The organism is Rhodococcus sp. RS1C4, from assembly GCF_002258225.1.
GTDB lineage: Bacteria > Actinomycetota > Actinomycetes > Mycobacteriales > Mycobacteriaceae > Rhodococcoides > Rhodococcoides fascians_E.
Window position 1 is genome coordinate 55,885 of the sequence record NZ_NOXZ01000008.1, and the last position, 53,260, is coordinate 109,144.

The 53,260-nt window shown below is 64.9% G+C and carries 49 protein-coding genes (1 of these 49 cut by a window edge); 20 read left to right on the plus strand and 29 right to left on the minus strand.

Annotated elements, in window-relative coordinates; genetic code table 11:
* Positions 1-378, minus strand: partial view of a winged helix-turn-helix transcriptional regulator gene (locus tag CH289_RS02820; protein WP_033190675.1) — the 5' end (the start) only. The gene continues 396 nt to the left of window position 1, outside the view; 378 of the gene's 774 nt are visible here — the first part of the coding sequence; its start codon is at positions 376-378; its stop codon lies beyond the left edge, outside the window.
* Positions 379-524: 146 nt separating this feature from the next.
* On the opposite strand from CH289_RS02820, the gene CH289_RS02825 reads away from it, so the two are divergent.
* The 5 genes from CH289_RS02825 to CH289_RS02845 all read left to right on the plus strand — a co-directional run bounded on the left by CH289_RS02825 (position 525) and on the right by CH289_RS02845 (position 3,658).
* Positions 525-1,304, plus strand: coding sequence for an LmeA family phospholipid-binding protein (locus tag CH289_RS02825; RefSeq protein ID WP_026348174.1), 780 nt, complete (start codon positions 525-527; stop codon positions 1,302-1,304).
* Complete coding sequence (locus CH289_RS02830) at positions 1,301-1,735, plus strand: thioredoxin family protein (RefSeq protein WP_037184800.1); 435 nt, start codon at positions 1,301-1,303, stop codon at positions 1,733-1,735. Before CH289_RS02825 ends, CH289_RS02830 begins: the two co-directional genes overlap by 4 nt.
* A gap of 183 nt (positions 1,736-1,918) precedes the next feature.
* Entirely contained in the window at positions 1,919-2,461 is a 543-nt protein-coding gene (locus tag CH289_RS02835; RefSeq protein WP_020111546.1) for a DUF4395 domain-containing protein, read from the plus strand.
* Between the two features lie 52 nt (positions 2,462-2,513).
* On the plus strand, positions 2,514-3,350 hold the full coding sequence (locus tag CH289_RS02840; RefSeq protein ID WP_019667355.1) for a sulfurtransferase: 837 nt from the start codon (positions 2,514-2,516) through the stop codon (positions 3,348-3,350).
* Between the two features lie 2 nt (positions 3,351-3,352).
* Positions 3,353-3,658 (plus strand): DUF1416 domain-containing protein, encoded by a 306-nt coding sequence (locus tag CH289_RS02845; RefSeq protein WP_019667356.1) that lies wholly within the window; start codon positions 3,353-3,355, stop codon positions 3,656-3,658.
* A gap of 63 nt (positions 3,659-3,721) precedes the next feature.
* On the opposite strand, the gene CH289_RS02850 is transcribed toward CH289_RS02845, so the two are convergent.
* Positions 3,722-5,248 carry a cutinase family protein gene (locus CH289_RS02850; protein WP_094713083.1) on the minus strand — a complete coding sequence of 509 codons (1,527 nt, stop codon included), beginning with the start codon at positions 5,246-5,248 and terminating at the stop codon, positions 3,722-3,724.
* A 329-nt stretch (positions 5,249-5,577) separates the two neighbouring features.
* On the opposite strand from CH289_RS02850, the gene CH289_RS02855 reads away from it, so the two are divergent.
* Entirely contained in the window at positions 5,578-6,252 is a 675-nt protein-coding gene (locus CH289_RS02855) for a heme-binding beta-barrel domain-containing protein (RefSeq protein ID WP_019667359.1), read from the plus strand.
* 197 nt (positions 6,253-6,449) lie between these two features.
* Here CH289_RS02855 and CH289_RS02860 read toward each other — a convergent pair whose 3' ends face one another.
* From CH289_RS02860 to CH289_RS02880, 5 genes are all read right to left on the minus strand, one after another.
* Positions 6,450-8,102, minus strand: coding sequence for an amino acid ABC transporter ATP-binding/permease protein (locus CH289_RS02860; protein WP_094727195.1), 1,653 nt, complete (start codon positions 8,100-8,102; stop codon positions 6,450-6,452).
* Positions 8,103-9,791 carry a thiol reductant ABC exporter subunit CydD gene (gene cydD / locus CH289_RS02865; protein WP_020111549.1) on the minus strand — a complete coding sequence of 563 codons (1,689 nt, stop codon included), beginning with the start codon at positions 9,789-9,791 and terminating at the stop codon, positions 8,103-8,105.
* A complete protein-coding gene (cydB, locus tag CH289_RS02870) occupies positions 9,788-10,831 on the minus strand; it encodes a cytochrome d ubiquinol oxidase subunit II (protein ID WP_094727197.1) in 1,044 nt (347 codons plus the stop codon). The genes cydD and cydB overlap by 4 nt, the downstream gene beginning before the upstream one ends.
* Before the next feature lie 12 nt (positions 10,832-10,843).
* Complete coding sequence (locus CH289_RS02875; protein WP_020111551.1) at positions 10,844-12,298, minus strand: cytochrome ubiquinol oxidase subunit I; 1,455 nt, start codon at positions 12,296-12,298, stop codon at positions 10,844-10,846.
* 92 nt (positions 12,299-12,390) lie between these two features.
* Positions 12,391-13,269: an aminodeoxychorismate lyase gene (locus tag CH289_RS02880; RefSeq protein WP_094727199.1), complete on the minus strand. Its 879-nt coding sequence runs from the start codon at positions 13,267-13,269 to the stop codon at positions 12,391-12,393.
* A 74-nt stretch (positions 13,270-13,343) separates the two neighbouring features.
* Here CH289_RS02880 and ygfZ point away from each other — a divergent pair, with 74 nt between their 5' ends.
* The 3 genes from ygfZ (at position 13,344) to CH289_RS02895 (ending at position 15,529) form a co-directional block, all read left to right on the plus strand.
* Positions 13,344-14,474: a CAF17-like 4Fe-4S cluster assembly/insertion protein YgfZ gene (gene ygfZ, locus CH289_RS02885; RefSeq protein ID WP_094727201.1), complete on the plus strand. Its 1,131-nt coding sequence runs from the start codon at positions 13,344-13,346 to the stop codon at positions 14,472-14,474.
* On the plus strand, positions 14,471-15,112 hold the full coding sequence (locus CH289_RS02890; RefSeq protein ID WP_094727203.1) for an MOSC domain-containing protein: 642 nt from the start codon (positions 14,471-14,473) through the stop codon (positions 15,110-15,112). Before ygfZ ends, CH289_RS02890 begins: the two co-directional genes overlap by 4 nt.
* A gap of 201 nt (positions 15,113-15,313) precedes the next feature.
* Complete coding sequence (locus CH289_RS02895) at positions 15,314-15,529, plus strand: DUF3073 domain-containing protein (protein ID WP_080732843.1); 216 nt, start codon at positions 15,314-15,316, stop codon at positions 15,527-15,529.
* A 70-nt stretch (positions 15,530-15,599) separates the two neighbouring features.
* On the opposite strand, the gene purM is transcribed toward CH289_RS02895, so the two are convergent.
* Complete coding sequence (gene purM / locus CH289_RS02900; RefSeq protein ID WP_019667367.1) at positions 15,600-16,697, minus strand: phosphoribosylformylglycinamidine cyclo-ligase; 1,098 nt, start codon at positions 16,695-16,697, stop codon at positions 15,600-15,602.
* A gap of 181 nt (positions 16,698-16,878) precedes the next feature.
* Between purM and asnB the strand changes: the two genes are divergently transcribed.
* The gene (gene asnB, locus CH289_RS02905; protein ID WP_080748807.1) at positions 16,879-18,696 is read left to right on the plus strand and encodes an asparagine synthase (glutamine-hydrolyzing); all 1,818 of its coding nucleotides are present in this window, start codon (positions 16,879-16,881) and stop codon (positions 18,694-18,696) included.
* Between the two features lie 23 nt (positions 18,697-18,719).
* On the opposite strand, the gene purF is transcribed toward asnB, so the two are convergent.
* From purF to purL, 5 genes are all read right to left on the minus strand, one after another.
* On the minus strand, positions 18,720-20,285 hold the full coding sequence (purF, locus tag CH289_RS02910; RefSeq protein WP_026348179.1) for an amidophosphoribosyltransferase: 1,566 nt from the start codon (positions 20,283-20,285) through the stop codon (positions 18,720-18,722).
* 135 nt (positions 20,286-20,420) lie between these two features.
* Entirely contained in the window at positions 20,421-20,807 is a 387-nt protein-coding gene (locus tag CH289_RS02915; RefSeq protein WP_019667370.1) for a sterol carrier family protein, read from the minus strand.
* Between the two features lie 86 nt (positions 20,808-20,893).
* Positions 20,894-21,472, minus strand: a complete 579-nt coding sequence (locus CH289_RS02920) for a CPBP family intramembrane glutamic endopeptidase (RefSeq protein ID WP_094727205.1) — start codon at positions 21,470-21,472, stop codon at positions 20,894-20,896.
* Entirely contained in the window at positions 21,469-23,259 is a 1,791-nt protein-coding gene (locus tag CH289_RS02925; protein WP_020111555.1) for an alpha/beta hydrolase, read from the minus strand. Before CH289_RS02925 ends, CH289_RS02920 begins: the two co-directional genes overlap by 4 nt.
* Positions 23,260-23,263: 4 nt before the next feature.
* Positions 23,264-25,540 (minus strand): phosphoribosylformylglycinamidine synthase subunit PurL, encoded by a 2,277-nt coding sequence (gene purL, locus CH289_RS02930; protein WP_094727207.1) that lies wholly within the window; start codon positions 25,538-25,540, stop codon positions 23,264-23,266.
* Between the two features lie 107 nt (positions 25,541-25,647).
* On the opposite strand from purL, the gene CH289_RS02935 reads away from it, so the two are divergent.
* The gene (locus CH289_RS02935; RefSeq protein WP_230621130.1) at positions 25,648-26,439 is read left to right on the plus strand and encodes a nucleoside phosphorylase; all 792 of its coding nucleotides are present in this window, start codon (positions 25,648-25,650) and stop codon (positions 26,437-26,439) included.
* On the opposite strand, the gene CH289_RS02940 is transcribed toward CH289_RS02935, so the two are convergent.
* Entirely contained in the window at positions 26,440-27,720 is a 1,281-nt protein-coding gene (locus tag CH289_RS02940) for a M18 family aminopeptidase (RefSeq protein WP_019667375.1), read from the minus strand.
* A 55-nt stretch (positions 27,721-27,775) separates the two neighbouring features.
* Here CH289_RS02940 and CH289_RS02945 point away from each other — a divergent pair, with 55 nt between their 5' ends.
* Positions 27,776-28,645, plus strand: coding sequence for a hypothetical protein (locus tag CH289_RS02945; RefSeq protein ID WP_033190665.1), 870 nt, complete (start codon positions 27,776-27,778; stop codon positions 28,643-28,645).
* On the opposite strand, the gene CH289_RS02950 is transcribed toward CH289_RS02945, so the two are convergent.
* Genes CH289_RS02950 through purS form a run of 3 tightly spaced genes read right to left on the minus strand, consistent with a single transcriptional unit; the run spans position 28,642 to position 29,945 of the window.
* Entirely contained in the window at positions 28,642-28,992 is a 351-nt protein-coding gene (locus CH289_RS02950) for a VOC family protein (RefSeq protein ID WP_019667377.1), read from the minus strand. The two genes, CH289_RS02945 and CH289_RS02950, sit on opposite strands and share 4 nt — an antisense overlap.
* Before the next feature lie 27 nt (positions 28,993-29,019).
* A complete protein-coding gene (purQ, locus tag CH289_RS02955) occupies positions 29,020-29,712 on the minus strand; it encodes a phosphoribosylformylglycinamidine synthase subunit PurQ (RefSeq protein WP_019667378.1) in 693 nt (230 codons plus the stop codon).
* Entirely contained in the window at positions 29,709-29,945 is a 237-nt protein-coding gene (purS, locus tag CH289_RS02960; RefSeq protein WP_026348182.1) for a phosphoribosylformylglycinamidine synthase subunit PurS, read from the minus strand. Before purS ends, purQ begins: the two co-directional genes overlap by 4 nt.
* An 89-nt stretch (positions 29,946-30,034) precedes the next feature.
* Here purS and CH289_RS02965 point away from each other — a divergent pair, with 89 nt between their 5' ends.
* The gene (locus tag CH289_RS02965) at positions 30,035-30,679 is read left to right on the plus strand and encodes an MBL fold metallo-hydrolase (protein WP_094727209.1); all 645 of its coding nucleotides are present in this window, start codon (positions 30,035-30,037) and stop codon (positions 30,677-30,679) included.
* A 71-nt stretch (positions 30,680-30,750) separates the two neighbouring features.
* On the opposite strand, the gene CH289_RS02970 is transcribed toward CH289_RS02965, so the two are convergent.
* The 4 genes from CH289_RS02970 to CH289_RS02985 all read right to left on the minus strand — a co-directional run bounded on the left by CH289_RS02970 (position 30,751) and on the right by CH289_RS02985 (position 34,260).
* Positions 30,751-31,392, minus strand: coding sequence for an LppP/LprE family lipoprotein (locus tag CH289_RS02970; RefSeq protein WP_094727211.1), 642 nt, complete (start codon positions 31,390-31,392; stop codon positions 30,751-30,753).
* A 91-nt stretch (positions 31,393-31,483) separates the two neighbouring features.
* Complete coding sequence (locus tag CH289_RS02975) at positions 31,484-32,179, minus strand: DUF2334 domain-containing protein (protein WP_094727213.1); 696 nt, start codon at positions 32,177-32,179, stop codon at positions 31,484-31,486.
* Positions 32,180-32,234: 55 nt separating this feature from the next.
* The gene (locus CH289_RS02980) at positions 32,235-32,741 is read right to left on the minus strand and encodes a glutathione peroxidase (RefSeq protein WP_019667383.1); all 507 of its coding nucleotides are present in this window, start codon (positions 32,739-32,741) and stop codon (positions 32,235-32,237) included.
* 136 nt (positions 32,742-32,877) lie between these two features.
* Positions 32,878-34,260, minus strand: coding sequence for a C4-dicarboxylate transporter DctA (locus CH289_RS02985; protein ID WP_019667384.1), 1,383 nt, complete (start codon positions 34,258-34,260; stop codon positions 32,878-32,880).
* A 193-nt stretch (positions 34,261-34,453) separates the two neighbouring features.
* Between CH289_RS02985 and CH289_RS02990 the strand changes: the two genes are divergently transcribed.
* Both CH289_RS02990 and CH289_RS02995 read left to right on the plus strand, forming a co-directional pair.
* Positions 34,454-35,941, plus strand: a complete 1,488-nt coding sequence (locus CH289_RS02990) for a sensor histidine kinase (protein ID WP_256976961.1) — start codon at positions 34,454-34,456, stop codon at positions 35,939-35,941.
* The gene (locus CH289_RS02995; protein ID WP_019667386.1) at positions 35,938-36,618 is read left to right on the plus strand and encodes a response regulator; all 681 of its coding nucleotides are present in this window, start codon (positions 35,938-35,940) and stop codon (positions 36,616-36,618) included. Before CH289_RS02990 ends, CH289_RS02995 begins: the two co-directional genes overlap by 4 nt.
* 3 nt (positions 36,619-36,621) lie before the next feature.
* Here the strand turns inward: CH289_RS02995 and CH289_RS03000 are convergent, their stop codons facing one another.
* Positions 36,622-38,748, minus strand: a complete 2,127-nt coding sequence (locus tag CH289_RS03000; protein WP_094727215.1) for a S9 family peptidase — start codon at positions 38,746-38,748, stop codon at positions 36,622-36,624.
* Entirely contained in the window at positions 38,745-39,629 is an 885-nt protein-coding gene (locus tag CH289_RS03005) for a phosphoribosylaminoimidazolesuccinocarboxamide synthase (protein WP_037145136.1), read from the minus strand. Before CH289_RS03005 ends, CH289_RS03000 begins: the two co-directional genes overlap by 4 nt.
* A gap of 63 nt (positions 39,630-39,692) precedes the next feature.
* On the opposite strand from CH289_RS03005, the gene CH289_RS03010 reads away from it, so the two are divergent.
* Entirely contained in the window at positions 39,693-41,120 is a 1,428-nt protein-coding gene (locus tag CH289_RS03010; RefSeq protein WP_037184788.1) for an MDR family MFS transporter, read from the plus strand.
* Between the two features lie 4 nt (positions 41,121-41,124).
* On the opposite strand, the gene CH289_RS03015 is transcribed toward CH289_RS03010, so the two are convergent.
* The 4 genes from CH289_RS03015 to CH289_RS03030 all read right to left on the minus strand — a co-directional run bounded on the left by CH289_RS03015 (position 41,125) and on the right by CH289_RS03030 (position 44,698).
* The gene (locus CH289_RS03015; protein ID WP_033190661.1) at positions 41,125-42,135 is read right to left on the minus strand and encodes an ABC transporter substrate-binding protein; all 1,011 of its coding nucleotides are present in this window, start codon (positions 42,133-42,135) and stop codon (positions 41,125-41,127) included.
* A gap of 83 nt (positions 42,136-42,218) precedes the next feature.
* Positions 42,219-42,965, minus strand: a complete 747-nt coding sequence (locus CH289_RS03020; protein WP_033190660.1) for an ABC transporter permease — start codon at positions 42,963-42,965, stop codon at positions 42,219-42,221.
* 51 nt (positions 42,966-43,016) lie between these two features.
* On the minus strand, positions 43,017-43,901 hold the full coding sequence (locus CH289_RS03025; RefSeq protein WP_033190659.1) for a siderophore-interacting protein: 885 nt from the start codon (positions 43,899-43,901) through the stop codon (positions 43,017-43,019).
* On the minus strand, positions 43,898-44,698 hold the full coding sequence (locus CH289_RS03030) for a siderophore-interacting protein (protein WP_019667393.1): 801 nt from the start codon (positions 44,696-44,698) through the stop codon (positions 43,898-43,900). Before CH289_RS03030 ends, CH289_RS03025 begins: the two co-directional genes overlap by 4 nt.
* Positions 44,699-44,868: 170 nt before the next feature.
* Here CH289_RS03030 and CH289_RS03035 point away from each other — a divergent pair, with 170 nt between their 5' ends.
* Genes CH289_RS03035 through CH289_RS03050 form a run of 4 tightly spaced genes read left to right on the plus strand, consistent with a single transcriptional unit; the run spans position 44,869 to position 50,908 of the window.
* Complete coding sequence (locus CH289_RS03035) at positions 44,869-46,602, plus strand: ABC transporter transmembrane domain-containing protein (protein ID WP_019667394.1); 1,734 nt, start codon at positions 44,869-44,871, stop codon at positions 46,600-46,602.
* The gene (locus tag CH289_RS03040) at positions 46,599-48,368 is read left to right on the plus strand and encodes an ABC transporter ATP-binding protein (protein ID WP_230621129.1); all 1,770 of its coding nucleotides are present in this window, start codon (positions 46,599-46,601) and stop codon (positions 48,366-48,368) included. Before CH289_RS03035 ends, CH289_RS03040 begins: the two co-directional genes overlap by 4 nt.
* 58 nt (positions 48,369-48,426) lie before the next feature.
* On the plus strand, positions 48,427-49,248 hold the full coding sequence (locus CH289_RS03045; protein WP_094727217.1) for a sugar phosphate isomerase/epimerase family protein: 822 nt from the start codon (positions 48,427-48,429) through the stop codon (positions 49,246-49,248).
* Positions 49,249-49,297: 49 nt separating this feature from the next.
* Positions 49,298-50,908 carry a (2,3-dihydroxybenzoyl)adenylate synthase gene (locus CH289_RS03050; protein WP_094727219.1) on the plus strand — a complete coding sequence of 537 codons (1,611 nt, stop codon included), beginning with the start codon at positions 49,298-49,300 and terminating at the stop codon, positions 50,906-50,908.
* Positions 50,909-50,971: 63 nt separating this feature from the next.
* Here CH289_RS03050 and CH289_RS03055 read toward each other — a convergent pair whose 3' ends face one another.
* Together CH289_RS03055 and CH289_RS03060 are read right to left on the minus strand one after the other, a co-directional pair.
* Positions 50,972-51,220: a phosphopantetheine-binding protein gene (locus CH289_RS03055; protein WP_019667398.1), complete on the minus strand. Its 249-nt coding sequence runs from the start codon at positions 51,218-51,220 to the stop codon at positions 50,972-50,974.
* The coding region (locus CH289_RS03060) for an AMP-binding protein (RefSeq protein ID WP_143545029.1) at positions 51,217-53,260 on the minus strand (2,044 nt) is incomplete at its 5' end. The genes CH289_RS03055 and CH289_RS03060, both read right to left, overlap by 4 nt.

Here is a 53,260-nt window from a genome sequence, read left to right on the forward strand (position 1 = left end):
GATCTTGCCCGATGCCTCGGGACTCGCGATGCCGCCCGACCTGCCCACGAGGAGCCGCAACCGCGCGTCGATCTCGGCGGGGCCGGTCCCGGGGAGCAGGATGTCGTCGAGACCCCACTCGGAGTTGACCGCGACGAGGCCGCCTTCGGTGAGCACCGCGACCACCGGAATCGCGGAACCGGTGCTACCGAGCAGCCGGCACAGTCCGCGCGCTGCGGCGAGGTCGGTACGGGCGTCCACCAGCGCGATGTCCGCGGAACCTGCCTCGAGCAGCGAGGAGACCTCGGTCGGAGCGGGCCGCACGTGGTGAGCCAACAATGCCAAAGACGGCAGTACGGCCTCCGGGTTCGGATCGGAGGTCAGAAGCAAGAGCTCCATTCAGCCTCCATTCTTACCGCTGTCACTCAAAGACTCCTTCGCCGAGGTCGAGTCCTTGTTCAGGCAACAAGACTAACCCGTCCGACATACCTGTCGCGTGCCGCCGTGCCCGAAAGCCCCGGCGGGCATCGGTCACAATGGGCGTCATGCGCAAACTGATCATCGGACTCGTGAGCCTGCTGGCACTTGCCGTCGTCGTGGACTTCGGAGCGGCCGCGTACTCCGAGTACCGCGTCTCACGCGCAATCCGCGACGGCGGAGATCTGACCTCCGACCCACAGGTGATCGTCCACGGGTTCCCGTTCCTGACCCAGGCCGCCGACGGCAAGTATCAGAACGTGGAGATTCGAGCCCAGGACGTACCGACCGACTACGTGGAGTCGACGACCATCGAGGCCAACCTCCGCGGCGTCGCGGTACCCCTCTCCGACCTCGTCGACGGGTCGGTGGGAGCAGTGCCCGTCGACGAACTCGACGGCCGAGTGCGCATCGAGGCGACCGACCTCGGACGGTTCCTCGGTATCGTCGACCTGCAGGTTTCCGCTCCCCCCGCGGACAAGTCGGACGGCACGGGCGGGTCGGGCGGCTCCGGTATGACCACGAACGGCGGCGTCGTCCTGACCGGCACGGTGCCCGTGGGTCCGATCGAGACCAAGGTCGCCGTCCAAGCGGACCTCATCCTCGACGGTGACAGCGTCGACATCGTTGCGAGCGACTTCTACTTCGGCCCGGAGGGGAACGCCGATTTCAGCATTCCGGACTTCGCGAAGCCTGCGGTTCTCGGGCTCTTCACCAAGACCATCGACAGGCAGACGCTGCCGTTCGGGATTCTGCCAACCGATGTCTACGCCGAGGGTTCGCAGATCGTGATCGAGGGCAATGCAAAGGACGTGACCATCGATCTCGAGCAGATCGAGAAGCCATGACCGGAATCACAATTCTCGTGGTGACGCTCGTCGTCGCCACGGTTGTCGGGCTGGTCCTCCGGCATCGATCCGGCAGGGTGCAGGTCACCGAGTCGCACGGTTCGATCGATCGCCGCGCGCTGCTTCTCGACGCCGGGGCCGTGCCGGGCGCGGCAACGGTGCTGCACTTCTCGGCGGAGTGGTGCGGTCCGTGTGCTGCTGTCCGCCGGGTCGTCGACCAGGTGATCGGCGGCTCGACCGACGGAGGAACACCGCCGAGCGGGCCACGTGAACTCGAGGTCGACATCGACGCTCACCCGATGCTCGCGAAGGAAATGGGCGTCCTGTCGCTACCGACGACGTTCGTGCTCGACGCCGAGCTGGTGGAACGAGCCAGGATTTCCGGCGTTCCGAAGGCCGACGCCCTGCGTTCCGCCCTCGAGAACCTGTAGTTCTGCTGGTCCGCGACGTCCGGTAGGATGCACGGTGTGTTCACCGCCCACGAGCTGATGCTCACCAGTCGCCGCACGGTCGATCTGTGCCGACTGGGCGGTTGTTGCTGTCGCTGCCACTGATCTCACCGCCGGCCTCGTGGCCGCGCATCCATCCGGTTCGAGATCGTCGGCGAATCTTTCGTGTTCGCCGCGCCCATGCAGTTGTCTGTCATCAGCCCAGCACGCAGGAGCACGCCGTTGTCCCCAGAATCTCCATCGCCCACAGCTTCTTCCGCCGCAGTCGACCAGGTCGATGTTCGGGGGCCACGCTTCGCGGCGTGGATCACCACGGCTGTCCTGGTACTCGTTCTGGTTCTGTCCACCTTCCAGACCACCGCTGCTGCGGTGCTCCTGGCAGTACAGGCCGTCGTGTTCGCGATCGGCGCTGCGCGGGGGCCGAGGAAGAGCCCGTACGGGGCGTTCTTCGGACACCTCGTCGCGCCGCGACTCGGACCGACCACCGAACGTGAACCCGTCGCACCGCTGAAGTTCGCTCAGCTCGTCGGCTTCCTGTTCGCTGCAGTCGGCGTCCTCGGCTTCGCGCTCGGCGCTCCCCTCGTGGGAACGATCGCGACCGGCTTCGCGCTGTTCGCGGCGTTCCTCAACGCAGCCTTCGCGTTCTGCCTGGGCTGCCAGATCTATCCCCTCGTAGCGCGACTGCGGACACAATCCGCACGCGCTTGATCGCTCGACCCCTCCACCGACCGAAGTAACGCAAAAGATCGAAAGGAAACCCATGGCTCGCTCCGACGTCCTGGTCTCTGCCGACTGGGCCGAGCAGAACCTGAACGCCCCGAAGACCGTTTTCGTCGAGGTCGACGAAGACGCAAGCGCCTACGACGGCGGTCACATCGAAGGCGCAGTGAAGCTCGACTGGCGCAAGGACCTCCAGGATGCGGTTCGTCGCGACTTCCTGAACCAGGAGCAGTTCTCCGATCTGCTCTCGTCGAAGGGCATCTCCAACGACGACACGGTCGTCCTCTACGGCGGCAACAACAACTGGTTCGCTGCATACGCGTACTGGTACTTCAAGCTGTACGGCCACAAGGACGTCAAGCTCATCGACGGTGGACGCAAGAAGTGGGAACTCGACGGCCGCCCGCTGTCGAAGGACGTCGTCACCCGTGACGCCGCGCAGTACCGCGCCGAGGCTCCCGACCTGTCGATCCGCGCGTTCCGCGACGAGGTCATCGACGCGATCGGCAACAAGAACCTCGTCGACGTGCGGTCGCCCGACGAGTTCTCCGGCAAGATCCTCGCCCCCGCCCACCTCCCGCAGGAGCAGGCACAGCAGCGCGGCCACGTCCCCGGCGCCATCAACATCCCGTGGAGCACCACTGCCAACGAGGACGGCACCTTCAAGGACGACGACGCTCTCGAGGCGCTCTACAAGGAAAAGGGATACGACGACGGCAAGGCCACCATCGCCTACTGCCGCATCGGCGAGCGTTCGAGCCACACCTGGTTCGTGCTGAAGGAACTTCTCGGCAAGTCGGACGTCAAGAACTACGACGGCAGCTGGGTAGAGTACGGCTCCCTCGTCGGAGCACCCATCGAGTTGGAGGTTCACTGATCATGTGTGCTGCACCCGTTCAGGGCCAGGCCATTCCGGCAGGCGTCGACGTCGAGAAGGAAACCGTCATCACCGGTCGTGTCCTCGGAGGCGACGGGGAGCCTGTGGGCGGTGCGTTCGTGCGCCTGCTCGACGGCACCGGTGAGTTCACCGCCGAGGTCGTCGCGTCGGGCACCGGAGACTTCCGTTTCTTCGCAGCTCCCGGCAATTGGACGCTGCGTGCACTGTCGGCGTCGGGCAACGGCCAGGCCGACATCGCGCCGGAGGGCGCAGGCATCCACTCGGCGGACGTGACCGTCGGAGTCTGATCTCTCCCGTAGACCGAAAGAACCCCCGCACCGATCGGTGCGGGGGTTCTTTTCTGTGTGGTGTCAGCCGTGCGTCGTCTCGGGAACGATCTCGGTCTTCGGCTCGGTCGACGGATCCGGCACCACGCTGTACTGCGGCGGGAAGACTCCGGGGGGAACCAGATTCAGCGACTCCAGGAACGCACCCAGATCGCTGTCGCGCGTGACGGTGCCCGGGGTGGGCAATGTCTGCGGATTCGGCTCACGCGCAGCCTCGGGGAGGGACTCCGCATCCCGGGCCGGAGCCGGGTCCACCTCGGAAGGCGCCAGGGGTGCGTCGTTGGTGTTCTTGCGTTCGCGTTCGGTCTGCGCCAGATCGGTCACCCAGGCGACGATCTTCTCGCTCTCCCATTCGCGGCCGTCGCCCGGATTGTTGTTCCAGTACAGGAGGTGCTGGAGGAAGCCGATGAAGATGTACGGCCCGACGACGACGTCGACGATGCCCTTGTTGTTCTCGACGAGGCCCTCACCCTCCTGGCGGAGCTTCTCGCGCACCTTGTCCGCACCGGGGCCGAGGGCCCAGTTGAGATCGGCGAGGAGCTGGTCGGGAGTCAACTGCTCCCAGGCCTTCTGTTCGTCGACCTCGTAGAGCTGATCGGACACCTTGAGCAGAACTTCGAGCAGCGTCTCGTCGGATTCGAGCCAGTCCTTGTTGGTGGCGATGTCGACGATGGCGCGGGTGGCGATGGAGCTCACGGCCCGCGCGAAATCGGCGACGGTCTGCAGCGGGTTGAGAATCGTCAACCGCATCTGCCCGAGAATGCCGAGAGCCAACTGCAGCGCGACGATGTTGTCCGGCGCGTCGCAGGCCAGATCGTACGGTCGGCACGACCATGTCACCTTGTCGTTCAGCGTTCCGTAATCCTTGGCGGTCTGCGACTGGAAGCCACCGTCGGTCGGGCCGGGCTCGTCGAAGTTCGGCACACCCGCCGGCCGGTACGGCGCACCGATCATGACGACTCCTGCGATGTCGTCGCCGGTGACCAGTGCGTTCGGATCACGATGGCCGAGCTCCATGGAGACGCGTTCGATGACTTCACCGCCGACGCTGTAACCGAGCAGGACGAACTTGGTGTTGTCGCCGCACTTGGTCTTGTACTCGTCGAGCAGGCGGTTGGTGGAGGCGATGCCCTCTGCGACGGACTGTTGGTAGGTGTCGACGTCGGAGAGCACGCCGACGCCGTAGGTCGACGGGTACGGAACGTAGAGCCAGCCGACTGAGCCAGGGCTGTTCGCGTTCGTTTGCCCGACGGGCAGTGTGACATTTCCCACCCAGTTCGACGCCGGGGACCGCGGCTCCTCGTTCAGGGGGTCGCGGTCGGCGTCGGAGTCCGTCGCACCGGAGACTGCGAGCATCAGCACGTCCGGGCAATCCTGGGCGTAATTGTTGGGGTCGATGTTCGGTTCGTCCGAGGATCCGGAGGACGAACCACTGTCCGCAGAGCCGCTGTCCGGGGCAGCGGAGGCTGCGGCGGGAACCACCAACAGCAGGGCCGTTGCAATTGTCGCGGTAGTGAACAGCCAAGAGCCAGCACGTGATCGGCGCTGCATGTACGGGTCCTTCCCCAGAACTTCGAAACGTTTTCGACAGCCGTCAGCGCCGGATCTCGATACTCCCCCGACCCGACGCCAGAAGAAACGTACCGTGCAGAACGCGATCTGTAGAGACGGGACGTGAATCGGACCATTCCTGTGGGCGATCGTCAGTGAGAAGCCACTATTGCGGTCACGACAATGTCGGGGCGCGGTTCGATCCTGGACCTGGCTGGGGTTAAACTCGGCGACGTGGTCATCTTCTTCGAGGTACTGCTCGCCGTCGCTGCAGTCGCCATCATCGCGTTCTCGCTCTATGTCGTCTACCGCCTGGTCACCGACGAATCGTGAGTGATCGCGCCGCCGACGAATCGGACGAGACCCGGTCTGCCAACGAGGCCATCGCCGAGGCAGCCGAGAAGTTCGCGTCCTCGTCGACGCGCAACATCCCCACGCTGCCGGATCTGCCGCATCCCGAGGACACGGCGAATCTGCGGCTGGGGCCGGATCTCAATCCCGCGCTGCTCGCACTGCTGCCGCTCGTCGGCGTGTGGCGCGGCGAAGGCGAGGGCCGCGACCCGGAATCGGGCGAGGAGTACGCCTTCGGTCAGCAGATCGTCGTCTCCCACGACGGCGGCGCGTACCTGGGCTGGGAATCGCGGTCCTGGCGTCTGGACTCCGACGGCAACTACGCGCACCCCGATCTCCGCGAGACGGGCTTCTGGCGGGTCAGTGGCGGCGACGGAGAGAAGGGCACCGAGAACGAAGAGGTCATCGAACTGCTTCTAACTCACAGCACCGGCGTCGTCGAGCTGTACTACGGCCACGCACTCAACCAGTCGTCGTGGGAACTCGCTACCGATGTCGTCATCCGGTCGACGTCGGGTGCGCTCGTCGGCGGCGCGAAGCGCCTGTACGGCATCGTCGAAGGTGCGGATCTCGCCTACGTCGAGGAACGCATCGGAGCCGACGGCGAACTCGCACCGCGGCTCTCCGCTCGGCTCGCCCGGTACATCGGCTGATTCAGTACATCGGCTGATTTCAGCCCTACACACCATGAGCATGCGAACGGCCCCCGAGCCATACCTGCGCTGATGCAGGTCTCGGTCGGACGGACCGAGAGCTCGGGGGCCGGGTAGCTGCCGTGGATTCGCTCGCCGCTCGCGCGGTAAAAGAATCCGTCAGCGGTAGCGGCTAGCTGGCAGCCACCTCACGCGTCCTAGAGTTCTTCAACTTCAGACCACCTCCTCTCTCGTGTACTCGACAACGTACGCCCGGATTTCGAGGCTCGCAAAGGGTTTTTTCGAAGTTCGGCCGACAGCGAACGCCCGAGGTCCACGACCTGGTCCGCACGGGTGTCCGGCGGCAGCTGGTGAGTGACGAGAACAACCGTTCTGTCCTCGTCGACGAGGCCGCCGTCGCGATCGAGCAACCGCCGGATCAAGTCGGAACCGGACACGTCGTCGAGGTGTTCGGTCGGCTCGTCGAGCAGCAGTACCGGCGCGTCCGACAGCAGGGCGCGTGCCAGCAGTAGGCGTCGACGCTGACCGCCGGAAAGAGAGGCAGCACCGGCGACGAGAGTGGTGTCGACGCCGTCCGGGAGCTGGTCCAGCCAATCCCCCAAGCCGACCTTCGTCAGCGCCGCTCGTGCCTGGTCGGCGTCGACGTCGCCTCGGACGACCCGAAGATTCTCGAGTATCGACGTCTCGAACACGTGGGCGTCCTCGGCGAAGAACCGTGCGCCCGGCAGTTCTGCATCCCCCAGTCCACCGTCCGACGGCACGAGCCCTGCCAGTTCCATGAGCAGTGTCGTCTTGCCCACGCCGCTCGGCCCGACGACGGCGATTCTGGCGGCGTCGTGCGGTCCCTGAAGCGCCGCGCCTGTGCCCACCCGCCGAGGCTCGGGCGCGTCGGCGTCGTCCAACAGCGTCGTGATGCGCGACGCGGACAGACGCGCGCGCGTCAGAGTCACCGCTGCGGCGGGCAGGACCGATGTCGCTTCGAATGCCGCCAGTGGAACCAGCACGATGATGGCCAGGGCCATGGGCGACAGGGCGCTACCGGTGCTGCCGTACAGCGAGATTCCGACGAGCAACGATCCGAGCACGGATGCGCCGATGGACAGTGGGAGAGCCGCGTCGGCGAAGGCGGTGGGCATCGATGCGCGGTCGCGGGCGGTCACCGCGGCCCGGTTGGCGGCGGAGGCGTCGGCGAGGGTTCGTGTCAGCGTGCCCGCGACTCGCAGTTCCGGTGCGTGGTCGAGCGCGCGTACCGCGATGAGGGTGAATTCGGTTCGTGCGGCGACGCCTTCGGTTTCGGTGATCAGGGCTGCGCGTGCGGCCAGGATCGGTGCGACGACCCCGGCGAGCAGCAACGCGAGAAACAGGATCAGCGCCGCGCTCGGCGAGATCAGTGCAATCAGCACGGTTGCGCTGATCATCAGTATCGCGGACACGCAGATCGGAACGAGGGCGCGTACGACGACGTCGCCCATCGCGTCGATGTCGGCGCCTACCCGTGCCATCAGGTCGCCGCGGCGTAGGTCCAGAGTTGCGCGAGCATTGCCGTCGGCGAGTCGCTCGTACAGCCTGGTGCGTGCCGATGTCATTCCGCGGAGGGCGGTGTCGTGGGTGGCGAGGCGTTCGAGGTAGCGGAAGACGCCACGGGAGATGCCGAGGGCTCGCACGGCGACGACGGCGACGGTCAGGTCGAGCACCGGCGGCATCTGCCATGCTCGCGTGATCAGCCAGGCGGAGACGGCGGCGAGCGTCAGAGCGCTGCCCAGAGTCGCGACGCCGGCAGCCACGCTCGTCGCCACTCTCGCGGGCCGCAGTTCGAACAGCGCGAGTGCTCGTCGGAGATCGGTGTACATCTACGCGGCCCTCACGTTCACCACGACGTCGGCCCACGCCAGAACCGACGGCCGGTGCCCGACGACTATCACGGTCTTTCCCTGGTCGGCGATCTCGCGCAGGGCGGTGAGGACACGTGCCTCGGCTGCGTCGTCGAGATGCGCGGTCGGTTCGTCGAGCAGCAGGACGGGTTTGTCGGTGGACAGGACCCGGGTCAGGGCGAGCCTCTGCACTTGGCCGAGGGACAGGCCGACGCCGCCGGTGCCCACTCTCGTCTCCCATCCGTCGGGTAGTTCGGCGAGGACTCGGTCGAAACCGACTGCGGCAGCGGTGTCGCCGAGCAGATCGATGGTGCTGCCGGTGAATTCCAGGTTTTCCCGCAGGGTTCCCGGTACCAGTACGGGCCGTTGCGGCAGCCAGGCGATCTGATCCCACCACGATCGCAGGTCGAGGCTGCGGGCGTCCACGTCGCCGACGACCACTCGGCCCTCGCACGGCTCGGTGAGCCCGAGCAGGATGTTCAGCGCCGTCGATTTCCCTGCACCGTTGGGTCCGGCGAGCACGGTGACGGTCCCCGGCGCGATGTCGGCCGAAAGTTCGTACGGTGCAACGGTTCCCTCGGATTCCCGTTGCCGAGTCTGTCCGCGGGCTACGCTCCTCGCGGACACCGATTCGAATCGGATTCCGGTTCCTGCGGCGTCGACGACGGCCGTTCCGGATGCGGTCGGTGCCCGTCGGTCCAGGATCGCGAATGCTCTGTCGGCGGCGGCAACTCCGTCTTCCGCGGCATGGAACTGGGCTCCGACGCGACGCAACGGCACGTACACCTCCGGTGCGAGTACGAGTGCGATGATGCCTGCCTCCAACGCCATGTCGCCGAACACGAGTCGCAGTCCGATACTGACGGCGACGAGGGCAACGCACAGCGTCGCAAGCAATTCCAACACCATCGAGGACAGGAACGCGATCTTCAGTGCCCGCATCGTCGCTCGGCGGTGCGCGTCGCCGAGCGCCTGGACTCTCGCCGCCGGGCCACGCTCGCGGCCCAGTGCGCGCAGCGTCGGAAGGCCGGCGACGAGATCGAGCAGTTGCGCGGACAATCTCGTCATCGATTCGAGCGTCTTCTCCGCGCGCCCCTTGGTCAGCAATCCGATCAGGATCATGAAGATCGGGATCAGCGGGAGAGTGAAGAAGATGATCAGAGCCGACGTGAGATCCTCGGTGAGGATGACCACGAGCGTGATGGGGGTGAGTGTCGCGGCCAGCACGAGCGACGGCACGTATCCGGTCAGGTACGGCGCGAGGCCGCCGAGTGCGCGCGTCACCACGATCGCGATCGACTCGCGTTCGGAGTCCAGGTCCCGGGGATCCATGTGCGACGCCGCATCGAGGACTTCGTTCTCGATCTCCTCCACGACTCGTGACGCGGCACGGTGGCCGTACCGCGCTTGCAACCACGCCGCGAGGGTGCGAACGACGATGGCGCCCAGGAGAATCCACAGCTGCGCTGCCCAGTCGGACATCTCGCGGGCGTCGGAGGTGATGACGCCCGCCAGGACAGTGCCGAGCATCACCGCGGACACGACGACGGCCGCGGTGTCGATCAGGGCGAGTACGACGATGAGGACGAGGTACCGACGTGCGGATCGCGAGTAGCGCCACAGCCGTGGGTCCACCGGTCCGCGGCCGGCCGTGACAGTCGTACTCACTTGGAACGACCGAGCGACAATCCGATCGAATCAGGAATGTGAGCGGTGGAAATGCGCTTGCGGAACACCCAGTACGTCCAGGCCTGGTAGCCGATCACGACGGGCGCCATGAACGCTGCTGCCCAGGTCATCACCTTCAGCGTGTACGGACTCGACGACGCGTTCTCGACGGTGAGACTGAAGGCGGGATCCGTCGTCGACGGCATGACGTCGGGGAACAGTGACCCGAACAGCAGCACGACGACGGCGATGACGGCCACCGTGGTGAACACGAACGCCCACCCTTCGCGGACCTTGGCCGTCAGCGCGACCACCGCGATCAACGATGCCGCGGCGACGCCGACGAGAATCCACGTCCACGTCGTGCCGTGGGCAAGTTGGGTCCACAGGGCGAATCCGCCGCCGACGATCAGAGCTGGGATCGACAGCCGCACAGCCATTCTCACCGCATCCTCGTGGACGTCGCCGGAGGTCTTGAGCGCAATGAAGACCGCTCCGTGGAGCGCGAAGACCAGTGCCATCGTCGCGCCGCCGAGCAGCGCGTACGGACCGAGCAGGTCGAGAAGCCCGGCTGTGACCTTCTTGTTCTCGTCGATCGCCACCCCGCTGACGATATTGGCGAACGCCACTCCCCACAACACTGCTGGCACCCACGATCCGATACCGATACCCAGGTCGCACCGCCGACGCCACACCGGATCGTCGATCTTGCCGCGGTACTCGATGGCGCAGATCCGCAGGATCAACGCGACGAGAATCAGCAGCAACGGGAGGTAGAAGCCGGCGAAGAGCGTGGCGTACCACTCAGGGAAGGCCGCGAACAACGCCCCGCCCGCCGTGATGAGCCATACCTCGTTGCCGTCCCAGACCGGCCCGATCGTGTTGAGAACAGCCCTGCGCCTCTTCTCCCCCACCCCTGCATCGGCGTGACGGCCGAGGAAAGGCATGAGCATTCCGACGCCGAAGTCGAAGCCTTCGAGGACGAAGTATCCGATGAACAGGACCGCTATCGCGATGAACCAGAATTCTTGAAGTCCCATGGTCGTCTTCCTCTAGTACGCGAACGAGAGTTGTTCGGAATCGACGTCCTCGTGGGGGTGCTCGTCGTGTTCGAGCGGTCCTTCGATCACGTAGCGCCTGATCAGGAAGAACCAGACACATCCGAGGGCGGCGTAGAGCAGTGTGAAGGTCACGAGCGAGGCGACGACCAGACCCACCGGGTGGTCGGACACGCCTTGGTCCACGGTCAACCGAATCTGGTCGATTCCGTTCAAATTCGGTGCCACCACCCACGGTTGGCGCCCCATCTCGGTGAAGATCCAACCGGCACTGTTGGCGAGGAACGGCGTCGGAATCGCGGCGAGGCTGAGCCACGAGAACCATTTCTGGTCCGGCACCCTTCCGCCGCGAGTGACCCACAGGCCTGCGAGGGCAAGCAGTGCCGATCCGGCGGCGAGGCCGATCATCATTCGGAATGCCCAGTAGGTGACGAACAGGTTGGGCTTGTAGTTACCCGGTCCGAACTGCTGCTCGTACTGTTCCTGCAGTTGGTTGACCCCTTGGACCGTTGCGCCGAAGTCGTTCTCGGCGAGGAAGGACGTCAGTCCGGGGATGGAGATCAGGTGTTCCACCGACTCGCAGTTGTTGTGGGTTCCGACGGTGAGAAGCGAGAACGATGCACCGGTCTCCGTATCGCACAACGATTCTGCCGACGCCATCTTCATGGGCTGCTGCTCGAACATCAGCTTGCCCTGGATGTCTCCGGTGATCGCGAGTGCGCCGCCCGCGACGATCATGACGACGAAGGAAAGCCGAGCCGCAGGACGGAACATGCTGCGCGAGTTGTCGCTTCGCCCCTCGCCCGTCGATGTGCCGCGTGCCTCACGCACCATCCACCAGCCCGAGATGCCTGCCACGAAGGTCGCAGCCGTCAGGAACGCGCCTGCGACAGCGTGTGGGAATGCCGCGAGTGCGGTGCTGTTGGTCATCAACTCCCAGATGCTCGTCAGTTCGGCACGACCGGTCTCGGGGTTGAAGCGTGCGCCGACGGGATGCTGCATCCAGGAGTTGGCGGCGATGATGAAGTAGGCCGATGCGTTCACGCCGATCGCGACGAGCCAGATGGTGGCCAGGTGAACGAGTTTCGGCAGTCGGTTCCAGCCGAAGATCCACAGGCCGAGGAACGTCGATTCGAGGAAGAATGCGACGAGCCCTTCGAGCGCGAGGGGTGCTCCGAAGACGTCGCCGACGAACCGCGAGTACTCGCTCCAGTTCATTCCGAATTGGAACTCCTGAACGATTCCGGTGGCGACGCCGAGGGCGAAGTTGATGAGGAAGAGCTTGCCGAAGAACTTGGTGAGGCGGTACCAGGAGTCCTTCCCGGTGATGACCCACATGGTCTGCATCGCCGCGATGATCGGTGCAAGACCGATCGTGAGCGGCACCAGGATGAAGTGGTAGACGGTGGTGATTCCGAACTGCCACCTCGAGACGTCCAAGGCGTCCATGGCTACTCCGAACTCTCGGCCCGCGGGGAAGATACCGCTGCTTACGGGCGTGCCCCAGCGAGTTCGAGAGTACTACTACGCGTAGTAGTAGCTCAAGCGTCGGCGGCGGAGTCTCCGATCGATTCGACCGCCAGATCGACCATGGAACGCACGTCCTCGGCGATGGCCGGGACCGGATGTTCGACGCCGTTGAGCGTCGTCACGCGGGCGGCGAGGGTGATGCTTGAGATCAACCAAACACCATCTGCTGCAACGAGATCGGCAGGGTACACGTTCGCACGCTCGCAGGTGTACCCCTTGCTCGACGCGACCTGGAACAGTGCGTCGACCGTGGTTCCCGCGAGAATGCCCTGCTCCACCGGCGGTGTGACGAGAGTCTTACCGCGTGCGAGCACCACGGTGGACCGCGGACCCTCCAGCACTCGCCCTTCGCTGCTGGTGAAGATGACGTCGTCGGCTCCGAGACGCGCCGCGTGCCGTAGTGCTGCCATGTTGGTCGCGTAGGACAGCGTCTTGGCGCCGAGCAATCCCCACGGCGCAGACGCCGCGTAATCGACCGAGTAACCGCGGTTCAACGTGACCACCGAGACACCGTCGTCCCGCGCTTTCGTCACCCGTTCGTTCAGCGGCCCCACCGTCGCATAACCCGTCGGTTCCCCTCCGCTCTCGCGACCGCGGCTGAGCACGAGCCGCAACGCACCCTCCGCGTCGGACGTCCGGGTCCATTCGTCCACTGCGAGGCCGACGACGAGACGCCACGAATCCAGGTCCGGTGTCGGCAGGTCGAGGGCAGCGGCCGACGCCGTCAAGCGGGCCAGGTGAAGTTCGACACCGCACGGCGCTCCGCCGCGTACCAGGAGCGTCTCGAACACCCCGTCTCCGCGTACGGCCGCGAGATCGTCCGCATGCAGCAGCGGAGCGTCCGCGTCGTGAACCTGCCCGTCCAAGGTGACTACTACGCGATCCGACATGAACGCAGCCTACGTGGGCCCTGATGTCCGTTTTCACGTCCCGCGACGACCCGCTGTCACCGTGTCGACCTACTATGGAGGACGTGTCGGATACTGCTGTGATCGCACCGAGCCCACTTCTGACTTTCCCCGACGCCGTGCCGTCCCCGGAGAACACGCCGGACAGTGCCGTCGCGTGGCATTACGGAAACCCGTTCGGCGAACAACGGGACGCGGTGTCGAACGCTGCGGTGATCGACCGATCCCATCGCTTCGTGATCGCGATCAGCGGTGAAGAGCGGCTGACCTGGCTCAACACCATCTCCAGCCAGCTCGTGTCGAATCTGCCCGACGGGCACTCCGCGGAGAACCTCTCGCTCGACGTCAACGGGCGCGTCGAGCACCATTTCGTGCAGACCGATCTGGACGGTGTCACGTGGATCGACACCGAAGCCGCGCACGGCCCGGACCTGTTGTCGTTCCTGAAGAAGATGGTGTTCTGGTCCAAGGCGGAACCCCGTGAAGGCAGCGAACTCGCCGTGCTGAGCCTGCTGGGCGCCGAAGCCGAGGCTGTTCTGCCCGCCGTCGGCGCGCCGGTGCCCGCGGAGGTCTACGACGCCGCCCCGCTCACCGGTGGCGGTTTCGTACGCCGCATGCCGTGGCCGGGCCGCAACGCCTTCGACCTGCTGGTTCCCCGGGCCGCGTTGGTCGAGTGGTTCTCCAGGCTGCGCGACGCCGGCGCCTCTCCCGCCGGAACGTGGACGTACGAGGCCCTACGCGTGGAGTCGATCCGGCCTCGAGTCGGCGTGGACACCGACGAGAAGACCATCCCGCACGAGGTGCGGTGGATCGGCGGTGTGACCGAACTCGGGGCAGTTCACCTCGAGAAGGGCTGCTACCGAGGACAGGAGACGGTGGCTCGGGTGCACAACCTGGGGCGGCCGCCTCGCCACCTCGTCCTGCTTCATCTCGACGGTTCCGCGGACGGCCGGCCTGCCACCGGGGATGCGGTGACCGCGGGTGGTCGCACGATCGGTCGCCTCGGCACCGTCGTCGATCACTTCGAACTCGGTCCGGTTGCGCTCGCGTTGGTCAAGCGCACCGTTCCTGCGGGAACCGAGCTCACCGCCGGTCCGTGTGCGGCCTCCATCGACCCGGATTCGATTCCCGACTACGACGACGTCCAGGCCGGCCGCGCCGCCGTCGACCGACTTCGCGGGCGATGATCGCTGGGCAGGTCGACGCGGTGTGCGTCGTGCACGCGGACGTTCCGGTGGGCCGTCGAGGCGTCGTGAACAGCGCCATCGACAAGCGGCCGGTCGATCACCCGGTGCTCGTGCACGCCGACGGGGTGACCGGTGATTACAGCCTGGACACCAAGTTCCACGGCGGCGGCGATCAAGCCGTCTACGCCTACGACTCGGCGGAGGCCGATCGGTGGGCTGCAGACCTGGGCCGGGAGATTCCGCCCGGGTGGTTCGGCGAGAACCTGCGGACGTCCGGGATCGCGGTCACCGACGCCGTCGTCGGTTCGCGGTGGCGTCTCGGTGAGGTGGTTCTCGAGGTGACCATCGCGCGCAAGCCGTGCTCGACGTTCGCTCGGTGGGTGGGCGAGCCCAACTGGGTCAAACGGTTCACCGAGCGTGGCGACGTCGGGGCCTATCTGCGGGTGATCACGCCGGGCGCTCTCGAAGGCGGTGTCGGCATCTCGGTGGAGGATGTGCCGTCGCACGGAGTGACCGTTCGAGACCTGTTTCTCGGCCGAAACCCCGAGGGTCTGACGGAGCTTCTCGGTCGCGGCGATCTGCCGGTCAAGGTGGAACGGGACGCCAAGCTCGCGCTCCGAAAACATACCCAATCGTGATTCTTACCGAGACTGAGCACATTTTCGCAGGTTGCGGGCACTGCCTGCGCCGCTGAGATGAAGCAAACAGGCCGGACACGTACTCCGTATGAGCATCCGAGCGATTCGCGCGCTAGAGTGTGTGCCAGGAAGAAATACCAAATCTAACGGGGCGCCCAAATTTCCCCAGGCCGCCCCGCAAGTCCGCGAGGGGGCAACGCCATGGGCCGAGGCAGGGCTAAGGCAAAGCAGACAAAGGTCGCTCGTGAGCTGAAGTACAGCTCGCCGACAACGGACTTGGAGAGTCTGCAAAGAGAGCTCTCCGGTCATTCGTCCAACTCCCACCGTGGCGGTATCACCTCGGGCGGCATTTCCTCTTCGGACGCGGACGGCTATTCCCGCGCCGAAGAAGACGAATACGAGGACTGGCGACGCTGACAGCGAGTTGACAACGAAGTGAGGGGGAGCCGCACGGCGGCTCCCCCTCATTGTCGTTCGTGCTGGTCGCTCAGAAGCGTGGGTGGTTACCCAGCAGAAGCGCTCGCTCGGTCGCGGACTTGTCGCTCGACTTCTTGACCGTTCCCAGAGTCCAGCAGTCGATGTGCCGCGCCGTCAACACGGCCAGTGCACGGTCGACGTCCTCGGGTGCGACGATGGCGACCATGCCGACGCCCATGTTGAACGTCTGCTCCATCTCGGCGCGCTCGACGCGGCCACGCTGGGCGATCAGCGAGAACACCGGCGCTGGGCTCCACGTCGTACGGTCGAGTTCTGCGACGAGGCCTGCAGGCATCACACGTCCGAGATTGTTGGCAAGCCCGCCGCCGGTGACGTGGCAGAACGTGCGCACGTCGGTTTCCGCGGCGAGTGCAAGGCAGTCCTTGGCGTAGATCTTCGTCGGCTCGAGCAATTCTTCGCCCAGGGTGCGGCCGAACTCCTCGACGTGCCCGCCGAGGTCCATGTGGTTGATCTCGAGCAGAACCTTGCGCGCCAGGGAGTATCCGTTGGAGTGCAGTCCCGACGAGCCCATCGCGATCACGACGTCACCGGGACGCACACGGTCCGGTCCGAGGACTGCATCAGCCTCGACGACGCCCACGCCGGTGGCGGAGAGGTCGTAGTCCCCGTCGGCCATGAGCCCGGGGTGCTCGGCCGTCTCGCCGCCGAGGAGCGCACAGCCGGCGATGACGCAGCCCTCTGCGATGCCCTTGACGAGTTCTGCGACCATCTCGGGGACGACGCGCCCCACGGCGATGTAGTCCTGCAGGAACAGCGGTTCGGCTCCGCACACGACGAGGTCGTCGACGACCATCGCGACGAGGTCGAGCCCGAGGGTGTCGTGCTTGCCGAGCGCCTGCGCGACGGCGATCTTGGTGCCGACGCCGTCGGTGGACGCAGCGAGAATCGGTTCGCGGTAGTCACCCTTGAGCGCGAAGAGGCCGGCGAATCCGCCCAGGCCACCCATGACCTCGGGACGCGATGCCTTCTTCGCCAGCGGCGCGAACAGCTCGACGGCCCGGTCACCCGCGGCGATGTCGACGCCGGCCGCAGCGTAGGAAGCACCACCCGAGGAGGTTGCGCTCTGTGGTCGGGTTTCCTCGGTCATGCGGCTCCAGCCTTGTACTCGTGATCGTTGCACACCAAATGCGCGCAATTGCGCTCTAACGGTACCGGAGTCCGATCCGTCGATGCAGGATGCCGTGGATGTAGCCGAGACTATTTAGTTCGCGTAACGTTCTTGTTGCGTCGATGTGCCGGTCGGGGGACTTCGGACCAGGAGGCAACATATGTGCGGAATCACGGGATGGGTGTCCTACGGGCGGGATCTACGTGGCGAAAATCGAACACTGCGCGCCATGACCGACACCATGACCCGACGAGGACCCGATGACGAGGGACTGTGGACGTCCGAGCACGCAGCCCTCGGGCATCGTCGCCTCGCCATCATCGACCTACCCGGTGGCCATCAGCCGATGATCCACCGCAGGCTCGACGGCACCGAAGCCGTCATCGTCTACAGCGGCGAGACCTACAACTTCCGCGAGCTCCGCGGAGTGATCGGCGGCGACTTCCGAACCAGCAGTGACACCGAGGTGGTTCTTCGCGCCCACGAGAAGTGGGGCGAGAACGCGGTCCCACAACTCAACGGCATGTTCGCGTACGCACTGTGGGACACAGCAACCGAGGAACTCCTCCTCGTCCGCGACCGCCTGGGCGTCAAGCCCCTCTACTACCTCGAAACCGAGGACGGAGTCCTGTTCGGCTCCGAACCGAAAGCGATACTTGCCAATTCACTGGCCTCCAAGAACGTCGGTATCGACGGTCTGCGTCGACTCCTCGGTTTCGTCGCCGATCCGTCGAACGCGGTGTTCGACGGTATGAAGGAAGTTCCGCCCGGTCACGTCGTTCGAGTGACCGCGCACGGTGCACACGAAGTGAAATACTGGGGCCTCGACGATCACGAGCACACCCATGACCTCGACACCACGATCCGCACGGTTCGAGAGCTGCTGGACGACACTGCATCTCGCCAGCTCATCGCCGACGTTCCTCTGTGCACACTCCTGTCGGGAGGGCTCGACTCGTCGGCGTTGACCGCACTCGCGGCCGGCCGGCTCGCCGCCGAGGGCACAGGACCTGTGCGGTCGTTCGCGGTCGACTTCGTGGGGTACGCGGACAACTTCGTCGCCGACGGTCTCCGCGACGCGCCGGACACGAAGTTCGTGCAGGACGTGGCCCAGCACGTGGCGTCGGACCACCGAGACATCGTGCTGAGCAACGACGACCTGCTCGATCCGGTTCACCGGGCAGCCGTGCTGGCCGCACGGGACTACCCGGGACTCGGCGACATGGACACCTCGCTGTATCTGCTGTTCAAGGCCGTACGCGAGCAATCGACGGTGGCGCTGTCCGGCGAGTCCGCGGACGAGGTGTTCGGCGGGTACGCCGATTTCCACGACCCGAACGTGGTTGCCGCCGATACGTTCCCATGGCTGGCCGGGTCGATGGCGCAGGGCAGGGACACGACGTCGCCGTTCTCGCTCGATCTGCAACGTCAGCTCGACATGGAGGGGTACTACGAGAATGAGTATCGGCGGGCGCTGGCGGAAGTTCCGAGACGACCCGGTGACGAGGGCCTGGAAGCCCGGATGCGCGAGATCTCCTACCTCTATCTGACTCGCTTCCTTCCGTTGCTGCTCGAGCGCAAGGACAGGATGAGCATGGCCGTGGGGCTGGAGGTTCGGGTGCCGTTCTGCGATCACCGCCTGGTGCAGTACGTGTTCGGTACACCCTGGGCGTTCAAGACCTTCGACGGCCGCGAGAAGAGCCTTCTGCGTGCCGCGACGGCGGATCTACTGCCGCAGTCGGTCGTGCAGCGTGTGAAGAGCCCGTACCCGAGCACCCAGGATCCGCAGTACTCGAAGACGATCCTGCAGGAGCTCGGCGCCGTTCTGGACGATTCCAACGCACCGATCGCGGCCCTGCTGGACCGAACCGGCGTCGAGAAGATCCTGGGCGCTCAGAACGATCCGCACGCCCGGCATGCCGCGGAGCGGGTAGTCGGCATCAACTCCTGGCTGGCCGATCACACCATCAGTCTGTAGCGGCTCCGCCGCACGTCAGCGGATCAGGGCCTGCTGAGAGCACTCACGTTGGCGTTGGTGGATTCCGACGCCTGTCCGGCGGCGGTGGCGAGCATGCCTTCGAGGACGTGCTTGCCCAGTGCGTTGTCGGCGGGAAGCTCGATGGGGTACTTGCCCGTGAAACATGCGGTGCACAGCCGAGATTCGGGCTGCTCCGACGCCGCGATCATGCCTTCGGTGGAGATGTAACCGAGGGAGTCGGCACCGATGGCTTGACGCACCCCTTCGAGGATTCCGTCCTCGGAGTCGACGCCGTTGGCGATCAACTCGGCGGGAGACGCGAAGTCGATACCGTAGAAGCATGGCCAGCGGACGGGCGGCGACGCGATCCGTACGTGGATCTCGAGCGCACCGGCTTCCCGCAGCATCCTGATCAGGGCGCGCTGAGTATTGCCGCGCACGATCGAATCGTCCACGACCACGAGCCTTTTGCCCCGAATGACCTCTTTGAGGGGGTTGAGCTTGAGGCGGATTCCGAGTTGCCGGATGGTCTGCGACGGCTGGATGAACGTACGTCCCACGTAGGCGTTCTTCATCAGTCCCTGGCCGTACGGAATTCCGGAGCCCTGCGCGAATCCGACGGCAGCGGGCGTTCCCGACTCGGGAACCGGAATCACCAGGTCACCCTCGGCGGGGTGCTCCTCGGCGAGCCGACGACCGATCTCGACGCGAGTGGAGTGCACCGAACGGCCACCGATGACGGAGTCCGGGCGCGCGAGGTAGACGTACTCGAACACGCAGCCCTTGGGTTCCGGCGCCGCGAACCGCGAGGAGCGAACACCGTCGGCGTCGATGGCCAGGAGTTCGCCCGGCTCGATGTCACGCACGAATGCGGCTCCGACGATGTCGAGCGCTGCGGTCTCGCTGGCGACGACCCATCCTCGGTCCAGGCGTCCGAGGGACAGCGGACGGATTCCGTGGGGATCACGCGCGGCGTACAGCGTGTGCTCGTCCATGAAGGTGAGGCAGAATGCGCCCTTCAGAGTGGGGAGCAGTTCCATCGCAGCTTGCTCGATGGTGCGGTCTGCGGCCTTGTGCGCCAGCAGTGCGGTGACGACATCGGAATCCGACGTGCCGTTGCCCTGCAACCGGTCGCTGATCAGGCCCTCTTCGCGGGCTCGCGTCGCCAGTTCGGCGAAGTTGACGAGGTTGCCGTTGTGGCCGAGGGCGATACCCGTACCGGCCGTCGTGGTCCGGAAGATCGGCTGCGCGTTCTCCCACGTCACCGAGCCGCTGGTGGAGTAGCGGCAGTGTCCGATGGCGACGTGCCCCGGCATGGCGCCGAGGGTCTGCTCGTCGAACACCTGGCTGACCAGGCCGAGATCTTTGAACACCAGGACCTGGGAACCGTCGGAGACGGCGATGCCGGCAGCTTCCTGGCCTCTGTGCTGCAATGCGTACAGGCCGTAATAGGAGAGCTTGGCTACATCCTCCCCCGGGGCCCACACTCCGAATACGCCGCATTCTTCCCGAGGTTCGTTCTCGGGTTCGTCTACAGGCTTGCCTACCAGAAGATTTGGACTGTCGACCGAGATATCGGCAGAGGTCACAACACTGCTCCCTTGGGGGACGGGGCGGGGGGCATGTACCAGTCTACGGGCACACAGGCCATGGCAACGCATCGTGGGCGAGTGACATTCCCCGGTTGTCTGTTTTGCGGTAACCGGCTGTCCACTTGGCCTACGTCAGGCACGCAGGATCGGTAACCAATGTCCGACTTCGCTCGCCCTGCTGCCCGACGCCGTGATCGAACCGTCGTTCAGGGCGTCGTCGAACGCTCGGACTCCGGTCGCGACCTCCAGCCACGTGCGCGGATCGGTCTCGACCACATTGGGAGGTGTGCCCCTGGTGTGCCGCGGGCCGACGATGCACTGCACCGCGACGAACGGCGGAACCCGAACCTCGACGCTGGACCCCGGCGCCACCTGGGCCAACGTGCGAGCGGTGGTGCGGACGGCGTCGGCGACGGCCGCGCGCGGCGGCTTGTCGAGGGAGGCGTCGCGCACCCAGTCGGCGACGGCCAGAACGGCGGTTCGAACCTGCTCGGGGGTGACCGTCTTACTCGGAGCCATGCCGATCAGCTTATTCGGGTCGTTCCTGCAGGCTCCACTCCCGGCTCAGGACGCGGTCCCCAGTGCACAGAAGTCCGCCCGGCAGGTCACATTCGGCCCTGCGCGGTCGAATTGTGTGCAGCCAGGACCGCTCCGGAGGCGTTCACCGCGTAGTGAAGAAGCATCGGCGCGAGAACACCGCCGCGGTGTCGGAGCCACGAGAACAACAGACCTGCCAGATAGGTGCCCGCCACCGTTCCGAGAACGGAATCCCCGGCAGCACGGGCGGGATGGATGTGCCAGAGGCCGAAGAACACCGGCGACAGCGACGGGGACACGTCGTCGAACACGGCTCTGAACACCAGCTCTTCGGTGACGACGGTTCCGATCGGGATCCGAAACAACACCCACTCGGCGAGGTTGTCGTCCGACGGTCGAACTCGGGTGGCCAGCGCGGGTACGGATGCGATCACGACCGAACCCAGGGCGGGTACCGCCGCCGCACCGAGCCCCCACTTCAGACCGCTTCGCCATTTGCTCAACCCGAGCGGAGCCCGTGTCACTGCGGCCAGCGAAATCCCGAACGCTGCGTTCACCACCGTGCGCGGTCGGTCAGGCAAGTTCAGCGCAGGTACGACGGCCGTACTCCATGCCGTCGTGACCGCGCCCAGAGCGAGACCTTTCACTTCTCGGGGCCGTCGCGACCTGCGTATTCGTCCATCACGGCGCGCACTTTCTCGGTGTCCTCCGCAGTCCATCCTGCGGGCGCCGCAACGGCGACCCAGCCGTCGAGAACGAGGGTCCCGTAGTTGTGACCGTGACCGTCGGGCACGCCCGCGGCGTTGGTCAGATCGGCTGCGACTTGCCAGAAGGTGACGATCGGGAACCAGCGCATGTCGGGCAGACGGTCGGGGCCAGGAGCTTCCGACAGCCAGTCGGGGCGCTCGAACAGCAGGTCGGGCGACCACCAGACGACCGGGTCGGACGCGTGCTGCACGTAGAGGATGCGGGGACTGAGCCACGGCTGACCCTCGGGCGGGATCCCGGACGAGTTGTCGGCGAAACGGACGACGAGACCATCGGCGTAGACGGGCCGTACTTCGGGGCTACCCGGGTCGCGGCGGTTCTTGAACTGGGACCACAGCCGGTTCGCGTTCGGCGGCCCGACCCACAGGACGCCGTCGACGCTGTCCCGGATCTCGGCGAGACCGTCGAAGGCACCTTCACCGGACTGCGTTCCGAGGCTTTCGCCGTAGACGTACAGCTTGGGCCTGGTGGCCTCCGGTTCCTGTAGCCAGCGCTCGTGGACCTTGTCGATCAACGCCTTACCCGCCTCGGCCGCTTTGTCGCGTTCGGCGAGGAACGAGATCCAACTGGGTAGGTAGGAGTACTGCGCGGCGACGGTGGCGACGTCGCCGCCGAACATCAGTTCCTCGGCTTCGATCGCGGTGGGGTTGACCCATCCGGTTCCCGTGGTCGGGACGACGACCAGGGCCTGACGCTCGAAGGCTCCGGTGCGTTCGAGTTCCTGTACGACGATGTCGAGCCGCTCGTCCTGTGTCTCGGCGGTCTCCAACCCGGCGTAGGCGCGGATCGGTTCCAGCGCAGGCTGTCCGAGGCCGTCGGAGATCTCCTGTGCGCTCAGTCCGCTGGAGACGAAGTTGCGTCCTTCGAATCCGAGGGTGTCCCAGGGCGCGAGAGATTGTGGGCTGCCGGATCGCTCGGGTTCGGTGGGTTGTTCTGCGCCTTCGCGAGTTTCGTTGTTCTGCAGGCTGAAGATCGAATTGGTGACGTCGGAGACTGCCCGCAGCAGAACACCTTGGACGAGCGCGATGACCAGAACGACGATGAGGACGACCCCGATGACGTTCGCGACCTCACGGGGCATCTTGACGACCTTGTTGAGCTGGCGCGCGACGAAGCGAACCAGGTCACGCAGCACACGCATGCCCGAGATGAACAGCGCGGCGACGCCGATGCTCAACGCACCGGTGCGGAAGTAGCCGGTGGTGGTCGTTCCCTCGGCGTCCATCAACGCGGCAAGTTCGCGCTGCCATCCGGCGGACAGGTACAGCATGTACAGCGATGCGAGGATCGCGAGCGGCGGGATGGCGAACTTGACGTAGAGCTCGACCCGACGCGGCAGGGGCCACCACGTCTTCCGGTCGAGGTACCACCTCCGAGCCGCCCAGCCGACGGCCACGCCGAACCCGTAACCGATGGCCGCGTTGATTCCGCCGATCAGCCCTTGGAACAACCAGTCGCGCGGCAGCAGCGACGGTGTCAGCGACCAGCAGAAGAACAGCGCGCTGAAGACGATGCCCGTGAAATCGAGTTTCAGCAGCCCCCACGCCCACATGACGAGGGGATGCCGTTCGGGAGAAGGCACCGCGAACTCGATCGGCAGACGGTGATGCGTGTGTTCACGCTCGACCGTGTCGACGGCCCCTTCCGATGCCTCTCCCCCGCTCACTGCCCTACCCGAAAAGTCTGGGAAGGGTGCTCTCGAAAGTGTCACGGAGTTCGGTCATCTCGACGGCGAACTGGCCCTGAACTTCGATCTCGTCCGAACCCTCGTCGACGACGCCGATGCGCGTCCACGGGAGGTTACGGGCGGTGCACATGCCGGTGAAGCGAGTCTCCTCGGTGCGCGGCACAGCGACGAGCACGCGGCCGGAGGACTCGGAGAACAAGGTGACGAACGGGTCGGCGCCTTCGGGAAGCAGGATGCGGCAACCGGTTTCGCCTGCCAACGCTGCCTCGACGACAGCCTGAGCCAGGCCGCCCTCGGAGAGATCGTGCGCGGCGGAGATCAGACCGTCACGAGATCCGGCGAGCAGAATGTCGGCGAGCAGCTGCTCGCGGGCCAGATCGACCTTCGGCGGCACGCCACCGAGATGATCGTGCTCGACCTGTGCCCAGATGGATCCGTCGAACTCGTCGTGGGTGTCGCCGAGGAGGATCAGTGTCTCGCCGGGCTCGAGGCCGAGTCCGGTGGGGACGCGGCGGTGCACGTCGTCGATGACACCGAGGACTCCGACGACCGGCGTCGGGAGGATCGCTTCGGAGCCCGTCTGGTTGTAGAAGCTGACGTTTCCGCCGGTGACGGGAATGCCGAGGGTGACGCAGCCGTCGGCGAGACCGCGAACGGCCTGCTGGAACTGCCACATGACGCCCGGATCCTCGGGTGATCCGAAGTTGAGGCAGTTGGTGACGGCCTTCGGGGTCGCACCGGTGACGGCGACGTTGCGGAACGCCTCGGCGAGCGCGAGTTGTGCGCCCTGGTACGGGTCGAGTGCGGTGTACCGGCCCGACGCGTCCGTGGCCAGCGCGATACCGCGGCCAGTCGTCTCGTCGATCCGAATCACACCGGCGTCAGCGTTCTCGGCCAGCACGGTATTCCCGCGGACGTAGCGGTCGTACTGCTCGGTGATGAACTTGCGGCTGCAGAGCTGTGGGCTGCCGATCATCTTCAGCAGCGTTGCCTTCAGTTCCTCGGCGGTCTCGGGACGCTTCAGCGACGCCGTGGTGTTCGCGACGAGTGCGTCCTGAGCGACGGGACGCTGCACGGGCCGCGAGTACACCGGGCCCTCGTGGGCGACGGTCTTCGGCGGAACGTCGACGACGGTCTCCCCGTGCCACGTGATCTCGAGGTTGTCACCGTCGGTGACCTCGCCGATCACCGTCGCGAGAACATCCCACTTCTTGCAGACGGCCATGAAATTGTCGACGTTCTCCGGCGTCACCACGGCGCACATGCGTTCCTGGGACTCGCTCGAGAGCACCTCGGCCGGGGTCATGCCGGTAGCGCGCATCGGGACCTGCTCGAGCGCGATGTGCATGCCACCACTGCCTGCCGACGCGAGTTCGGACGTCGCGCAGGACAATCCGGCGCCGCCGAGGTCCTGGATCCCGACGACGAGCTTCTCGGCATACAGCTCGAGACACGCCTCGATGAGGACCTTCTCGGTGAACGGGTCGCCGACCTGAACGGCAGGAAGCTTCTTCCTGCCGCCTCCCGTCTCATCACCGTCGAACGTCTCCGAGGCCAGCACGGACACGCCACCGATGCCGTCGAGACCCGTGCGAGCGCCGAACAGGATGATCTTGTTGCCCAGGCCCGACGCGAACGCGAGATGCATGTCCTCGACGCGCATGACACCTGCACACAGAGCGTTGAGCAGTGGGTTGCCCGCGTAGGAGGCGTCGAACACCGTTTCGCCGCCGACGTTGGGAAGGCCGAGCGAGTTTCCGTAGCCGCCGACGCCGGAGACGATGCCCGAGAGGACGCGACGTGTATCGGGCGCATCTGCAGCACCGAAACGCAGCTGGTCCATGACGGCGATGGGCCGCGCGCCCATGGCCATGATGTCGCGGACGATGCCGCCGACGCCCGTCGCCGCACCCTGGTAGGGCTCGACGTACGACGGGTGGTTGTGGCTTTCCACCTTGAACGTGACGGCCCATCCGTCACCGACGTCGACGACGCCTGCGTTCTCGCCGATGCCCGCGAGCATCGACTTACGCATCTCGTCGGTGGTGGTCTCGCCGAAGTACTTCAGGTGCACCTTGGAGGACTTGTAGGAGCAGTGCTCGCTCCACATGACGGAGTACATCGCCAGCTCGGCATCCGTCGGCCTGCGACCGAGGATTTCCTTGATGCGGGCGTACTCGTCGTCCTTGAGTCCGAGTTCTTTGTACGGCTGCGCAACATCCGGCGTAGCGACTGCGGCGGAGACAGTGTCAATTTTCACAAAGCTGTCGGACACGAGGAGTGGGGTCCCTTCCTGGAGCGAAATGCCAGGGGGAGTCTATCCGTGCAGGGTGACAGGCCCCAAAAGCAGCGTGCAAACATTGTGCCGTGGATACCCCTTCTGTCGCCTCTTCAGGCTCCGCTCCCATCGCGTTGACGGAGAACGATCTGGACGAATCGGGCGTCCTGACGCCTCAGATGGTGGTCAAGGGTGTGGATGTCCCCAGAAAAGCCGTTGTCTGCTTCTTCGCGGAAGTGATCGAGTCCATAGCCGGTCAGGGCAAGGCACGCGTCCTGTCGGTGCTTCGATCCGAGCACGGCGAGCATCCCGTCTACGAGATCGAGCGGGGCGGTGAACGGCTCGCCGTGTTCCATCCGGGAGTCGGCGCACCCCTGGCCGCACTGTTCCTCGAAGAGGCGATCGCGCTCGGCTGCTCGGAGTTCGTCGCCGTCGGGGGCGCGGGAGCACTGACCGATCAGCTCGGCATGGGTCACGTCATGGTTGTCGACAGCGCTGTCCGCGACGAGGGAACGTCGTTCCACTACCTCCCGCCCGGACGGGTCGTCGACGCCGATCCTGCAGGCGTCACGGTGCTGCAGAACGTGCTGACGGAGGCCGGGATCGCACACGTCACCGGTCGATCCTGGACCACCGACGCTTTGTACCGCGAAACCCGAAGCCGAGTCTCCCGGCGCGTCGACGAGGGCTGCCTGACGGTCGACATGGAAGCGTCGGCGTTCTGCGCGGTCGCCCGGTACCGCGGCGTGCGGTTCGCGCAACTGCTGTACGCGGGCGACTCCCTGGCCGCGGACTGGGAGCACCGCGGCTGGACCAAGGCAGGCACCGTCCGCGAGCAACTGTTCTGGCTCGCAGCCGACGCGTGCCTGCAGCTGAGCTAGCTAGGCCGACGGAGCCAGGAACGCAGCGAGGGCGTCGGCATAGGCCTTCACATCGGAGGCGCCCATGAGCTCGCGTGCGCTGTGCATGGCGAGCTGTGCGGCACCGACGTCGACGGTCGACAGGCCCGTCCGTGAGGCCGTGATCGGGCCGATCGTCGAACCGCAGGGCAGATCGGCGCGGTGAACGTAGCGCTGCAGCGGCACCCCCGCCTGGTCGCAGGCCAGCGCGAATGCTCCTGCACCCGCGGAATCCGTTGCGTACCTGAGGTTCTGGTTGACCTTGAGCACGGGCCCTCCACCGAGTTCGATGCGGTGCGCGGGTTCGTGTCGGTCCGGGTAGTTCGGATGCGTCGCATGCGCCATGTCACCGGAGGCGCAGATGGATCCGGCCATGGTGCGGAGGAACTCCTCGCGACCGCCGCCGCGGCCCAACACGATTCGCTCGAGCACCGTGTTGAGCAGGTCCGAGAACGCGCCACGGTCGGACATACTGCCGACTTCCTCGTGGTCGAACAATGCCAGCACCGGGGTGACGTCCGTCGGATTCTGCACTGCCGCAATCAAAGCCTGAGTACCCGCGTAGCACGTTCCCTGGTTGTCGAGCCTCGGTGCGCTGACCAGTTCGCTCTGGGCGCCGACGACTGCGCTGGGCGCGAGGTCGTGCGTCATCAGCTCCCACCCGAGAACCGACGACGGGTCGACGCCTTCGCGTTCCGCGACGAACGAGATGAACGATCGCGGTGAATTACCCACGCCCCAAATGGCATTGACGTGTCGTTGCGGGTCCAAGGTCACGCCCTTGCGATCCTCGGACAGGTGAATTGCGAGCTGCGGGACACGGAGAATCGGTTCGTCGACCTTGACGAGCACCTCACGCAGCCCGTTGCCGTCGCGCACACTGAGTCGACCGGACACACCGAGATCGCGGTCGAGCCAGGAATTGAGCCACGCTCCCCCGTACGGCTCGAGGCCGACCATCTGCCATCCCGCCGACTCCAGATCAGGGTGCTGCTTGACGCGCAGGTTGGGGCTGTCGGTGTGTCCGCCGACGATCCGGAATGCAGTACTGCTGCTCTCGGTACTCCAGGCGACGAGCGACCCGCCGCGGATGAGGTAGTACCGCCCTGCCTCGGCCGGCCAGGCTTCGGTCTCGTCGACGCGGACGAAACCTACCTCCTCGAGCTGCACCGCTACGGTGCGGCACACATGGAACGGCGACGGCGACACGTCGACGAAATTGCACAGACCAGCGGCAGACGCAAGAGACGACATGGGAACCATTGTGTCAGTAGCTGCGTCGAACAGAGCAAGGACCACACATCGACTCGGGGGCGTCATGAATCATCTGGCAGCGCAGGCATCGGGACCGGCTACGACAGCCATCGTCCGCAAGAAAGTGATCGAGGCATTCGGCAGGCACGGGGTGAAGCTGACGAAGATCGACGCCACCACTCTGAAGACCGACGACGGCCACCACGTGACGCTCGAGAATCTGACGGCACGCTGCCTCGGTGCTCCGCGGAAGTACTGGGGCGAGATCATCGAGATCCATGTCGCAACCATGCTCGAGTCACAGCGACTGAGTGACCCGCAGTATCTGCTGAACATGCCGGACGACGAGTTCTACATGCGATTGCGTGAGCGGGTCACTGCGCCGAGCGCGTTGCCGGGCAGGGGCGACTTCCGCTATTCGACTCCGCTGGTCGATGCGCCGAATTCACCACGCCGAGTGCTGAACCTGACGTTTCCGGACCTTGCGTTGACTCTCGAAGGTCGGTATCTGGAGAATCGAGACCTCGAGGCCGCGTGGGCGTTCGGTCGCGACAACACAGCCGCGATGACCTTCGACGATCGCGAAACACTGACCAAGGACGATGTGACGATCGACGTGTGCAAAGGCGATTCGATCTATCTCGCATCCAAGGTCGCGAACATGCCCACGCTGATCGCCGATCACCTCGGCGATTCACCGTTCGGCGTTCTGTTCGTCGTTCCCAATGCCTACGAGATCGACTACTACAAACCCTTCGAGTTCGACGCCACCGTTCGTGCGTCGACACTGCTCGTGCAGTTGGCGCGCATATTCTCTCGGGACACCCCGAATCCGCTGTCCCAGGATCTCTACTTCTGGCGTGACGGGCAGTACTGCCAGGTCAACGGTAGTTCGTCGGCAGATCTGTTCGAGCGGACTCTCGCGGAGCTCTAGTGCGCGCCCGAGACGCAGAATGCGTTTCCGTCCGGATCGGTCAGGGTGACCCAGCGGAATTCGCCCATCGTGTGCTCGTCGACCTTGGACGCACCCGAATCGACCAGAGCCGTCACCTCGGTGTCGAGATCCGCCGTCGTCAGATCCAGGTGGATTCGGTTCTTGCCCGGCGTCGGGTCGTCGACCTTCTGGAAGGCAAGGCGGTACGGCGCCGAGGGCAGCGAGACGGTGTAGAACCACCCGTCGTTCTCTTCTTCGATGGTTCCGCCGGTCCTGGCCGCCCACCACGTCGCGAGCGGTCCAGGATCGGAGGAGTCGATCGTGATCATCACCGGTGTCAGGGTGATGCGTCGGAGAATAGACCCTGCTTCCTGCTAGGCCGAGACGATTGCGTCCAGTGCCGAGTAGAAGATGCCGAGGCCGTCGTCGCTGGGGCCGGTGAGGGGCTCGGTGGCGTGCTCGGGATGCGGCATGAGTCCGACGACGCGGCCGTTGGGCGAGGAGATTCCGGCGATGTCCCGCTGGCTACCGTTCGGGTTGGATCCGCTGTAGCGGAACACGACGCGGCCTTCGCCCTCGAGCTCGTCGAGCACGTTCTGTGATGCCTGGAACCGGCCTTCGGCGTTCTTGACCGGGATCAGGATCTCGGCACCCGTCTCGTAGCGCGACGACCACGCGGTGTCCGAGTTCTCCACTTTCAGCCACTGGTCGCGGCAGACGAAGTGCAGGCCCTCGTTGCGGGTCAGCGCGCCGGGAAGCAGGCCGACTTCACACAGAACTTGGAAGCCGTTGCAGATGCCGAGGACCGGCATGCCGCCTTCGGCCGCCTTGACGACGGATTCCATGACGGGTGCGAACCGGGCGATCGCGCCTGCACGCAGGTAGTCGCCGTAGGAGAACCCGCCGGGGACGACGATGGCGTCCACGTTCTTCAGGTCCGCGTCGGCGTGCCACAGACTGACGGCCTCGCCGCCGGCGAGCGTCACGGCGCGGGAGGCGTCGACGTCGTCGAGAGTTCCGGGGAAGGTGATGACCCCCACGCGGGCGGACGAGTTGCGTGTGCTCATGCTTCTCGGGTGACCTTCCAGTCCTCGATGACGGTGTTCGCGAGGAGCGATTCCGCGATCTTCTCGAGCTCGGCGTCGTCGACGCTGTCGTCGACCTCCAACTCGAACCGCTTGCCCTGCCTGACGTCGGAGACGCCTGCTACGCCGAGACGACCAAGCGCGCCTGCGATGGCCTGACCCTGCGGGTCGAGGATTTCGGCCTTGGGCATGACATCGACAACTACTCGGGCCACGAGGGAGCTCCTTGGATAAGACAAATACCGGCGGTGAAGAGTTTACGCAGCACCAGCGCGAGCCGCGAAACTGCGCTTAGTGTGGAGGAATGAAGCTGACGCACTTCGGACATTCCTGTGTACTCGTCGAGCTGAACGGCACCACGGTGCTGTTCGATCCCGGCAACTTCTCACACGGCTTCGAGGGCATCACCGGGCTCGACGCCATTCTGATCACCCACCAGCACCCCGACCACGTCGACCTCGAGCGTCTTCCTGCACTGGTGGACGGCAATCCGAACGCAGCGTTGTACGCGGATCCGATGACCGCGTCGCAGCTCGGCGAGCGGTGGATGGCCACACACGCGGGCCAGACGTTCTCCGTCGGCGGCATCCAGGTGAGTGGTGTCGGCGGAACCCATGCCGTCATCCACCCCGAACTGCCCGTGATCGACAACACTGGCTATCTGCTGGGGACACCGGAGAATCCGGGGCAACTGTTCCATCCCGGCGACTCGTTGTTCGTTCCCGAGCAGAAGGTGGACGTGCTGGCGCTCCCGACTGCGGCGCCGTGGTCGAAGCTCTCGGAGAACGTCGAGTTTCTGCGCGCAGTCGCACCTCGGATCGCGTTCCCGATCCACCAGGCCGTCGTCGCCGAGGAGGCCAGGGGAATCTACTACGGCCGGTTCAAGGACATGGCCGACGAAAAGACCGAATTCCGCGAGCTTCCTCAGGAATCCTCCCTCTCCATGTGAGTAAAAATGTAGGCCGGGGACAGACGCGGAGCCTGCGGAGCGACCCGATGGCACTGTCATCTCCACTCACATCAACGGGTCACCTCGGGCGGCAGAGTGTCCAGCATGATCACGGAGCTTCCGTCCCACTGGTAGCGGATTGCGACGGGGCCACCTTCGGGTGCTCCGAACGCCTCGTCGGCGACGAGCCAGCGATAGTTCACGGTGATCGTGTCGGCGGTCTGGGTTGCAACACTCGTGAAGCTGTACGGCGCTGCCGTCGCCGTGCCGAGGTACACACCGTTGCCGAAGAACAGAATGTGCTCCGGTGTGCTCGCGGTTGCATAGGGCGACGCCGCAGCTTCCACCCACGTGAACGCCGCACAGGGATCACCTGTCCGGCCTGCGGTCCAGGCTTCGTCCGGGAAGTATCGCGGAATGGATGCCACAGCATCGGAGACCACGGCAGCGTCCACACATGTCGCCGGCTGGACCGGGGTCACTGTCGGAGCTGCGTCCGCCGTCGGGATCCTGATGTCCGACGGAAGGGCAGGGACCGGCGACGGAACCACGACCGACGGCAGCGCGCCCACCGAGGGTGCAACCGTCGGCGCCGCGGCCTGCTGCCCCGGCGCGGCAGTGGATTCCGACACTGCGGTCGCTGTGCCGCCATCGGTGTTTCCGCAGGCCACAGCGGCCATCATGCAGAGGGTCACGAGCACGATTCTTTTCATGGCGCCGCCTCGACATCGATTGCATCGTCGAGGGTTACATCCACTGGACCAGGTGGTCCGTTACGTTACGATCTCATAACCCCGCGAGCGGTCAGGCTGCTCTCACCCTGCGAATGTGTTCGTACACGCCCGGTGTTGCACCGCTGTAGAGCGCCAGGTCGACCGCGTCCAGGATTGCCTGCCGGGGACCGCTGCGGCCCAGTTGTTTTGCGCTGACCGCCAATCGGACGGTGCCGCCGCGTCGGGCGGTACGTCCGGCGCCGATGACCAGTGCTCGACACCACCAGGGTTCGGCTTTGAAGCCTTCGCCGATGCCCAGGACTCGTGCTCGCACGAGCGATCCCGTGTCCAGATCGTGAATTGCACTGAGGCCGGCGATCATTCGAAAGCCGGCCTCGGGCAGAGCGGCAACTGCTCCGGGTGATGCGATCCACCTCGGCGCTGCGAACACCCTTGTGCGTAAGCCGGTCTGCTCCATGACCCGGTCGGCGGCCATGAGCCGCAGCCGTGCTTCGTGACGTGGAAGTGCTGCGAATTCGGCTCGGCGACGCTTGGTCGCGGCCTGGTCGTACCCGTGCAGGACTATCGCATCCCCCAGGTCCCGACGCCCTCGCAGCCAGTCCTGGGTGTTCTCGTCTTTCGTGAGCCGGTACTTGTCCTTCAGCCGCGGCGCAACGAGAAGCGACTGGGCGACGCCGCGCTTGTCCAGTTCGAGGGCGAACTCCGCTGCGTTGTCGCAGGTGTCGTCCCTGATTCCGCTCACCGACACGATCAGTGCTCCAGACATGCCGCGAGCCTCGCACACCGATGTGAACGAGGCTCGACGGCAGAATTGATCGCGTCTAAACGGCGATGTTCTCCTTGGGCAGGATCTTGTCGATCGCAGCCAGTACTTCAGGGGCGTCCGGCTCGGTACGTGGGCGGAAGCGGTTGGTGACGACGCCCTCGGGTGAGATCAGGAACTTCTCGAAGTTCCACTGGATGTCTCCTGCGACGCCTTCTGCGTCCTCGGTCTTGGTGAGCTCCGCGTAGAGCGGGTGCCGGTTCTCTCCGTTGACCTCGATCTTCTCCGTGATGGGGAAGGTGACGCCGTAGGTGGTGGAGCAGAACGTTTCGATTTCCTCGGCGGTGCCGGGCTCCTGACCACCGAACTGGTTGCAAGGAACGCCGATGACGGACAGTCCCTTCGCCGAGTATTCGGTGGCAAGCTTCTCGAGTGTGGCGTACTGAGGCGTCAGGCCGCACTTCGAGGCGACATTCACCACGAGGACGGCTCTGCCCGCGTACTCGTCGAGCGAGGTGGGCGCACCGCCCAGCGTGTTGATGCCGATGTTCTGGACTTCAGTCATTCCACGAACTTACCTGTGGGTACCGACTTCTGGTGAGTTGGCTGTCCGAACACACAAGAGCGACCCTCCGAGTGGGAGGGCCGCTCTTGTACTACACGCCTGGTGACGGGGGGTGCGCGTCACCAGGCGGGGTCTTTTACGCCTTGGCTGCGGCTTTATCGAGCTCGACGCGCTTGTCGTCTTCCGGGAGATGGTCGTCGACCATGGTCTCCTCGTCGAACGGCAGGTCTCCGTCGAGGACGGTCTTGACGCGTGACGCGTCGATCGTCTTGGTCCAGGTTCCCACGAGAAGGGTTGCAACTGCGTTGCCGGAGAAGTTCGTGAGTGCCCGGGCCTCGGACATGAACCGGTCGATGCCGACGATCATGCCGACGCCGTCGAGCAGTTCGGGGCGGTGGCTCTGCAGGCCGCCCGCGAGGGTTGCCAGACCGGCACCGGAGACTCCGGCAGCACCCTTCGACGCGATGATCATGAAGAGCAGCAAGGAGAACTGCTCGGGGATCGAGAGCGGCATGTTCATCGCGTCGGCGATGAAGATCGACGCCATGGTCAGGTAGATGGCGGTGCCGTCGAGGTTGAACGAGTATCCGGTCGGGACGACGATGCCGACGGTGGTGCGCTCGACGCCGACATGCTCCATCTTGGCGATCAGACGCGGCAGAGCCGACTCGGACGAGCTCGTCGCGACGATGAGCAGGTATTCGCGCCCCAGGTACTTGGCCAGCTTGAAGATCGAGAAGCCGGACACGAACTTCAGGATCAGGCCGAGGAAGCCGAACACGAAGATGAAGCACGTGATGTAGAACGCCAGCATCAGTGTGCCGAGCTGAACGACAGCGTCGAATCCGGTCTTGCCGACCACACCGGCGATGGCGCCGAAAGCGCCGATCGGGGCGAGCCACAGGATCATCGTCAGGATGCGGAACACGAGCTTCTGCACTGCGCCGATGCCCTTGAGGATGCCCTCGCCCTGCTTGCCCATGGCCTGGAGTGCGAAGCCGACGAGGATGGCGACGAACAACGTCTGCAGCACCGAGCCTGCGGTCAAGGACGACAACAGCGACTCGGGGATGATTCCGGCGATGAAGTCCATCGTGCCGCCTGCACCTTCGGCGTCCTCGGCGTACTCCGAACCACCGCCTGGCACGATGTTCAGGCCGGTGCCTGGCTGGATCAAGTTGCCGACGACCATGCCGATGCCGAGGGCGATCGTCGACATTCCGATGAAGTAGGCGAGCGCGAGCCCGCCGACCTTGCCGACACTGGCTGCAGCTTTGACCGAGCCGATGCCGAGAACGATGGTGCAGAAGATGACCGGGCTGATCATCATCTTGATCAAGCTGACGAACAGGGTGCCGAGCACTGCGAGCTCGACACCGAAGTCCTTCCACAGGAGACCGACGGCAACACCGGCGACCACGGCGATGATCACCGCGATGTAGAGCCAGTGCGTCTTGTCGCGCTTCTTCTTCGGTTCCGGCGCCGGATTCCGGTTTTCAGCATCGATGCTGGTAGTCATGGGTACGTCCTTTGTGACTAATGGAGTGAGTTGGATCACGCCTTGCTAGAGGACGATGTTGGTGGAATTCGTGACCGTAGTCACGAATACGTTCATTCTGTTCACGAGAACCGGGTACGAAACAAAGGAACGAAACGTGGCGAAGCGTCCGACGAGCGTTGCAGGGCAAGTTCTGATCCTGCAATTGATCGTCATGGCCGTCATCGTGCTTGCCGGCGGGTTCCTGACCATCGTCAACGAGCGGTCCAACAGCGACGAGGCGACCCGCCGCGAGGTCATCGCCGTCGCGGCGAGCATCGCCAACGAACCGTCGACGCCGACGGCGATCGCCTCGGACGACCCCACTGCGTACCTGCAACCGGAGACCGAACGAATTCGAAAGGTCACCGGCGTCGACTTCATCGTCGTGATGGCGCCGGACCGAACTCGTTTCACTCACACCACCGTCGACCTGATCGGTCAGCCGTTCAGCGGCAACATCGAACGCGCACTCGAGGGTGAGACGTTCACCGAGACCTACGTCGGGTCGCTCGGTCCCTCGATCCGCGCGGTGACGCCGGTGACCGACTCCACCGGCGCCATCGTCGGCCTGGTGTCGGCCGGGGTGACGAGGGACAAGATCAGCGATCAGTTCCTGGCCGGGCTTCCTCTCATCGTCGGGGTGGTGATCTCGGCCTTCATCGTCGCCGCCGGCGGCTCGGTGGCACTGAGCCGACGACTTCGTCGTCAGACGTTGGGCATGGCGCCGGACGAGTTGCGTTCGATGTACGAGCATCACGACGCCGTTCTGCACTCCATCAGCGAAGGGTTGCTCGTGTTCGGCAAGCGGGACACGGCGGAAATCGTCAACGACGAGGCCAGGCGGCTCCTCGATCTCCCCGACGGCCCTGTTCGACGGACGGACCTGCCGGAATCACTGCAGCACATGACGTCCGGCGGCGAACTCCACCTGACCGAAACCCGCGTGCTGGTCGTCAACTCCGACCCGGTGATGTGGGAGGGTCGACGCCTCGGCGACGTTCTCACGATCCGCGATCGAACGGAATTGCAAGGGGTGATCGGTGAACTCGATTCGGTGCGGAGCTTCGCCGAATCGCTGCGTTCGCAGGCGCACGAGTCCGCGAATCGCCTGCACACCGTCATCACGATGGTGGAACTCGGTCGGCCGCAGGAAGCTGTCGAGTTCGCGACTGCGGACCTCGAACTGTCGCAGAACTTGATCGACCGATTGATGAGTGCCGTGGGTGAACCCGCTCTGGCCGCCTTGTTGTTGGGCAAAGTCAGTCAGGCAGCCGAGCAGAGCGTCGAACTCACGATCACCGAGGACACAGCACTCGAACATGCCGGCATCGTCACTCCGCGGGAATTGGTCACGCTGGTCGGTAATTTGATAGACAATGCAATCGATGCGTCGAAGGAAGCAGAGCAGCCGTGGGTCGAAGTGACGGTGCGTGATTCGGAATCGGAGCTGATGGTTCGGGTGTCCGACAGCGGCCCGGGGATGCCCGCCGACGTACTGAGAACTGCACTGACCCGCGGATACTCGACCAAATCCGGGTCGCGCGGCCTGGGTCTGGCACTGGTGACACAGGTGGTCAATCGGTATCGCGGATCGCTGACCTCCGAGGTCACCTACGGTTCGGTGTTGACCGCGACCATTCCGCTGGGGAGGCCCTCGTGATCCGAGTGTTGATAGTCGAGGACGAACCGTTGATCGCCGAGGCGCATCGCAGCTACGTCGAGCGCGTTCCGGGTTTCACCGTCGTCGCCCTGGCGCACACAGGGTCGGCCGCACTGCGGGCCGCAGCCGAAGCCGTCGAACCGATCGACCTGGTGCTGCTGGACATCGGCCTGCCCGATTCCAACGGCATCGACGTCGCCGCAGCGCTCGGCGGCCTCCGGCCCAGCCCGGACGTCATCGCCATCACGTCGGAGCGTGACCTCTCGGTGGTCCGATCCGCCGTGGCCCACGGTGTCGTTCTGTACCTACTGAAGCCGTTCACGTTCGCCGCGTTTCGGGACAAGCTGGACCGGTACCGCGAGTTCCACGACGCCCTTCCCGCGGGAGAGAACGCCGCGAGCCAGCGGGACATAGACCGCGCGATGTCCCACCTGCGCACCGCGGACGAACGCGCCTCGACCCCGAAAGGCATTGCACCGCAGACGATGGACGGCGTCACCGCAATCGTCCGCGACGCCCCCGACGGGCTCAACGCGTCCGAGGCCGCCAAGCTCGTCGGAGTCTCGCGCGTGACGGCCTGGCGGTACCTCGAGCGCCTCGCCGACGACGGCCTGGTCACCCGGAACACCGAGTACGGAAAGGCCGGTCGCCCGCAGGTCAGGTACGTCTGGCGCTGACACTCACATACGGGCGCCGGTCTGCTGCACGATCCAGGCGTATTCGAAGGCGGCTTCCTTCCACTTCTCGTATCGTCCACTGACGCCGCCGTGGCCTGCGCTCATCTCGGTCTTGAGCAGCAGGTCGGAGTCACCGGTCTTGGTGGCACGCAGTGCGGCAACCCATTTGGCGGGCTCGACGTAGAGCACACGGGTGTCGTTGATGGACGTGATCGCGAGGATCGCTGGGTAGTCCTTGGCTTCGACGTTCTCGTAGGGACTGTACGACTTCATGTAGTCGTACACCTCCTTGTCCGCCAACGGATTGCCCCACTCGTCCCACTCGATGACCGTGAGCGGCAGCGACGGGTCGAGAATGGAGGTCAGTGGATCGACGAACGGAACGTTCGCGAGGATGCCGTTGAACAGCTCCGGCGCCAGGTTCGCGACAGCACCCATCAGAAGCCCGCCCGCGCTACCACCGTCGGCGACGAGGTGTTTCGGCGCCGTCCGACCCGTGTCGATCAGATGCTGTGCAGCGGAGACGAAATCGGTGAACGTGTTCTTCTTGGTGAGAGTCTTGCCGTTCTCGTACCAGTGGCGGCCCATCTCGCCGCCACCGCGCACGTGTGCGACGACGAAGACGATTCCGCGGTCCAGTAGCGAGAGCCTGGCTACGGAGAACGCCGGATCCATCGATGCTTCGTACGATCCGTAGCCGTACAGCAGGGTCGGAGCAGGGCCTTCGGGAACGTCCTTGCGCAGCACGATGGACAGCGGAATGCGGGTCCCGTCGGCCGCGACGGCCCACTCTCGATGCTGGACGTAGTCGTCGGCGCGGAAATCACCCAGGACGGGCTGCGCCTTACGGAGCAGCAACTCGCCTGATTTCACGTCGTAGTCGTACACCTGCCCAGGGGTGATGAACGAGGTGTAGACAAGACGAAGAAGTGGCTGCGTCCACTCGGGGTTCGAGCCGGCGCCGACGGCGAAGAGTTCTTCCTCGAACTCGAGTTCCTCGTAGTCGCCGTACCCCTCGGGTCCGATCGGCCAGATAGCCAGCCGTGTCAACGCTTCTCGGCGGTAGTTGAGTACGAGATGGTCGGCGAACGCGTCGACGTCCTCGAGCCTGACGTCGTCGCGGTGCGGAATCAGAATGGTCTGGTTCGACGGATCGTCGACGGGTGCGTCGGCGAGGAGAAAGTTCTCCGCCTTCTCGCCGTCGGTTCCCCAGCCGTTGACGGAGCCGTTGTGCTGGATCAGGAATCGATCCTCACCGTTCACCACGGCATGCTCGACGCTGTACTCCACACCGGTTTCGCGCGGGAGTACGACGCGGAATTCGCCTTCCGGATTCTCGGATTCCAGGACGAGGCATTCGGAGGTGATCTTGGAGCCGACCCAGATCATCAGGTACTTCTCGCTACGGGTGGAGCCGAATCCGACCCAGTAGCTCTCGTCCGGCTCGTGGAAGACCTTGACGTCCTCGGAGGATGGTGTGCCGAGCTTGTGCCGCCACACGGTGTCGGGACGCCAGGATTCGTCGACGGTTTGGTAGAAGACGTGGCCGTGGTCGATCGACCACGTCGCTCCGGTGGAGACCTTCTCGATGGTGTCGGGCAGCATCTCATCGGTGCGCAGGTCCTTGAAACGCAACGTGTACCGCTCGTCGCCCTCGGTGTCGGTCGAGTAGGCCAGGAGGTTACCGTCCTGGCTGATCGAGAATGCTCCGAGGGAGAAGAAGGTGTGCCCCTCGGCCTCGATGTTGGAATCGAGAAGGACCTGCTCGCCCGGCACCTCACCGGACAGAGTGGGAGGTGTCCAGTCGTCGGGAGAATCCACGGCGCAACGGCATTGGAGGCCGTAGGACTTGCCTTCGATGGTCCGCGAGTAGTACCACCAGTCGCCCATACGCGTCGGGACCGACAGGTCTGTCTCCTGGGTGCGTGACTTGATCTCGTCGAAGATCTGTCCGCGGAGTTCCTCGAGACCGGCGGTCTGCTGCTCGGTATAGGCGTTCTCGGCTTCGAGGTAGGCGATCACCTCGGCATCTTCCTTGTCCCGCAGCCACTCGTAGTTGTCGACGACGGTGTCGCCGTGGTGGGTCCGTTCGAGAGGGACCTTCTTGGCAATCGGTGGAGTAACTGTCATGGCTTGACCCAATCGTCGAAGTTGAGGCCCGAAATGCGTTCGTAGGCCTCGATGTACCGTGCACGAGTCGCCGCGACGACGTCGTCGGGAAGAGCGGGCGGCGGCGTGTCACCGTGACGGTCCCAGCCCGATTCGCCCGTCAGCCAGTCGCGGACGTACTGCTTGTCGAAGCTTGGCTGAACGCGACCTTCCTCGTAGCTGTCGGCCGGCCAGTACCGCGAGGAATCCGGGGTGAGCACCTCGTCGGCGAGAACCAGGTTGCCGTCGGCGTCCTGCCCGAATTCGAACTTGGTGTCGGCGAGGATGATTCCGCGGTCGAGTGCGAAATTGGCAGCTCGGGCGTAGATCTCGAGGGTGTCCTCGCGAAGTTTGAACGCCAGTTCCTCCCCGACCTTGTCGACGACGGCGGCGTAGTCGACGTTCTCGTCGTGCTCGCCGAGAGCCGCTTTGGCCGCGGGCGTGAAGATCGGTTCGTCGAGCTTGCTGGATTCGACCAGACCGTCGGGCAGCGCGACACCGCACACCGCGCCGGTCCGCTGGTAGTCCGAGAGCCCCGAACCGGTCAGGTAACCGCGAGCGACGCACTCGATCGGCACCATCTCGAGGCGCTTGACGACAAGAGCCCGTCCGAGCAGTTCCTGAGGGATCCGCTCGTCGAGCGGATCACCGGCGAGGTGATTGACTCCCCCGAGCTCTTCGAAGAAGAACACGCTCATCGCCGTCAGGACGCGCCCCTTGTCGGGGATCGGCGTATCGAGGACGTGGTCGTAGGCGGAGATGCGGTCGCTTGCGACGAGAAGCAGGTGGTCGTCGTCGACGATGTAGAGATCGCGAACCTTGCCGCCGGCCAGATGCTGGTAGCTACTGAGTGTTGGGCGCACGAAACCAACCCTATCTGGGCCTGATGTCGCCATGTCTCGGCGACAGGAGAACAATGGTTGCTGATGGCAACCAACGAGATCGCAGACGTCGGCTTCCGGTCCGAGCGCGGGCCGGTACTCATCGCTCTGATGCTCAGCACGTCGCTCGTCGCACTGGACTCCACGATCATCGCGACGGCCGTGTTGACCATCGTGGACGATCTCGGTGGTTTCAGTCAGTTCCCGTGGCTGTTCTCGATCTATCTGCTGGCCCAGGCCGTGTCCGTGCCGATCTACGGGAAGCTTGCCGACCTGTTCGGCCGCAAGAAGGTCATGCTGTGGGGCATCGCAGTGTTCCTCCTCGGCTCGATTCTGTGCGGCCTGGCGTGGTCGATGCCCGCGTTGATCGCATTCCGCGCGGTTCAGGGACTCGGGGCGGGGGCGGTGCAGCCGATGTCCGTCACGATCGCGGGCGACATCTACACCCTGCAGGAACGCGCCAAAGCCCAGGGCTACCTGGCCAGCGTGTGGGCCATGTCGGCAGTGCTGGGGCCTGCACTCGGCGGTGTGTTCTCCGAGTTCCTGTCCTGGCGCTGGATCTTCTTCGTCAACATCCCACTGTGCGCACTGGCCGCCTGGATGCTGATCCGACGCTTCCACGAAGGGCCCGTCGACCGCTCGAAACCCACGATCGACTACCTCGGTGCGGGTCTGCTCACCGTCGGCGCGGCTGCGCTGCTTCTCGGGTTGCTGGAAGGCGGACAGTCCTGGGCATGGGCGTCGGGCACGTCGGTGGGGATCTTTGCACTCGGGGTCGTCTCACTGGCGTTGTTCACCTGGCAGCAGACCCGCGCGCCCGAGCCGATACTGCCGCTCTGGGTGTTCACCCGGCGCGTCCTCGTCGTCAGTAGCCTGGTGTCCCTCATCGTCGGGGCAATCGTGCTGGGGTTGACGTCGTACGTCCCCACCTTCGTGCAAGGCGTCCTCGGCACCGGTGCCATCGTGGCCGGCTTCGCTCTGGCAACCCTCACGCTCGGCTGGCCGATCGCGGCGTCGCTGTCCGGCAAGTTCTATCTGAGGTTCGGATTCCGCGCGACGGCGTTGACCGGCGGGTCCATCGCGCTGGTCGGAACCGGATCGGCAACCCTGATAGGCGCGCAGTCGCAGATCTGGATGATCGCCGCCGTCTGCTTCGTCGTCGGGCTCGGCATGGGTCTCATTGCAAGCCCGACGCTGATCGCCGCGCAGTCGTCGGTCGAGTGGTCCGAGCGTGGCGTCGCGACGTCGACCAACATGTTCGCGCGCTCCATCGGCAGCGCCGTCGGCGTCGCGATCTTCGGTGCAATCGTGAACTCGCATGTCTCCGGGGATCCGGAACCGCAGCAGCTGTCCGACGCCATTCATCTGGTCTTCCTGGGCGTCTTCGGTGCGGCAGTACTCATGCTCCTCGCCGCAACGTTGATGCCCAAGGCGGCTCCGCCGCAGGTGAGTCGACGGACATCTCAGCCGTGACGATCTACTGGGCGAACAGCGTCTGCACCTGATCCAGGGTCGAGATAACCCCGTCGTAATCCGGTCGGTAGCTCGTAGCAGGCAGCTCGAAGACGTTGCCGGACGCAAAGGCAGGCAGACTCGCGTAGGCGGGATCCTGTTTCAATTCGTCCAAGCTACGACCGGCGACCGGAACGACGATGATGACGGGTGCGCTCGCCACCGGAGCCAGGAGTTCGGGGCTGATGATGAACGAGTCACCCGAGCCGTAGAGCTCGGGGTTGTCGGCTTTGGTGAGCACGTCGTCCGGTTCGAGGCCGACGTTCTTCAGCAACTCCGGCAACGTTGCAGTCTGCGGGATGAACGCGGGCTCGTTGGTGCTCAGCGACAACAGGTACGACACCGGCGATCCCGGCACCGTGATGGCCCCTTTTACTTCGGCGACCTTGTCGTCGTATGCCTCGAGCAGTCCGGCAACCTTGTCCGACTCACCCGCAGCGTCGGCAACGGCTTCGAGCTGCCCCTGCCACGTGTTGACGGACGCGGGTATCAGAACAGTCGGCGCGATGGCGGTCAGCTGGTCGTATGCTTCGTCTGCCTGGACGGCGGAAATCCCCTGTCCGCCACCGATGATGAGGTCGGGCTCTGCCTGTGCGATCGCCTCGATGTTCAGCGCTTCGCCTGCGGGCAGTTCTTCGGTGCCCTGCTCCTCCGCCTTCTCGGCCCACTGCGGTGGGAACCCGCCGTCGAGGTTGGTCACGCCCAGAAGCCGCGTGTCGGTGATGGCGATCGGTGCGTCGAGGGTGAAGAGGTATCCGGCCAGTCCTGCAGACAGCACCGCGATGCGTTGCGGATCGGCCGGCACGGTGACGTCTCCCTTGTCGGTCGAGATCACCCTGGTCTCGCTGCTTGTGGCTCCCGTCTCGGTGTCGTCGCCGGGCGAGCTGTCGCTACTGCATGCGGTGAGACCGATCGTCACTGCGGCGAGCGCGGCGATCACGCGCACACTGCGCCGCCGAAGAAGTGAACCGGACAACGTAAATCCTTTCGAAAGCGCGAGACATCAGTAGTGCTCGACCAACTCAGCATTCTAGATCGATCACTCGCAGTTGTGGTGGGTCAGCTTTTGCGGTGCACCACACCGCGCGAGACGAGATCGACCGTCAGGACCACCGCCAATGTCTGAGCGAGCAAGAGTCCGGTCAACACGAGTATCTGCACGGCTCCGGCCTGGATGGCCGAACCGCTGGCCAACAGCACACCCACGAAAGCTCCGGGCAGTGTCACGAGCCCGACCGTCCGCGTCTGATCCAACCCAGGCAGCAGCGCGTCCCCGGCAGTGGGACGAACGACTTCGAGCCGCGAATCACGTTCGGTGAGGCCGAGACTCAACGCGGCTTCTACTTCACCGTGCCGCTCGGACAGTGCATCCAGAGCTCGACGAGCCGCAAGCGACGTCGCTGTCATCGTGCCGCCCAGAATGATGCCACCGACGGGCACGATCGCAATCCCCTCGGCAGGAACGACTCCCGTCGACAAACACAATGGAACGACGACGCCGATACCCACGGCCAGTGGGACCGTCAACCACAGCCCGGATCTCCCGGCCTCCGAACGACGAATGGACGTGAAGGCAGCCGCAGCGAACATGACGACCAACACCAGCAACGAAGACCACAGATGAGCGAGCGCCGCGGCCAGGACCAGCGACACCGCGGCCAACTGCAGGAACCCACGGCCAGCTGCCGACGGCACCGTCCACACTCGCCCGATGGCAGAAACTCGATACACCAAGGCCGCCAGCAGGACCATGACCACGCACAGGACTGCAAGGGGAACGCCGGGCTCGACCAGGGAAGAACTCACTCATAGATTATCCACGTGAGTGGAAATATAGGCGGGAGCCTACATTTCCACTCACAGACCGACGCGCTCCAGCATGGCGTCGAACTCCTCGCTGGCCTCGGCTTGACTGCGGCCTGCGGCCAATGCGCCGTTGTACACCGCCAGTGCTTCTTCCTGGTACTTCTTGTATTTTTCCAGCCACTGCTCGGAGTTGGCGCGCCAGTACCCGATGATCTCGAATCGAGTCACCGGGTAGCCGAGCTCCTTCCGGAAGTACTTTCGCACGACGCGGGACGACGCAGCCTCACCGGCGAACCAGATGTAACCCTCGCCGTCGGGCAGTTCCCACTGACGTGCCGCGTCTTCGAGCACACTCGCGGAATCACCGTTGCCGGAGCCGAATCGCCAGTCGTACGTCACGTCGCCGGCTGTCTCGAACTCCTGCTTGTCACTGCGCTCGAGCACCTCGACGATCGCGTGAGCTTTTGCGCCACTCGGCAATTCCTCGATGATGCGTCCGAGCGCAGGCAGACCCGTCATGTCTGCGACGAGCAACTGCCACTGCGCCGTAGCCGGGATGTTGTACCAGGAACGTGGCCGCGTCCACAGCAAAACCTGGCCGACCGTCGCGTTCAGCGCCCAGGTGGCAGCAACACCGCCTTCGTGCGCGACGAAATCGATGACAAGGTGCCCGGAGTCGGCATCGAACCGACGGACGGTGTAGTTGCGGCCCTCGGGCGCATCCTCGATGCCGTGGAACCACCATTCGCCGTCGACCTCGGTCATCGCAGGCGGACGATCCTCACCCTCACGCGCGAAGAACAACGTCACGCATTCGTCGGGGGACCCGATGCTCACGTAGTCGGCAACGTCCTCACCACCGAACGTCACCCGCACCATGTGCTTGGTGATCTGCTCGACGGCAACAACTTCGGCGTAGTAGAAACCCTTGCTCATTCTTCCTCGTCCAGATGTTCGTGGGTATCGGAGACACCTCGGCGCCAATATCCCGTGATCGAGCTGTCCCCCTTGCCCAAACCCAGATCCTTCCGGATCCAGGACCGCAGCGGACGTATGTCCCCGGCCTCGCCGGCGAGCCAGACGAACACCGAAGCGCCGTCCGGAATCTTCGTCGATCGTACTGCCGTCTCGAGCCCCGACGCCTCACCGTGCGGCGTCACAATCCAGTGGACGTCGATTCCACCCGGCGGGTCCAGCTTCTGAATGCTCGATTCGGTGTGCACTTCGATGTACACGTCTCCGCGGGTGTCACGCGGCATCTCCTCCACCCAGCGAGCGATCGCAGGCAGCGCGGTCTCGTCGCCGACGATGACGAAATGGTCGTATCCGGGATCGATGATCACCCCGCCGGGAGGTCCCGCGACATGAAGGGTGTCACCCGGCCTTGCCGCGATCGCCCACCCCGATGCGAGCCCATGTCGGTGCACGACGAAATCGATATCGATCTCCCGCTCCTCGGGACGGTACTTCCGGACTGTGTACTCACGGGTGGTCGGGAAGGGCTCCGGCCAATCGAGATGGTCGCCGTCGGGCACCGGGAGCCGCAGCTCACCGGTGTCGACGTCGGGGAAGATGAGCTTGACGTGCTCGTCGGCGACCTGACTGACAAATCCATCGGTCCCGGCTCCACCGAACGTCACGCGGATCATCGTGTCGGTGATCATCTCGGTCCGGACGACCTCTGCCGCACGGATCTTGATGGGATAAGGCTGGCGTCGGGCGGGCGTAGGCACTACAGGCTCCTGATCGATTAGCATTCGAAGTTAGGCTAACCTATAGAACTAGTCGGGCGCACCCCCTGTGATTCGTCGAACCCCTACGGCCAACCCCGTCGACGCGTCCGCTCGCAGCACCGGAACCCCACCGTCCATCCCCTCCCACTGGAACACGAGCCTGCCGACGTATGACATCCGCCTGGAATCCGCCCAAGCACATCCCCGTTTTCTTCGACATTCCGGACACGCCGCCGCAGCGTCGAATCAGAATCCGCGACGGCATGTCGCCGCTACGCCTCTCGGCGTCGATCATCCGATCGGCAGGCTGGCATGCGGCACTCGGGTGCCTGCTCCTGGTGCTGTACAACACCGCGACGACGCTCGTTCCGCTGGCATTGGGTGCAGCCATCGACCGCGGCATCGGGCCGGTCACCACGGGCACCCCTGCCGGTGAGGCCGTCGGTGGGTTCCTGCAGTGGCTTGCCGTCATCGCAGGCCTCTATGTGGTCATGAACTTGACGTATCGCTTCGGCGGGCGCATCGGTTGGTTCGCTGTACAGCGTGCGAAGTACGAGCTGTCGTCGCGAGTGATCGAGCGCATCCTCGACGCACGCGGAACCGCAGGCGGACCGCAGCTGCCAGGGCGGCTGCTGTCGGTGGCAACCTCCGACAGCGACCGGGCCAGCAGCGCAATCTATTTCGCGGTGTATCCACTCGGCCATATCGTCGCAATCGTCGTCGCGGCTGTGTCGCTCTTCGCCATCCACCCGGTTCTAGGCTTGACCGTCATACTCGGGTCGCCATTGCTGTTGGCGCTCATGGCGGTTGTCGCGCGTCCACTGCAGAGACGCGCAGAGGAAGAACAAGATGCCGTCGCGGACGCGGCAGGCATCGCCGCCGATCTGGTGTCCGGCTACCGAGTGATCACGGGCATCCACGCTCAGCGCGCCGCCACTGACCATTATCGAGGTGTGTCCCGATCGGCCCTGCGCGGCACACTCGCGGCCAACAGGGCAGAGGGCGCGGTCATCGGCATCAACAATGCGCTGACCGGTCTGTTCGCGGGCGTGGTGACCGTCATCGCTGCAATGCTCACGTTCAACGGCTCCATCACGATCGGCGGCCTTATCGCCGCTGCCGCCATGGCCCAGGTGCTTCTCGATCCGCTGAGAAGTCTCATCGAGGACGCCGCAACGTTGGGTGCGATGGTGTTGGCGTCGGCCAAGCGTGTTCTCGATCAACTGCACATCGGCCCCGATCCGGAGGCGCTCGGAACCGCTCCGATCCCGGAGTCCCCGACGCTTCGGATCCACTCGCCCCAGATGACCGACCCGATTCTCGTCACGCCCGGCGAGTTTCTCGTGATCGACCCGTCCGCGATCGATGCCGACGGGCTCGTCGCCGCGATGACCTTGACCTCGCGCGGCGAGCAAGACAAGACCCCGGGCATCACACTCGACGGACGTCCCTTGCGAGAACATGACCCGGCCGAGGTCCGCCGCCGAATACTCGTCTCACCCCATCAGCCGGACCTCCTCGAACCGACGTTGTTTGCCAACGTGGCGTCCGCGGAGGCAGTTCCGGGGTCGGACGAGCACACCAGCGCCCGCGGCGCGCTGCAGGCAGCCCGCTGCGACGGCCTGGAGCACGAACTTCGCGACGGCTACGACACCGATATCGGCGACGGCGGCAGAACCCTGTCCGGTGGCCAACGCCAACGCGTCGCACTCGCCCGCGCACTGCATCGCCGTCCGCCGGTACTCGTTCTGCACGATCCCACGAATTCCGTGGACTCGGCCACCGAGCACGACATCGCCACCAGGGTACGTTCTGCGCGAGAAGGATTGACCACGATCGTCATCACGTCCTCGCCCGCCTTTCACGCAGTGTCCACGCACAGCATCGCAGGAGAACATTCGTGAGCGATACCGAAATGCAGCGCCTGCCGGTCGCCGACTGGCGCGAGATGCGTAACGAGATAACAGAACTCGCCGAGGGCAAGAAGCTGAGGATCGCGGGCATCCTCCTACTTCTGCTGATCTCGGCAGCCACGACGCTCGTCCTCCCACTGACCATCGGGTGGATCGTCGACACAGTCACCGGCAGTGAAGCATCGGGAATTCCAGCGGTGTTCTGGTGGCAGTTGACTGCACTGGTGGCCGCTGCCCTCATCGGCGGCGTCGTCGAGTTCTTCGGCATGGTGGCGCTCGGACGCGTCATCGACACGATGGTCGCGGACCTGCGCGAGAAGTTCATGGCGGCGACACTGGATCTGACGGAGACCGAGGTGGAACGAGTGGGTGTCGGAGACATCGTGACTCGTGCCGCATCCGACACGCGGAACGTGTCCGACGAACTCCCAGCAATTCTGCCGACGCTGTCAGCAGCGATCTTCACGATCGTGCTGACCGTCATCGGGGCAGCGGCCATCGACTGGCGCTTCGGCATCGCGTTCTTGCTTGCCGCGCCGTTGTACGTACGGGCATTGAGGTGGTACCTCCCCGCGGTGCCGCCGGTGTACGGCGCACTGCGCTCGGCAGACAGCACCCGCGGCGAACGCGTACTCACCACACTCACGGCGCTTCCAACCGTTACCGCATTTCAGGTAGGCGATGCACGTATCAACGACATCCAGAGCGCAACATGGGATGTGGCACGTTGGGAGGTGCGCGCTCGAATCATGCAGAACCGTTTCTTCAGCCGCATCAACCTCGCCGAGGCGGTCTGCCTGCTCCTGATCGTCGGATGTGGTTTCGTTCTGGCTGCGCGGTACGGCACGTCACTGGGTTCGATCACCGCCGCCTCGCTGTTGTTCCTGCAGGTCACCGGACCGATCTCGATGCTGATGTTCGTGATGGACGACTTGCAGTCCGCCGCAGCATCTCTCGCTCGGGTCGTGGGTGTCACGAAGAACTACGCCGCCCCGGCCGCCGCGCCGGACTCGACCGTGAGGCGAACCGGCCCCGTCGTCTCGGTTCGTGATGCATCCTTCTCCTATCTGCCGGAGCACCCCGTGCTGAACGGCGTCGATCTGACGCTCCACGCCGGGGAGCACCTCGCGATCGTCGGCACGAGCGGTTCGGGCAAGACAACGCTCGCCCGTCTGATCGCCGGCGTGCGCGAGCCGGGCGGCGGAACCATCGAGGCATCGGTACACCGATCGCGGATCGCGTACCTGAACCAAGAGGGACGAGTCTTCTCGGCAACACTGCGCGAGAATCTGGCGTTCGCCGCGCCGGATGCTTCGGACGAGTCACTTACGCACGCACTGTCACTCGTCGGCGGGGATGTCCTTCTCAGCTCGCTCCCCGGTGGCCTCGACACCGAACTCGGCGAGGAAGGTCACCGCATCACCGCGGCGGACGTTCAGCTGCTCGCGCTGGCCAGGCTGGTCCTGCACGACCCCGCGGTGGCGATTCTGGACGAGGCCACGGCAGAAGCAGATTCGCGCAACTCGGCTCTGCTCGACGAGGCCACAGCGAAGGCACTACATGGCCGGTCGGCGATCGTCATCGCGCACCGACTCTCGCAGGCGCGTGCGTGCGACCGTATCGTCGTCCTCGAGCGGGGGTCCATCGTCGAGGAAGGCACCCACGACGAGCTACTCGATGCCGCGGGCCGCTACGCCGAACTGTGGGCCGTGTACAGCGCCGACATACAACCCCATTCCGAGGTAAGGCTAGGTTAAGCTGAGCTAGGTTAGGCTATCAATGTCAGCCTCGCCGGACCTACGCCGAGGAGCACCCGTGAAGACCTGCATCGCCACCGTGTCACTCGGCGGAACGCTCGAGGACAAACTCGACGGCATCGCCGCGGCAGGCTTCGACGGCGTCGAAATTCTCGACGCCGACCTGACGGCTGCATCATCGAGCACCGCAGACATCCGTCGGCGATGCGACGACCTCGGATTGACCGTCGACCTCTACCAACCGTTCAGGCGCGCCGAAGGTGTCACCGAAACCGAATTCGCCGACGTACTCCAACGTTTCCACCGCGAAAGCGACATCATGGAGGCGCTCGGCGGAGATGCAATCCTCGTCGTCTCCAACACCGACGACGACGCCATCGACGACCGAGACCTCTCTGCCTCGCAATTGCACGCACTCGGCGAGGCCGCAGCAGAACATGGCGCCACCGTCATGTTCGAAGCGCTGGCTTGGGGCACCCACATCAACCGCATCGCCGACGTCGAAGATGCACTGAGGCGCGCCGACCACCCGTCGTTGTCACTCGTCGTCGACACCTTCCACCTCTATGCGGTGGGAGACGGAATCGAACAGATCCACGCCCTCGACCCCCGCGGTATCGGCTTTCTTCAGGTCGCCGACGCCCCGTGGATGGATCTCGATCTGATCCAGTGGAGCCGAAATCACCGCTGCTTCCCCGGAGACGGCGAGTTCGACGTACTCGCCCCCGTTGCCGGCGTGATCGAAGCCGGATACACCGGTCCGCTTTCACTGGAAATCTTCAACCCCGGATACCGCGAACGCCCCGCAGCCGACGTCGCGGCACACGGGGCAGAATCGCTCGACGCCTTGATTTCTCGTCTGCAATACACCACAACGTGAGCGGAAATGTAGGCCTGACCTACATTTCCGCTCACATAGGAAGGGATAGATGACCGCGTCCACTCACGACCTCGCACCCCTCGTCCTGGACGGAGTCGTCCCCTATCCACCGGAGTTCGCGCAGCGCTACCGGGATGAGGGCATCTGGGTGGACCAGACGTTCACGGAGTTTCTGTTCAGCTCGATCGAGCAGCACTCGGAGGAGACTGCACTGATCTTCGGTGACACCCGGATCACGTACGGCCACCTGGGCGAGCGGATTCTGACGCTCGCGGCCGGGTTCGAGCGTCTCGGAATCCGGCGCGGCGACCGCGTCGTGGTCCACCTCCCGAACATTCCCGACTATGTGGCGCTGGTGTTCGCACTCTACGAGATCGGCGCAGTACCCGTCCTCACCCCGATCGCGTTGCGCCTGCACGAAATCGGTTACATCGTCGAAGAATCCGGTGCCCGCGGGTACATCGCCACCGCCGCGCACGACGGGAACGATCTCGCAGCCCTCGCAGCCGAGCTGAAGTCGACGTCGTCCACACTCGAACACACGATCATCGTCGACGCCGATGGACTTGAACCGCTTCTTGCACAGGGCACACTGGAACATCGTCGACGATCGCTCCCGTCGGACGTCGCTTTCCTGGCATTGTCGGGAGGCACGACCGATCGCCCCAAGCTTGTCCCGCACACCCACGAGACGTACCTCGCCTCCGTGCGGGCGGCGGCCGCGATGACCGATATCACCTCGGACACAGTGCAACTCGTCGTGCTACCGATGTCGCACAGCTTCGCGATGCGCTCCCCCGGTTACCTGTCCACTCTCGCTGCCGGCGGCACAGTCGTCATGGCGCCCAACGGGAGTCCGGACGTGAGCTTCCCCCTCATCGACGAGCATGGTGTGACCATCGTCGCGCTGGTTCCCCCGCTCGCGCTGGCGTGGTTGAACTCGTCACTGAAAGAGCGATACGACCTGTCCACGCTCGCCGTCATCCAGGTCGGCGGGGCGAAGTTCAGCCCCGACTCGGCGCGACGAGTTCGGCCCGAACTCGGGGCGACGGTCCAGCAGTCCTTCGGTATGGCCGAGGGCCTGCACACCTTCACACGACTCGATGCGGACGAGGACATCATCACCACTCGCCAGGGGCGCCCGACCACCGACTACGACGAAATCCGCGTCGTCGACTCTCATGGCCAGAATGTCGACAGAGGCACCGCCGGTGACCTTCTGACCCGTGGACCGTCGACCATCCGCGGTTACTACAACGCCCCTCAGCACCAGAACGTGTTCACCGAGGACGGCTTCTACCGCACGGGTGACATTGTCGTCCAGGGCGCCGACGGATACCTGACGGTCACCGGACGCTCGAAGGATCAGATCAACCGTGGCGGGGAGAAAGTCGCACCCGCAGAGGTGGAAGACCAGCTGCTGGCGCACGAGTCGATCCACGAGGCCTCCGTCCAGGGCATTCCCGACGCCGTCCTCGGTGAGCGTGTCAAAGCATTCCTGCTCCCACGCGAGGGTGTGGATCCGAAATCGTTGTCGCTGACCAAGGTTCGGCAGTTCCTGAAGGCCAAGGGGCTCGCGACGTACAAGCTTCCTGACGTCGTCGAATTGGTCACCGAGTTCGAGCGCACCGCCGTCGGAAAAATCAGCAAGAGAAAGTAGAACCGCTTCGCGTGTCGACGAGTGCGGGGCCGGATCCTTTCCCGGCCCCACACTCTCGCGTCCCTACGTTTTCTGCGCAGACTGCTGCAGGTCCTCCAGAACCGCAAGCCAGCGTTCCAGCCGTGGATCCTCTGCCAACACGATGTAGTCCACCTTCTCCACCCCTGCGCTGCGCCACTGCTCGACGAGTTGCATCACGCGCACGGAATCCATTCCCTGCTCGCGCAAATCCAATTCGTGGTCGAGCTCGTCGACCTCCACGTACAGCACGTTCGCCACATCTTCCTGTACCTGTTCGCTGCTCAGTGTCATCGCTGTTCGGCTCCTTCGTCGCCTGGTTCCAGTAGTCGGGTGAGCTGCGCACCCCAGTGGGCTCGTCCGCGCGCGGTGAGGATCACCGACGTGTGGTTTTCGCCGTCGGCCACAGTGATCACGGCCCGCGGGAGATGGACACGCCAGGCGCCCCGTCCAGCGGTGAGCCCCTCCGCCTCGGCGTTGTCGATGGTTTCCCCAGCCAACACGACGAGCGAGCCGCAGTCGAGTCGGCCGCTGGTCGGTTGAGCCATGAGTTGTTCACATCGGTTACCGGACACCGCAAAGGCTTTGACGAGCGTCTGGTTCGCAAACAACGCGCGGCTTCCCTCGTCGCCGAGAATGACCAGCAAGTCCTCGCGTCTGCTTTCCAGGTACTCCAACTGGGCATCCCGGTCGTCGACGAACGACACGTCGGGCGCAGGCGTCTCGGGCGTGTCGGGGGCGCTGGTCGGATAGGTGTCGAGGATCGTCAAGGAATGGATCTCCTCTCCTCTCGAGCGAAGCTCCTGTGCCACGGCGAACATGATGTGTCCGCCGTAGGACCAGCCGAGCAGGTCGTACGGCCCGGTCGACTGCACACGTTGCACCGCATTCGCGTAGACGACCGCCAGTTCGGCGAGCGTGTCGAATTCGATGTCGACACCGCCGTGTGCCGGGTCCTGCAACCCCACGATCCCCAGTCCGTCCGGCACGTAGTCGGCCAACACGTCGTACGCAGCAGCATCGCCGCCGTACATCGTGTGCGCACAGAACAGAAAGCGACCGGACGAGGATGGCAACAGCGGGGCGAGTATCGCGTCGGCCACGTCGGTCGGGGTGACCGTACTCGCGGCGCGATCCTGCGCTGCAGCAGCCAAACCTGCGACGGTCGGGTTCCGGAGCACGTCGTTCAGGAGCAACGACGTACCGATCTCCTCGTTCGCCCGAGCGACCAACCGGACAGCGAGCAACGAGTGCCCGCCGAGACGGAAGAAGTGGTCGTCTGCGGCGAGCGTGATGTCGTCCGCGAGTCCCAACACCTCGCGGAACAGCCGCCCGAGTGCTTTCTCCGCATCGGTCTCGAGTTCCTGTCCGCCGGTGAGTGCTCCGGTGAGGTCGGGTGTGGGTAGTGCGCGGCGGTCGAGTTTGCCGTTGGGGGTGACCGGGACGGTGTCGATGGGAATGAACACCGTGGGGATCATGTAGTCCGGCACCCGTGCGGTCAGATGCTCCCGCAGTTCGTCGTCGGTGACGTCGGTACCGACGTAATAGGCGGCAAGGTATTTGTCATTGCCGCCGGGGTGGTCAGCAGCGATGACGACCGCGGTCGAGACGGCGGGGTGGTGTTCGAGGACGGTGCGGATCTCGTCGAGTTCGATGCGGAAGCCGCGGATCTTGACTTGGTCGTCGGAGCGGCCGAGGTAGTCGAGTTCACCGGCGTGGTTCCAGCGGACGAGATCGCCGGTGCGGTACAGACGCTGCCCGGATCCGGTAGCGACGAACCGGGACGCCGTCAGATCCGTGCGGCCGATGTAGCCGTCGGCGAGTTGGACACCACCGAGATACAGCTCTCCTGTCACCCCGACGGGTACCGGGCGCAGCCAGGTGTCGAGGACGTGGGTGGTTGTGTTGGCGACCGGTGTTCCGATGGGCACGGTCACCGCGTCGGCCAACGCAGACGCGTGGACGGGTGCTGCGGTGACGTCGACGGCGGCTTCGGTGGGGCCGTAGAGGTTGTGCAGTTCGGCGCCGAGGAAGAGTCGGTCGGCGTCGGCGGCGTTCGCGGCGGGGAGGGCTTCGCCGGAGAAGAACACTAGCCGCACCGACGCCAACCGGTCCGGGTCAGGAGTCGCCCCGAGGAATGCAGCGAGCATGGCGGGCACGAAGTGCAGGACGGTGATCTGGTGGCGGTCGATGACCTCGGCGAGATACGACGGGTCTTTGTGGCCGCCGTCTTTGGCGACGACGAGGGTGGCGCCGACGACGGCGGGGAGGAAGAATTCCCAGACCGAGACGTCGAAGACGGCGGGGGTTTTCTGCAGGATCCGATCACCGGGG

Coding starts and splice junctions, on each gene's coding strand:
- CH289_RS02825 (WP_026348174.1), top strand. CDS start 525: ATGCGCAAACTGATCATCGGACTCGTGAGCCTGCTGGCACTTGCCGTC.
- CH289_RS02830 (WP_037184800.1), top strand. CDS start 1,301: ATGACCGGAATCACAATTCTCGTGGTGACGCTCGTCGTCGCCACGGTT.
- CH289_RS02840 (WP_019667355.1), top strand. CDS start 2,514: ATGGCTCGCTCCGACGTCCTGGTCTCTGCCGACTGGGCCGAGCAGAAC.
- CH289_RS02845 (WP_019667356.1), top strand. CDS start 3,353: ATGTGTGCTGCACCCGTTCAGGGCCAGGCCATTCCGGCAGGCGTCGAC.
- CH289_RS02850 (WP_094713083.1), bottom strand. CDS start 5,248: ATGCAGCGCCGATCACGTGCTGGCTCTTGGCTGTTCACTACCGCGACA.
- CH289_RS02860 (WP_094727195.1), bottom strand. CDS start 8,102: ATGTACACCGATCTCCGACGAGCACTCGCGCTGTTCGAACTGCGGCCC.
- cydB (WP_094727197.1), bottom strand. CDS start 10,831: ATGGGACTTCAAGAATTCTGGTTCATCGCGATAGCGGTCCTGTTCATC.
- CH289_RS02875 (WP_020111551.1), bottom strand. CDS start 12,298: ATGGACGCCTTGGACGTCTCGAGGTGGCAGTTCGGAATCACCACCGTC.
- CH289_RS02880 (WP_094727199.1), bottom strand. CDS start 13,269: ATGTCGGATCGCGTAGTAGTCACCTTGGACGGGCAGGTTCACGACGCG.
- ygfZ (WP_094727201.1), top strand. CDS start 13,344: ATGGAGGACGTGTCGGATACTGCTGTGATCGCACCGAGCCCACTTCTG.
- CH289_RS02890 (WP_094727203.1), top strand. CDS start 14,471: ATGATCGCTGGGCAGGTCGACGCGGTGTGCGTCGTGCACGCGGACGTT.
- CH289_RS02895 (WP_080732843.1), top strand. CDS start 15,314: ATGGGCCGAGGCAGGGCTAAGGCAAAGCAGACAAAGGTCGCTCGTGAG.
- purM (WP_019667367.1), bottom strand. CDS start 16,697: ATGACCGAGGAAACCCGACCACAGAGCGCAACCTCCTCGGGTGGTGCT.
- asnB (WP_080748807.1), top strand. CDS start 16,879: ATGTGCGGAATCACGGGATGGGTGTCCTACGGGCGGGATCTACGTGGC.
- CH289_RS02915 (WP_019667370.1), bottom strand. CDS start 20,807: ATGGCTCCGAGTAAGACGGTCACCCCCGAGCAGGTTCGAACCGCCGTT.
- CH289_RS02940 (WP_019667375.1), bottom strand. CDS start 27,720: ATGGTTCCCATGTCGTCTCTTGCGTCTGCCGCTGGTCTGTGCAATTTC.
- CH289_RS02945 (WP_033190665.1), top strand. CDS start 27,776: ATGAATCATCTGGCAGCGCAGGCATCGGGACCGGCTACGACAGCCATC.
- purQ (WP_019667378.1), bottom strand. CDS start 29,712: ATGAGCACACGCAACTCGTCCGCCCGCGTGGGGGTCATCACCTTCCCC.
- CH289_RS02965 (WP_094727209.1), top strand. CDS start 30,035: ATGAAGCTGACGCACTTCGGACATTCCTGTGTACTCGTCGAGCTGAAC.
- CH289_RS02970 (WP_094727211.1), bottom strand. CDS start 31,392: ATGAAAAGAATCGTGCTCGTGACCCTCTGCATGATGGCCGCTGTGGCC.
- CH289_RS02975 (WP_094727213.1), bottom strand. CDS start 32,179: ATGTCTGGAGCACTGATCGTGTCGGTGAGCGGAATCAGGGACGACACC.
- CH289_RS02980 (WP_019667383.1), bottom strand. CDS start 32,741: ATGACTGAAGTCCAGAACATCGGCATCAACACGCTGGGCGGTGCGCCC.
- CH289_RS02985 (WP_019667384.1), bottom strand. CDS start 34,260: ATGACTACCAGCATCGATGCTGAAAACCGGAATCCGGCGCCGGAACCG.
- CH289_RS02990 (WP_256976961.1), top strand. CDS start 34,454: ATGGCCGTCATCGTGCTTGCCGGCGGGTTCCTGACCATCGTCAACGAG.
- CH289_RS03000 (WP_094727215.1), bottom strand. CDS start 38,748: ATGACAGTTACTCCACCGATTGCCAAGAAGGTCCCTCTCGAACGGACC.
- CH289_RS03010 (WP_037184788.1), top strand. CDS start 39,693: ATGGCAACCAACGAGATCGCAGACGTCGGCTTCCGGTCCGAGCGCGGG.
- CH289_RS03025 (WP_033190659.1), bottom strand. CDS start 43,901: ATGAGCAAGGGTTTCTACTACGCCGAAGTTGTTGCCGTCGAGCAGATC.
- CH289_RS03035 (WP_019667394.1), top strand. CDS start 44,869: ATGACATCCGCCTGGAATCCGCCCAAGCACATCCCCGTTTTCTTCGAC.
- CH289_RS03050 (WP_094727219.1), top strand. CDS start 49,298: ATGACCGCGTCCACTCACGACCTCGCACCCCTCGTCCTGGACGGAGTC.
- CH289_RS03055 (WP_019667398.1), bottom strand. CDS start 51,220: ATGACACTGAGCAGCGAACAGGTACAGGAAGATGTGGCGAACGTGCTG.